Annotated in this window: 50 protein-coding genes (1 of these 50 running past the window's edge); 16 read left to right on the top strand and 34 right to left on the bottom strand. The window is 38.4% G+C overall.

Going from position 1 to position 57,671, the window contains the following annotated elements:
- From ABIL69_06900 to ABIL69_06750, 31 genes are all read right to left on the bottom strand, one after another.
- A protein-coding gene (locus ABIL69_06900) for an isochorismatase family protein (GenBank protein MEO0123715.1) crosses the window boundary here: on the bottom strand, positions 1-301 show its 5' portion. The gene continues 95 nt to the left of window position 1, outside the view; 301 of the gene's 396 nt are visible here — the first part of the coding sequence; the start codon lies at positions 299-301; the stop codon falls past the left edge of the window.
- A 240-nt stretch (positions 302-541) separates the two neighbouring features.
- Entirely contained in the window at positions 542-850 is a 309-nt protein-coding gene (locus tag ABIL69_06895; GenBank protein ID MEO0123714.1) for a hypothetical protein, read from the bottom strand.
- Positions 851-913: 63 nt separating this feature from the next.
- Positions 914-1,855, bottom strand: a complete 942-nt coding sequence (locus tag ABIL69_06890) for a sensor domain-containing diguanylate cyclase (protein MEO0123713.1) — start codon at positions 1,853-1,855, stop codon at positions 914-916.
- Positions 1,834-2,391, bottom strand: a complete 558-nt coding sequence (locus ABIL69_06885; protein MEO0123712.1) for a nitroreductase family protein — start codon at positions 2,389-2,391, stop codon at positions 1,834-1,836. Before ABIL69_06885 ends, ABIL69_06890 begins: the two co-directional genes overlap by 22 nt.
- Positions 2,392-2,403: 12 nt before the next feature.
- The gene (locus ABIL69_06880) at positions 2,404-3,222 is read right to left on the bottom strand and encodes a ZIP family metal transporter (protein ID MEO0123711.1); all 819 of its coding nucleotides are present in this window, start codon (positions 3,220-3,222) and stop codon (positions 2,404-2,406) included.
- Positions 3,223-3,255: 33 nt separating this feature from the next.
- Positions 3,256-3,927, bottom strand: a complete 672-nt coding sequence (locus ABIL69_06875) for a peroxiredoxin (protein MEO0123710.1) — start codon at positions 3,925-3,927, stop codon at positions 3,256-3,258.
- Positions 3,928-3,939: 12 nt separating this feature from the next.
- A complete protein-coding gene (locus tag ABIL69_06870; protein MEO0123709.1) occupies positions 3,940-4,305 on the bottom strand; it encodes a hypothetical protein in 366 nt (121 codons plus the stop codon).
- 10 nt (positions 4,306-4,315) lie between these two features.
- Entirely contained in the window at positions 4,316-4,495 is a 180-nt protein-coding gene (locus ABIL69_06865; protein MEO0123708.1) for a hypothetical protein, read from the bottom strand.
- A 48-nt stretch (positions 4,496-4,543) separates the two neighbouring features.
- Positions 4,544-5,059: a ferritin family protein gene (locus ABIL69_06860; protein ID MEO0123707.1), complete on the bottom strand. Its 516-nt coding sequence runs from the start codon at positions 5,057-5,059 to the stop codon at positions 4,544-4,546.
- 1 nt (position 5,060) lies between these two features.
- Positions 5,061-5,516 carry a peroxiredoxin gene (locus ABIL69_06855; GenBank protein MEO0123706.1) on the bottom strand — a complete coding sequence of 152 codons (456 nt, stop codon included), beginning with the start codon at positions 5,514-5,516 and terminating at the stop codon, positions 5,061-5,063.
- A complete protein-coding gene (locus ABIL69_06850) occupies positions 5,516-6,382 on the bottom strand; it encodes a thiamine pyrophosphate-dependent enzyme (GenBank protein MEO0123705.1) in 867 nt (288 codons plus the stop codon). The genes ABIL69_06855 and ABIL69_06850 overlap by 1 nt, the downstream gene beginning before the upstream one ends.
- Before the next feature lie 410 nt (positions 6,383-6,792).
- Entirely contained in the window at positions 6,793-8,478 is a 1,686-nt protein-coding gene (locus ABIL69_06845; protein MEO0123704.1) for a 2-oxoacid:acceptor oxidoreductase subunit alpha, read from the bottom strand.
- Positions 8,479-8,484: 6 nt separating this feature from the next.
- Complete coding sequence (locus tag ABIL69_06840) at positions 8,485-8,988, bottom strand: rubrerythrin family protein (protein ID MEO0123703.1); 504 nt, start codon at positions 8,986-8,988, stop codon at positions 8,485-8,487.
- Between the two features lie 69 nt (positions 8,989-9,057).
- The gene (locus tag ABIL69_06835; GenBank protein ID MEO0123702.1) at positions 9,058-9,453 is read right to left on the bottom strand and encodes a class II SORL domain-containing protein; all 396 of its coding nucleotides are present in this window, start codon (positions 9,451-9,453) and stop codon (positions 9,058-9,060) included.
- Positions 9,450-9,881, bottom strand: a complete 432-nt coding sequence (locus ABIL69_06830; protein ID MEO0123701.1) for an arsenate reductase ArsC — start codon at positions 9,879-9,881, stop codon at positions 9,450-9,452. The genes ABIL69_06835 and ABIL69_06830 overlap by 4 nt, the downstream gene beginning before the upstream one ends.
- A 122-nt stretch (positions 9,882-10,003) precedes the next feature.
- Positions 10,004-10,129, bottom strand: a complete 126-nt coding sequence (locus ABIL69_06825; GenBank protein ID MEO0123700.1) for a desulfoferrodoxin FeS4 iron-binding domain-containing protein — start codon at positions 10,127-10,129, stop codon at positions 10,004-10,006.
- A gap of 22 nt (positions 10,130-10,151) precedes the next feature.
- Positions 10,152-10,622 (bottom strand): Fur family transcriptional regulator, encoded by a 471-nt coding sequence (locus ABIL69_06820; protein MEO0123699.1) that lies wholly within the window; start codon positions 10,620-10,622, stop codon positions 10,152-10,154.
- A gap of 163 nt (positions 10,623-10,785) precedes the next feature.
- Positions 10,786-11,298, bottom strand: coding sequence for a ferredoxin-thioredoxin reductase catalytic domain-containing protein (locus ABIL69_06815; GenBank protein ID MEO0123698.1), 513 nt, complete (start codon positions 11,296-11,298; stop codon positions 10,786-10,788).
- An 18-nt stretch (positions 11,299-11,316) separates the two neighbouring features.
- Positions 11,317-11,682, bottom strand: coding sequence for a type II toxin-antitoxin system VapC family toxin (locus ABIL69_06810; protein ID MEO0123697.1), 366 nt, complete (start codon positions 11,680-11,682; stop codon positions 11,317-11,319).
- Complete coding sequence (locus ABIL69_06805) at positions 11,679-11,885, bottom strand: AbrB/MazE/SpoVT family DNA-binding domain-containing protein (protein ID MEO0123696.1); 207 nt, start codon at positions 11,883-11,885, stop codon at positions 11,679-11,681. Before ABIL69_06805 ends, ABIL69_06810 begins: the two co-directional genes overlap by 4 nt.
- Before the next feature lie 315 nt (positions 11,886-12,200).
- A complete protein-coding gene (locus ABIL69_06800) occupies positions 12,201-12,485 on the bottom strand; it encodes a glutaredoxin family protein (protein MEO0123695.1) in 285 nt (94 codons plus the stop codon).
- A 482-nt stretch (positions 12,486-12,967) separates the two neighbouring features.
- On the bottom strand, positions 12,968-13,129 hold the full coding sequence (locus tag ABIL69_06795) for a YHS domain-containing protein (GenBank protein MEO0123694.1): 162 nt from the start codon (positions 13,127-13,129) through the stop codon (positions 12,968-12,970).
- A gap of 207 nt (positions 13,130-13,336) precedes the next feature.
- On the bottom strand, positions 13,337-15,571 hold the full coding sequence (locus ABIL69_06790; GenBank protein MEO0123693.1) for a heavy metal translocating P-type ATPase: 2,235 nt from the start codon (positions 15,569-15,571) through the stop codon (positions 13,337-13,339).
- A gap of 136 nt (positions 15,572-15,707) precedes the next feature.
- On the bottom strand, positions 15,708-15,968 hold the full coding sequence (locus ABIL69_06785; GenBank protein MEO0123692.1) for a sulfurtransferase TusA family protein: 261 nt from the start codon (positions 15,966-15,968) through the stop codon (positions 15,708-15,710).
- A gap of 46 nt (positions 15,969-16,014) precedes the next feature.
- Positions 16,015-16,434, bottom strand: coding sequence for a ferritin-like domain-containing protein (locus ABIL69_06780; GenBank protein ID MEO0123691.1), 420 nt, complete (start codon positions 16,432-16,434; stop codon positions 16,015-16,017).
- Between the two features lie 12 nt (positions 16,435-16,446).
- Positions 16,447-16,614, bottom strand: coding sequence for a hypothetical protein (locus ABIL69_06775; protein ID MEO0123690.1), 168 nt, complete (start codon positions 16,612-16,614; stop codon positions 16,447-16,449).
- Between the two features lie 123 nt (positions 16,615-16,737).
- On the bottom strand, positions 16,738-17,397 hold the full coding sequence (locus tag ABIL69_06770) for a thioredoxin family protein (protein ID MEO0123689.1): 660 nt from the start codon (positions 17,395-17,397) through the stop codon (positions 16,738-16,740).
- On the bottom strand, positions 17,394-17,576 hold the full coding sequence (locus ABIL69_06765; GenBank protein MEO0123688.1) for an RNA-binding protein: 183 nt from the start codon (positions 17,574-17,576) through the stop codon (positions 17,394-17,396). Before ABIL69_06765 ends, ABIL69_06770 begins: the two co-directional genes overlap by 4 nt.
- Positions 17,560-17,955, bottom strand: a complete 396-nt coding sequence (nifU, locus tag ABIL69_06760) for a Fe-S cluster assembly scaffold protein NifU (GenBank protein ID MEO0123687.1) — start codon at positions 17,953-17,955, stop codon at positions 17,560-17,562. The genes ABIL69_06765 and nifU overlap by 17 nt, the downstream gene beginning before the upstream one ends.
- Before the next feature lie 136 nt (positions 17,956-18,091).
- Positions 18,092-18,601, bottom strand: a complete 510-nt coding sequence (locus tag ABIL69_06755; protein MEO0123686.1) for a ferritin family protein — start codon at positions 18,599-18,601, stop codon at positions 18,092-18,094.
- An 8-nt stretch (positions 18,602-18,609) separates the two neighbouring features.
- Positions 18,610-19,122: a ferritin family protein gene (locus ABIL69_06750; GenBank protein ID MEO0123685.1), complete on the bottom strand. Its 513-nt coding sequence runs from the start codon at positions 19,120-19,122 to the stop codon at positions 18,610-18,612.
- A 591-nt stretch (positions 19,123-19,713) separates the two neighbouring features.
- Here ABIL69_06750 and ABIL69_06745 point away from each other — a divergent pair.
- The 16 genes from ABIL69_06745 to ABIL69_06670 all read left to right on the top strand — a co-directional run bounded on the left by ABIL69_06745 (position 19,714) and on the right by ABIL69_06670 (position 51,685).
- On the top strand, positions 19,714-23,208 hold the full coding sequence (locus ABIL69_06745; GenBank protein ID MEO0123684.1) for a hypothetical protein: 3,495 nt from the start codon (positions 19,714-19,716) through the stop codon (positions 23,206-23,208).
- A gap of 237 nt (positions 23,209-23,445) precedes the next feature.
- The gene (locus ABIL69_06740; protein ID MEO0123683.1) at positions 23,446-24,060 is read left to right on the top strand and encodes a hypothetical protein; all 615 of its coding nucleotides are present in this window, start codon (positions 23,446-23,448) and stop codon (positions 24,058-24,060) included.
- Entirely contained in the window at positions 24,057-24,884 is an 828-nt protein-coding gene (locus ABIL69_06735) for a hypothetical protein (protein ID MEO0123682.1), read from the top strand. The genes ABIL69_06740 and ABIL69_06735 overlap by 4 nt, the downstream gene beginning before the upstream one ends.
- Positions 24,881-25,900, top strand: coding sequence for a hypothetical protein (locus tag ABIL69_06730; GenBank protein ID MEO0123681.1), 1,020 nt, complete (start codon positions 24,881-24,883; stop codon positions 25,898-25,900). The genes ABIL69_06735 and ABIL69_06730 overlap by 4 nt, the downstream gene beginning before the upstream one ends.
- Positions 25,901-25,916: 16 nt before the next feature.
- The gene (locus ABIL69_06725; GenBank protein MEO0123680.1) at positions 25,917-37,115 is read left to right on the top strand and encodes a right-handed parallel beta-helix repeat-containing protein; all 11,199 of its coding nucleotides are present in this window, start codon (positions 25,917-25,919) and stop codon (positions 37,113-37,115) included.
- A 120-nt stretch (positions 37,116-37,235) separates the two neighbouring features.
- Entirely contained in the window at positions 37,236-38,426 is a 1,191-nt protein-coding gene (locus ABIL69_06720; GenBank protein MEO0123679.1) for an ATP-grasp domain-containing protein, read from the top strand.
- 184 nt (positions 38,427-38,610) lie between these two features.
- Entirely contained in the window at positions 38,611-39,486 is an 876-nt protein-coding gene (gene sucD / locus ABIL69_06715; GenBank protein ID MEO0123678.1) for a succinate--CoA ligase subunit alpha, read from the top strand.
- A gap of 205 nt (positions 39,487-39,691) precedes the next feature.
- Positions 39,692-42,652, top strand: a complete 2,961-nt coding sequence (secA, locus tag ABIL69_06710; GenBank protein MEO0123677.1) for a preprotein translocase subunit SecA — start codon at positions 39,692-39,694, stop codon at positions 42,650-42,652.
- Positions 42,649-43,749, top strand: coding sequence for a hypothetical protein (locus tag ABIL69_06705; protein MEO0123676.1), 1,101 nt, complete (start codon positions 42,649-42,651; stop codon positions 43,747-43,749). The genes secA and ABIL69_06705 overlap by 4 nt, the downstream gene beginning before the upstream one ends.
- 58 nt (positions 43,750-43,807) lie before the next feature.
- Positions 43,808-45,829, top strand: a complete 2,022-nt coding sequence (locus tag ABIL69_06700; protein ID MEO0123675.1) for a peptidyl-prolyl cis-trans isomerase — start codon at positions 43,808-43,810, stop codon at positions 45,827-45,829.
- Positions 45,829-46,830, top strand: a complete 1,002-nt coding sequence (galT, locus tag ABIL69_06695) for a galactose-1-phosphate uridylyltransferase (protein MEO0123674.1) — start codon at positions 45,829-45,831, stop codon at positions 46,828-46,830. The genes ABIL69_06700 and galT overlap by 1 nt, the downstream gene beginning before the upstream one ends.
- Before the next feature lie 79 nt (positions 46,831-46,909).
- Positions 46,910-48,286: a glycogen synthase GlgA gene (glgA, locus tag ABIL69_06690; protein ID MEO0123673.1), complete on the top strand. Its 1,377-nt coding sequence runs from the start codon at positions 46,910-46,912 to the stop codon at positions 48,284-48,286.
- A 68-nt stretch (positions 48,287-48,354) separates the two neighbouring features.
- Complete coding sequence (locus ABIL69_06685; GenBank protein ID MEO0123672.1) at positions 48,355-49,278, top strand: branched-chain amino acid transaminase; 924 nt, start codon at positions 48,355-48,357, stop codon at positions 49,276-49,278.
- Between the two features lie 30 nt (positions 49,279-49,308).
- Entirely contained in the window at positions 49,309-49,767 is a 459-nt protein-coding gene (gene rpiB, locus ABIL69_06680) for a ribose 5-phosphate isomerase B (GenBank protein ID MEO0123671.1), read from the top strand.
- Between the two features lie 47 nt (positions 49,768-49,814).
- Positions 49,815-50,690, top strand: a complete 876-nt coding sequence (locus ABIL69_06675; protein MEO0123670.1) for a hypothetical protein — start codon at positions 49,815-49,817, stop codon at positions 50,688-50,690.
- A 5-nt stretch (positions 50,691-50,695) separates the two neighbouring features.
- Entirely contained in the window at positions 50,696-51,685 is a 990-nt protein-coding gene (locus ABIL69_06670) for a MoxR family ATPase (protein MEO0123669.1), read from the top strand.
- Between the two features lie 317 nt (positions 51,686-52,002).
- On the opposite strand, the gene ABIL69_06665 is transcribed toward ABIL69_06670, so the two are convergent.
- The 3 genes from ABIL69_06665 to ABIL69_06655 all read right to left on the bottom strand — a co-directional run bounded on the left by ABIL69_06665 (position 52,003) and on the right by ABIL69_06655 (position 57,397).
- On the bottom strand, positions 52,003-53,763 hold the full coding sequence (locus tag ABIL69_06665; protein ID MEO0123668.1) for a T9SS type A sorting domain-containing protein: 1,761 nt from the start codon (positions 53,761-53,763) through the stop codon (positions 52,003-52,005).
- 122 nt (positions 53,764-53,885) lie between these two features.
- Positions 53,886-54,074 (bottom strand): zinc ribbon domain-containing protein, encoded by a 189-nt coding sequence (locus tag ABIL69_06660; GenBank protein ID MEO0123667.1) that lies wholly within the window; start codon positions 54,072-54,074, stop codon positions 53,886-53,888.
- Between the two features lie 38 nt (positions 54,075-54,112).
- Positions 54,113-57,397 carry a BTAD domain-containing putative transcriptional regulator gene (locus tag ABIL69_06655; GenBank protein MEO0123666.1) on the bottom strand — a complete coding sequence of 1,095 codons (3,285 nt, stop codon included), beginning with the start codon at positions 57,395-57,397 and terminating at the stop codon, positions 54,113-54,115.
- Positions 57,398-57,671: the final 274 nt, after the last annotated feature.

Below are 57,671 nucleotides of genomic sequence, written 5' to 3'. Positions count from 1 at the left end.
TTCCGTCAATGACAAAAAATACTTCAAAACCCTGAACAAATGCACTCCTCGCAGTTGTTTCACAACACAGATTGGTCATAACACCGGTAATAACAACCTGTTTTGTTTTATATTTTTTTAAGAGTTTTTTTAAATCAGTTTTGTAGAATGCGTCATATTGAGTCTTTATTATAACTGGGGCTCCGCTAAAGTAAATCTCATCGTTTAATTCGTAATATTGTCCTTTAGTTGTAATTATATCGTCCCACCATTTTTTTAGCATCCCTGCGTTTTTGGGGGTATTAATATGCTGGGTGAATATTACCGGTCTTTTTTTTTACGGAAAAATTCTATGAGTCTTTTGATATTTGGTATTATTGCTTGTGATGATGGTAAAAATGCATGAGAATTTTTATCTAAAAAATACCTCTGCATATCAATAACGAGCAGGGCAGAGGTCTGCGGGTTAAATTCTATTTTAGGGAAATGAAAAAGCAACTTTAGTTCTCGCATCAAATTTTTTGACTTTTTCAAAATATTGTTCCGGGTAAAATAATTCTCTTTACCCATTTACCGCAGACTTCTTTTGATTTATCGGGGGTAATCTATTGAATTTCTGTTGATATTCATCAATCAATTTCTTGTATTCAGATTCAGGTTCGTTTGTGGTCTGAAATCTGAAAAATGCCGCAATATTAAAATCCGGGTCTCGCTTCTCAAATATTATTTGCATTGTCTGGGCAAGGCTCTGTGTATATCCAATGTAAACAATGTCTTGAAGGATGTCAGATAATTCAAAAACTCCTGGATAATCAGGAGCATTTTTTAATTGTTCGGGAATTAACTTTCTCCAACCACTCTCAATGGGCATAGGAGATTATATATAAAAATTAAATTTTGTCAACATTGCCGGAAATAGCATAATAAAAGTTTCTTATGATATTTCAAAATCAGTTGTTACTTTGTTCCTTCCGTTCTGCTTACTTTGATACATCAATTTGTCTGCCCTTTTTATTATTGATTTCAATGTATCTTTTTCTTTGACCAGAGTTGCGCCAATGGATACCGTTACATTTATGGTATCCGAATTTATTTTGATATTAGAGAGTGAAATTAAATTCTTAAATTTATGGGCAATTGTATATAACTGGGTATCGTTGACATTCGGGACAATCACAATAAATTCCTCACCACCCCACCTTCCGGCGAGGTCAAAAGAACGAGAATTTTTGGCAAGCACATTTGCGATCATTTTCAAGACTTTGTCTCCTGCTTCGTGCCCATAATTATCATTAACCAACTTGAAATGGTCAATATCGATGAAAAGGATACCAAAGTGCCAGCCAAACCTCTTAAATTCATTCAATCTTGAGTGAAGTTGTATTTCTAAATATCTTCTGTTTGCAATCTTAGTCAAGCCGTCCAGAAGTGCAAGTTTTTCCAGTTCTTGAATCTTTTGATTCAAATCATCTATTTCAGAATCGTCACTAAATATTTCTGCCGCACCAATTATATTTTGATTGTCGTCAAAAACTGGAATTGTTTTCACTCTTACAAGCACGCGGTATCCATCCCTATGTTTAATATATAGAGTATCTTCATAAGGTTTCTTGGTGTTTGATGCTTTTACTACAGGACAATATTTGGGATCCCCACAGCAGATTTTGCCTTCTTCAGTAATGTGAATCAAAATATTGTCAGAACAACGCTTACCTAAAACTTGCTCTGCTTTGTATCCAGTGATCTTTTCTGCTGTATCATTCCAATAGATTATTTTATTAGAAGAATCAACAAAATAAACTCCCTGATTTATATTTGCTAACAGAACTTTGCAAAAATTATGGCAATCAAAATCTATTGGTATTGGTTGTGCCATATAAATTTCTCCAAGGGCAGTCTTTCAGGTCTAATTTTTTCTGCTCCAATTTGTTTTTCGGAAAGAACTGGATTTATTTTATCAGAATGTTTGCCAACAATTATAAGGGTTATAACTTCCATATCTTCCGGGATTTTCAAGATTTCTTTCACCTTTTGTTGATTGTAGCCTGCAATAGGATGGGCGACAAGCCCCAGTTCCGTCGCCCGCAATATCATTGCCGCAGTTGCCATTCCCGTATCAAATAGATAATATCTCCTGCTATCTTTCATTATGCAATCAAATTCAGGTTTACTGAAGACAGCAATAATCATACTTGCGGATTGTGCCCATTCATTACCTGGGGATAGTGCTGAATGTAATGCAGTCAGGATGGTTTTGTCATAAACAAAAACATAACGCCAGGGCTGGTTATTGAAGCAGGAACAGAATAATCGGGCACAGTTAGCAAGGTCTTCAATTAAATCATTTGTTATTTCTGTCGGCTCTAATGACCGGTAAGCACGTCTTCTTTCAATTGTTTGTTTAACATTCATTTTTTCTCCTTTTTAAGCAAAGGCAACATCGAGAATCATCATAAGCAAAAATCCAATGATTGTTCCACCTGTAGCATATTCTACATTCCTGTTTCTTTGTGATTCAGGTATCACTTCTTCTACAACTACAAAAATCATCGCACCAGCAGCAAAACTAAGCGCATAAGGCAATAAATAATGTGCCCATAGCACCGCAGAGCAACCGACAACAGCAGCAATTGGTTCTACCACACCCGATAGTTGGCCAAACCAGAAACTTTTGAATCTTGATATTTTCTCGCGGTAGAGCGATATGGAGACGGCAAAACCTTCGGGTATATTCTGAATACCTATGCCAAACATTATTGCCATTGCTCCGGCAAGTGTCGCATCAGAAAATCCGCTGGCGGCAGAGCCTATAGCCACTCCAACCGCTAACCCTTCTGGAACATTATGAAGTGTGATTGCCAGAACTAATAATACGCTTCGGTGCCACGAAGTTTTAATCCCTTCAGATTCAGTTGTTGGAAAACCAAGATGGAGATGGGGGAGAATCATATCTATGATTCGCAAAACAAGTGCGCCAAGAAGAAACCCTATGGATGGAGCAAACCAGGAGAGAAAAGAATTATATCTTCTGGCTATTTCAATTGCCGGTGCAAGCAGGGACCAGAAACTTGCGGCAATCATAATACCGCCGGCAAATCCCAACATTGCGTCAAATAACTTCTGATTGAATTCCTTTTTCAAAAAGACCAATGATGAACCAAGAGCCGTAAGAACCCAGGTAAAGAGGCCAGCAAGAAGGGCAAAAACAACCGGATGAAGTTTATTGGTTAAATATTCCATCATATTTTAGATGAGTTTAAGGTTCTCCTTTTTTGATTATCTACTCAATTTCTTGTGGCATAGCCACCAGTCAAAACATTCAAACTCACCAGCTTTGGCTTTTTCAATTCGTTCTTTAGCCGTCTTAACATCCTTTGCCGGTGGAACAATTACATGGTCTTTTACTATTTCATTATTGGGCCAGTTCGCCGGCATTGCTACACCGTATTTATCAGATATCTGCATTGCTTCTACAACCCTTAGGATTTCATCCATATTCCTGCCGAGTTCCTGGGGATAATAGAGAATAATTCTTATCTTACCTTTATCATCTACCACGAAGACTGCCCGAACCGTATTTGTTCCTTTGCCCGGATGGACAAGTCCAAGTGTTTCGGCTACTGAACCAGTATCGGCAATGATTGGGAATTGTATTTCAACCCCAAGTTTTTCTTTGATCCATTCTTCCCATTTAATGTGTGAAAAGACCTGGTCAACACTTAGACCGATAAGTTCGCAATTCAGTGCCTTGAATTTATCATATCTTTTCTGGAATGCGACAAATTCAGTTGTACAGACAGGTGTGAAGTCAGCAGGATGGCTGAATAAAACAAACCATTTACCCGCGAACGCCTTTGGCAGTTCCAGAACACCATGGGTGGTCTGGACTTTTATCTCTGGGAAATCATCCCCCAGAAGTGGCATTCTCTTTTCTGTTAATTTATCCATTTTTATTCCTATTTAATTTTCAACCTTTCTTATTATTTCGTTTATCTGTATCACCATTTTTTTCTTACCAGAAATATTGCAATATGCCTCAATAGAAATACTATCATCAAGTTTTGCTTCAGGTAATATGTATAGGTACTTTTGCATTGTATTATCAGTCTGCTGTTTACTTTTTTGTTCTATTATCTTGCTATTGTTAAGTTCAATTTCAATTTTGTTTATATAATGTTTTTGTGCATCGCGAACTGGATGTTGAACTGTAACCTGCAAAATCTTATTAGTTGTATCAAATTCAGCAACGATATCGCTCGGCGGATGGGCATAACTGATTCTTGCAATTGCGATAATTAGAATGGTAATCAAAATTAAATTTTTCATTGCGACCTCCTCAAAAATATGTAAGATAAATGACAAGCAAGGCGTGGATAGTGGCAAAAATGATAGCCACAAAAGCAAAAAGTCGATGTATCTTTAAGGAAACCTTTATCACTTTTAAACCAGTAAGGATTGCGAATAGTAAACACAGATATGTAATTATGCCAAGTGGCTTTATAAAATTACTTATCATCAAACACCTTCTTTGCCCATGTTGTCGTATAAAATAAATCGGAAATTATTATTCTCCCCACACAATCGTGCCTTTATTTGCGAGATTATAGACCTCAGCCTCAAGGATTGCCTGATGTCGTTTTTCATCTTCAGCAAGCTGTTCAAATAATTTTTTACCTTCGCTGTCCTTTATACTCTTTGCAATCTTGAGGTATCTTTCCATCGCCATCTTCTCAGCTTTTATGCCGATATTAAGAACATCAATTATCTCATCTTTGTTTGGTTCAAATTCACCTGAGACCTCGGGTTTGACTTCTTTTGATGCTTTTGTAAACTGCGTAATGTCTAAGCCAATCTTACCTTTGCGTGCCTCAATTATACTCTTTACATATTCGTAATGTCGTGCTTCAAATCCAGCAAGTTCCATGAATAATTTTTTCCCGGCCTCACTCTGTGCCTTTCCTGCCGCATCCGTATAGAAATCCTGCGCCTTTTTTTCGGCAACCAGTGCCTGTGCTAATAACCTGTTGATGCTTGTAACTTTTCTTTTTACAGTTTTTTTATTTGTTTTTCGCTTCTTCATTTTACCTCCTTTCACCTAAAAATTTTATTATTTCCTCAATATCAGGAAGCTGGGGGATATCGTAGACTTTCACCCAGATAACATTCTGATTGTTATCAATTATGATGTTCGCCCGTTCTGAGAATCCTTCTTTGTCTCTGAATATTCCGAGTTTCTTTGCATACTCACCATGGGGCCAAAAATCTGAAAGTAATCTTGTTTCTCTTACTCCCATATCTTTCGCCCAGGCATGCTTTGAAGGCACCGGGTCAACACTAATACCAAAGGCAGTTGTATTTAATTCATCAAATTTTGCTTTATATTTTTCCAATGCCTTCATCTGCTTAGTACAAACACCTGTCCAGGCAAGGGGGTGGAAAGACAAAAGAACCTTTTTACCTTTATAATCAGACAATTTTACATCCTGATTATGCTGGTCTTTCAAAACAAAATCAGGAATTGCGTCACCGATTTTAATCACACTTCCTCCTTAAAAAAATTGTTTATGTAGTTTAGCCTTTTCTTTGTATCACGCCATATTATTGGGATTTTATCCTCCCTGTAAACATTGAGATTATCTTCAAACGCCTTCCGATTGGGATTTTTATAAATTATGCCCAGGGGCATCGGGTCTTCTTCGCAGGCTTTTTTAAATGCCTCATAGCGGTCCAATGGATTGTAAGAATCATCAAGATAATAAGTATGTTCTTTGAACCAGGCATAGGTATTAATTTTGTTAAATGAGACACAGGGCTGGAGGATATCCACGAGTGCATATCCCTTGTGGATGATTGCCTGTTTTATAATTTCTTTTGTTTGATCTATATCGCCGATAAAAGTTCTTGCCACAAATGAGGCATCAAGGGCGACTGCAATGCTGATTGGATTAAATGGTGTTTCAAAAACACCATCCATTTGCACCGGCGTTTTGAAACCAGGTTGGCTTGTTGGCGAAGCCTGTCCTTTAGTTAAACCATAAACCATATTGTTATGCACGATATTAGTAATATTGGGATTTCTTCTTATTGTATGTATAAAATGATTACCACCTTCTGCATAAGTACAACCATCACCGCTCACAGCAATTACGGTCAACTCGGGATTAGCTGCTTTTATTGCTGTAGCTGCGGATAGGTATCTTCCGTGCAATCCATTGAAGAAATTTGCTTTTAAATAGTGGGGAAGTTTTGCTGCCTGACCGATGCCGGAAACAAGGACCAATCTTGTTGGCTCTATATTCAATTCGCTTAATGCATCCTTTAATGCCTGTAATATTCCAAAATTTCCACATCCTGGACACCATGCAATATCAATATTTTTTAGAGAAAATCTATCGTGCGTCATCTACCTTGCCTCCCGTATTTCTATAATATTTCCATCAGGGTCTTTAATAAAATAAATTTTTCGCTCATTTCGTTTGATAGTAATAATTTTAACTTTTTTACCACGAAGATGTTTAATGAAAAGTTCCCGGTTTTGCACCCTTAACCCAAAATGATGAATGCCATTACATTTATTAGAGTACAGTTTTTTGATTTTCTTATGGGGTTGAAAAATTTCCAATAGTAAGTCCTCAAATTTCAGTCGATAAAAACAACAAGTAGTATTGACTTTAAAAAGTTTCTTAACAATATTAGAGGAAAGATTCTCAGCCGAAATTAATCGGAAACCCAAATTTGTTTTATAAAATTTGATTAACCGTTCGGCATTATTGGACAAAATTCCAATATGGTCGCAGGAATAATTATTTGTGTTCACATCAAACCTCCTATGGCATTAGCAATTTCTTCTACGGTAAACGGTAATCCGTTGTATTTTAAGATTAGGTTCTTTATTTCAATTCCAAAGTCTTGTTTTAATAATTTTGCCATCTGCCCGGTTGCATTGTTTTCAACCATAATTAATTTATTAGCTTTTTTCAGATATTGCTGGGTAACAGGATGGATAGGGTGAACCTGACTGAAATGGAGCATCGCAACATCATCCGAGTTTATTACTTTAATTGCTTCTTTCACAATCTCATAGTTTGAGCCCCAGCATAATACGAGTATTTTATAATTTGGGGAGCCATAAAATTCAGGTTCAATTAGCTCCGCTTTTATAGACTTATATTTATTCATCAATTTATCCACCATCCGGGTGCGCAATTTCAGGTCTTCAGAGATATGTCCATCTTCATCATGGTGATGACAATCTGCATTGACAATGCCTTTACCATAGCCAGGTATTCCCCGCGGTGAGATCCCTGATTCCGTAATTTGGTAACGCTGATAATTTTCTATAGTTTCTATAATATAACTTTCAGTTTCACGACCTTCAAATGTGAATGGAACTACACTATAAAAGGAATCAATATAAAACTGGTCAGTTAGCACAAAAACCGGAACCTGGAATTTATCAGCAAGGTCAAATGCTTTTTTCGTTAGATAGAATCCCTGCTCGTAATTCCCTGGGGCAAAAATAATGCGTGGAAATTCTCCGTGTCCTGCATAAAGGGCAAGTTCAAGGTCTGCTTGTTCAGTGCGTGTGGGTAGTCCTGTTGCCGGACCGGGACGCTGGGCAAGGTGAATTACAATTGGGGTCTCCTGGATTCCTGCTAAACTTAACCCTTCGGTCATTAAATCAAATCCACCACCTGAAGTGGTAACCAGAGCACGGGCACCGGCATAAGAAGCACCGAGCCCCATATTCATAGCCGAAATTTCGTCTTCTGCCTGTTCGGTTATTATATCTAAATCTTTACCAACCCGTGCAAGGTAGGTCCAGACACCACTTGAAGGTGTCATCGGATATGCAGCAAGAAATTTTACTCCTCCAGCAATCGCACCGAGGGAAATGGCAGTGGAACCATCAATAATTTTTTCTTTGCGAACGCTTTCACTAAACTTGGTCGTAAAATTTGCTATTTTCAGTTTTTTAATCTCCTCAGCCTGTTCAAAACCGTATTTTGCCGCTTGAGTGTTTTTGGTTATTATTGTCTTGCCCTTGGCAAGAAAGTGTTTTTTAATAAGATTTGTTAGATTTTCAAATGGAATATTTATTAACCCAGCAAGCACACCAACTGCAATAATATTGGCAAAGACAGAATTTCCAAGTTCCTTTGCCACCTGCGAATAGGGAATGGTATATGACTTATAATTACTGATTGGAAATTCATTTAAGATGAATGTTTCGTTAGTGATGTGTTCCTTGTGGTGATGGAATGCCTTTTCTTTCAAAGGAATTAAAATATCAATTCTATCTATCGGTGCCCGTACCCGCTGGTTACTTATTCTTATTTGAGTTGAGTTTATTCCACCCCGGATTCGTGACATCAATTCACTCCAGGCGAAGGCATAAAGTCCTGATGATTGGGCAATTTTTACCAGGATTTCACTGACCGCATTTATCCCTTGTCCTGCCTCGCCCGAGATGACGATTGAGAGATTAGTTTTAGACATTATACCTTAGAATTTTTTAAATTTACTATTTGGTGCACCACAGACCGGGCAGTATTCAGGTGGTTTTCCAATATGGGTAAAACCACAGATAGGGCAGATGTATATTTCTTTAATATCTATATCTTTGCCTTTTTCCGCACTTGCTTTCGCATCTGTATACATCTTCATATGAATTTTCTCTGCTTCAAGGGCATAATGGGTTGATTGTTCAGCACCTTTTTCATTCTGAAATTTAGCAGTATTATTGAATACCGGATACATCTCTTCAACCTCGTATGTCTCGCCATCAATACCGGTCTGGAGATTATCCGGTGTCTTTTTTATTATTCCTAAGTTTCTTGCATGGTTTGTGGCATGTACCTGTTCGGCATAGGCAATTGCCTTGAAGAGCCTTGCAATATTGGGCATTCCTTCTTTTTCTGCAATTTCGCTGAAGATCAGATATTTCATATGTGCCATTGATTCTCCAGCGAACGCTTCCAATAATGCTTTCTCAGTCATTTTTTTCATTTTAACCTCCCTTATTTGCGTTGCAAATTCACGGATTCATACGGATAAAGACGCGGATTCAGACGGACGCTACTCAACTTTTATTTCCTGTGAATTCTGCCATAAGCCGTGGATATTGCAATAGGAGAACGCAATAATTGTGCCTGATTTTTCAGTCTTAAAAGTCAAGGTGGCTTCCGGATGGGTATATACCGTGCTTGTATTCGGACCATTTGTTGATGCGCCGTGCGCCATAAATTCAAATTTGCCAATCTGATATGGAAATTTTTCACCTTCTGGATGAAAATAGACATCAATCCAGGCAATATGATGTTCGGTTGTATTGGGATGAGCGATTTCTTTACCGACACTCACGGTAACCTTAAAATTTTCGCCTTTTTTTACTTTTTGTGGTGCCTCAATTACCGGCACATGCTTCTCTTTTTTCCAGTCAGCAGACTGGAATAAGGTGTTAAGGTCTGTCATAATTCCTCCTTTTTCAACTCATTTAACCAATTTATTATTTTTTCTCTTATCTGGTCTCTCACCTTGCGAAAGACCAATAATTTCTTTTCTTCACTACCCGAGGCCAATGCCGGGTCTTCAAATGGCCAGTGGAGACGCATCGCAATACCCGGGAATACCGGACATTTTTCTTTTGCATCATCACAAACCGTTATGATATACCCGAAATGCTCGCTCAAAAAATCAACTGCGGATTTTGATTTCTGATTTGAAATATCTATACCAATTTCTTGCATTACCTTTATTGCGAGTGGGTGGACCTTGGTCGGTTCAATCCCGGCACTATAAACATCAAATTTATCCCCTGCAAGGTTTTTCAAAAGACCCTCTGCCATCTGGCTTCGGGCAGAGTTATGATAGCATAAGAACAGGACTTTGGGTTTCCTCATTATCTAATCCCTTTTCGTAATTCCTGTAGCAATGTAGAGCAAATCTTTGAGTTTGTTTATTTTTATTGTAAGGCTAAAGCCTTGCCCTACAAGGCGTGGGTCTGCAAGACTGGAGCCCTGCTCTACTTGACGAGGGTCATCGGTTCGCCACAGCATACTAATTCACCGCCGCCAACTTCTTTCACCTCAACTACATTACCACATATTTCGCATTTAAAAACCTGACCTACTTTGGTGACATTAGGCATTTTTACCTCCTTTTTTAAAAATTTACCCATTTATTTTTATCTTTTTATCGCCTTTTTGAGCCTTTTTTAGACATTCTTTACATATTCCCTTAAAATACCCATGCACCTCCTCAATTTTGTGTCCACCAATGCTTTTCTTATTTTCATTCCCAAGGGGACAATTTATATCAATGTCGTAAATTTTGTGGCAACTGTTACAATAGAAATGGTGATGGGATGTCAGGTTAGGATCATAATGTATGTCCATTCCCGTAATTGTCAAAGCATTGAGCATTTTTTTGTTATGCATCGCATTCATTGTGTTGTAAACTGTAGTCATTGAAATTACTGGTAGTTCATCTTTTAGTTCGTTATATATCATTTCTACACTCGGATGTTTATACCTAAATTTATAAAGAGTTTCCAATATCCTGATTCGCTGGAAAGTAGGTCTTAAACCAACCTTCTTTAATGTTTCTTTAATTTGTTTTAAGTTTGAAATCATTTCAATCATATAATTATTATAATCAAACTTTAGACAATGTCAAGGGGGCAAAGGTTAAAGGTATCAGACTATCAGAAAATCAGGTTATCGGGAACACATCGTAATGTAATACATATTTCCATTTTACATATATTTTTGGAATTGCCAGGTCCGAAATAAAAAAACGACCAAATTACATAAATCTCTCAAACCTATCTCTCTTTGCCTTGCATATCGGGCAGACCTCGGGTGGTGATTCACGGGCGCATAAATAGCCACAGACCCTACAACGCCAGACTGGATAGGGGAGAGGCTCGGCGATTTTTTGCGGGAGTGGTTTAGCCTTTTTTCTCTTTTCTTCTGGTGGTCTCCTTTCCGGTATTGATTGTAACTGCATTTCACCCTTAAGAACCTTTTCTGAAACATATAATCCACAATAACAGGCACCATATTCAAGTATATCTGCATCCCGATAGTCACAGGGGCAGATAATATCTAAATCATCTTCTTTTCTGCCTGATGCCAATCTACAGGGACAGGCTTGATAGCCATAACGCCTTTGGTTGATGATTAATGATTTTACGAGTTGTTTTGTAAAATCTATATCAGGATTGAGGTGATAACCACCCTCCTCTGCCTCTTTGTTTAATCGTTTATATAATTGTTCAATCTCTACTTCTGCAATATTTTCTTTACTATCAGCCATAGAACCTCCTGAATATATTTAGATGAATGTCACCCCAGGTAAATTTTTAAAATGTGGATCAGAGGTAACTAATTTACAATTTTCGTTTTTCGCTGTGGCATAAATGACTGCATCAGCCATAGGAAGTGAATACTTTAAACTCAGTTCTGCAGCAGTACGGGCAATTTCAGCAGTTAAATCAACAATCTTTGTCTTTATCATCAGCGCATATATGATAAGTGCATCGCTTTCTTTTCTTTCCTGACGAACCTTTTTATAAACCTCGTACAGAATGATTGTTGGAGTAATAATCTTGCTCGGTTTTAGTAAATACTTTTCATAATCTTGTGCCTTTGGTCCATCAATGAGATATTCAATCCAGCCAAAGGAATCAACAATAATCATAGTCTTTCCCTATCCTCGCGCAACCCATCTTTTTTTACACCCTTTAGAAATCCACGCATCTCCTTGATATTTATCTCGGGAATGAGAATTATTAGTCCATCCTTAGTTATAATCTGTAATTTTTGTCCTTTTTTTAATCCCAACGGCTCCCGCAATTTCTTAGGTATCAAAATTTGATATTTAGGCGACAAAACTGTCTCCATGTAAACCTCCTTCTCATCGAACAATATATTGTATGCCAAATTTATAATTTGTCAACTGCTATCTTTACTGCGCCTCTCCGTCTTTCTCATTCTTGATGGATTTTGTCACGAAGTGTAACTGGAGGATTTATCGTGCAATAAAAGGTTTTAAATTTCAAGGGACCCTCACCTTTATCCTCTCCATTTTTAAGTGAGAGGGGAGGGGCGAGGATTAGGGCTTATTCAATTTTTAGTTTAATGTAGAATATTGAAAATCTGCTATTCTATCCAATATTGGGAATTTAAGCTTCAAAAGTGGAGAGGAGTCAGCTATCTTTACTGCAATAGCTCCTTTATTTCTTTCTCTTTAAACCCTATGATACATCTTTTATCATCTATTACAATTGTCGGAAAGGATAAGGCGGGATTCCATTTTTCAATCTCTTTTTTGACTTTCTCTTTCTCTTCACCTTCAAGCAAATCAACATCAATGTAAGAGTATTCCACACCCAGTTCATTCAACAAATTTTTTGTCTTTCTGCACCAGATACAGGTGCTTAAGGCATAGAGAAAAATCTTGCCTTTGTTTTTGCCTGCAACATATTTTATATGTTCGGTCAATCTAACCTCCTCTAAATTGGTTAAGTTACCCAAAGATTAAATGGCGGTAGCTGAAAAAGTCAATTAGAGCAACAACCTGTCATGCTGAATTTATTTCAGCATCTCTTGAGATTCCGAAACGAGTTCGGAATGACATTCTGAATTAATAAACCGGAAGCATAGATAAAGGACTTTTTCAGTAACCGCAAATATCCCACTAATCACGAGTTACTATATATCCGATAACCATACCACCATCTATGCCCATTAACCAAAAACCATTAGTTTAAATTCCAAATCCCAAGCACCAAATCCCAAGAAAATCCCATACTCAAAACAATTACCAATTACCTTTTGACGATACAGGCAGCAACAACGTACAACGCCTAACCATTGACTTCAAAAAATTTAGGGATTTAGGCATCCTGATTTTCATCAGGACAGGTTTTGGACTTTTAGGTATTTTAGAAATATCCAGCATCCCAGCCCAAGTCCATTTACTATTACTTATCCTCTTCTATTTCTTTCAAATATTTCTCTGGATTTTCCTCAAATGCCTTTTTGCATCCCGGGGCACAGAAGTAATACTTCTTGCCCTTATATTCAGTTGTCCATTTTGCGGTCTTCTCTGAGACCAGCATCTTGCAGACCGGATCTGTTGCCATAATTACCTCCTTTCGCTTTGCTTCGCAAAGCCCGTAAATTCACACGGATAAATTTTTCAAAACGTCCAACTCAAAACGAATCATAAATTCTAAGGACAACCAACAAATGCCCCTAAAATTTAGGTATTTAGGCATCCTGATTTCCATCAGGACAAGTTTTTGGACTTTTAGGTATTTTAAAATATCCAGCATCTTAACCCCAACCCACTACCCATCATAGTCCTTTATTTTTGGTGTGTATCTCTTCAAAATCAACGACAGACTCACCACCGTCACTGAACTCATTGCCATTGCTAAGCCGGCGAACTCGGGTTTGAAGGTAATCTTGAAAAATGGATATAGAATGCCGGCAGCAACAGGAATCAATATTATATTATAGAAAAATGCCCAGAATAGATTCTGTTTTATTCTTGCCATCACCTTTCTTGCAAGTTGAATGGTTGCTACAACATCGGTCATTTTATTTTTGACCAATACGACATCACCGCTTTCTATTGCTATGTCTGTGCCACTACCTACAGCAATTCCTAAATCTGCCTGGGCAAGTGCTGGTGCATCGTTTATTCCATCACCAACGAATGCCACTATTTCACCCTCATTTTGTAATTTTTTTATTTCATCTGATTTATTCTGGGGTAATATTTCGGCTATGAATCTCTCAATCCCGAGTTCATTTGCAACTGCTTCTGCGGTCTGTTTATTATCACCGGTGAGCATTACCGGTTTGAGGTGCATCTTCTTTAAATATGCTATTGCCTGTTTTGCCTCGGATTTAATTATATCAGAAATGGCAATTGCGCCGATGAGTTTTTTATTAAAACCAACAAAGACCAGGGTTTTGCCTTTATTTTCAAGTTTCTTTATCTCATTTTTTATATCTTCAGAAATTGTTATCCCATTCTCTTGTAGAAAATTTTTACTCCCAACAATTGCGGGTTTTCCTTCAATAAATCCTTTTATTCCTTTACCTTCTACTGTTTCTGTATTTTGCGGCTCAACCAATTCTATTTTCATCTCTTTTGCCTTATGCACAATCGCCTCAGCAAGGGGATGAAGAGAATTTTTTTCAAGTGACCCGGCAATTCTTAACGCTTTTCTCTCTCTACTCTCTACTCGCTCCTCGCTACTTTCAATTATCTCTGTTACTTCCGGCTTTCCCATTGTCAGCGTTCCAGTTTTATCAAAAACCATGGTTGTAATTTTTTCCGCAATTTCAAGTGCTTCGCCATTTTTGATCAAAATCCCCAATTCTGCGCCCCTGCCAATTCCTACAGTCATTGCAGTCGGCGTAGCAAGACCTAACGCACAGGGGCAGGCAACGACCAGAATAGAAATTAAGATGCTCAGTGCAAAATGCAATGATGAACCGAAGCCAAAATACCAGAGGGTAAAAGAGACGATAGCAATACCCAAAACAACTGGAATAAAATAACTCACCACCTTATCCGCAATTTTCTGTACCGGCGGCTTTGAGCCCTGGGCTTCCTCAACGAGTTTGATAATCTGCGATAATAAAGTTTCTTTTCCAACTTTTGTAGCACGGAATTTTATCACGCCATTCTTGTTTATCGTTCCACCAATCAATGTATCACCTTTTCTCTTCAATACGGGTATCGGCTCGCCCGTGATCATAGATTCATCAACTAAACTCATTCCCTCAATAACTTCTCCATCCGTTGCTATCCGTTCTCCAGGTCTTGAGATTATTATATCACCGACCTGGACTTCATCAACTGGTATTTCAGTTTCAACATTATCTCTTACCACGATCGCTGACTTTGGCTTTAATCCAATCAACTTCTTAATCGCCTCAGAGGTTCTACCTTTTGCCTTTGCCTCAAGATACCGCCCAAGAGTTAAAAATGTTGCAAGCAGGACCGCGGTTTCATAAAACATAAAGTGTTTGTTTAAGATTATGTTAAAAGTTCCCATTACACTTGCAATATATGAAACACCAATACCCATTGAATACATCACATCCATATTTAGAGATTTATTTTTTAGTGCCTGGAATCCCGCTTTGAAGATGGGCGCGCTGATATAAATAAAGGTAGGGGTTGAGATTGCAAACAGCAAATAGTGTATGGGGAATTGGATATGATGCATTGGAATATACATCAAAACCATCAAAGGAATGCCGATGATAAAACCGATTATAAACTTACGCTTTTTCGCATTGAGGTCTTTCTGCCTTAATTCTTCTTCTTTCCTTAGGTCTATCTCTTCAGCAAGTCCCAGAAACTGATAACCAGATTCTTCTATCGCCTTTTTTATTTTATTTATGTCAACAATTGCCGGGTCGTAAGTAACTGCTGCCTTCTCAGTTGCCAGATTCACTACTACATCAATTGTGCCATCAAGATTCTTTAATGAATTTTCCACTGTGCTCACACACATTGCACAGTGCATTCCACCAACTTTTATGATTTTCTTTTCTGGCATTCTAATTCTTCTTTCCTTTATGCAAGTATGCAAGGCTAAAGCCTTGCCCTACGGGTAGCGGATTCTTTTGCAAGGTTAAAGCCTTGCCCTACGGGTAGCAGATTCTTTTGCAAGGCTAAAGCCTTGCCCTACGTTTTTATGTCTTGCGAATTAGAAATTTCAAAATACCACCGTTTTTCTCAACACTTAAGAGTTCATTGCCGGTTCGCTTGCAGAATGCCTTTATGTCTTCTTCTGCAGCAGGGTCATCAGCGAGAAGTTCAAGAATTTCGCCTGATTTTAGTTTATCAAGTGCCTGTCTGGTCTGAAAGATTGGCTGAGGACAGAATAGCCCCACACAATCAACAACTGCAGTCGGGTTGGGTGCCATTTTTTCTAAATGCAAATCCCCTTCCATCCCCCTTTACAAAAGGGGGATAAAGGGGATGGAAATATAATTGGACCTATATTTCTTCAAGCAGCGTGGAAAATGTATCGTGGTGTTCTTCTTCGTCGGTCAAGATACCCTCAAACAGTTTGCGTGTTACCTCATCACCTTCTTTTCGTGCTTTTTCAATTATCTCTTTATAGAGTTTAATTGCTCCTTCCTCGTCCTTTTTATCTTGTTCGATCATCTCTTTAAGAGTATTTCCAACATTTATCGGTTCTGGTTTTGTTGTGGGCTTGCCACCGAGATAATTCAATCTTTCCGCAATCGCTTCAGCATGTTTCATCTCGGTAATTGAAATTTTTTTCAATTCGTCTTTAACGGCAAATCCCTTGATACCTACCCATTGGACATGTTGCCACATATATTGAATGGCAACCTGAAGTTCACGGGCAATCGCCCGATTCATTAAATCAAGAAGTTCTTTTGAAGCCATATTTTCTCCTTTCTACTTTTTTGTAGTTTTTTTCTTTTTAGGGACCATTTCGGTTCCACAGCAGATAAGGGGATGCGCCTCGGTACAGCCACAGACATTGTCTACTGTGACTGACAGACCGCAAACCTTACATACATATTTCGCACCTTTCTTTATCGTTGCTTTTTTTATTTTTTTCATAATTTCCTCCTTGTAGATATATTACACAATACCTCTCCCCCTGTGGGAGAGGGTAGGGGTGAGGGGTAATTCATTATCCTATTAAAAATATTTTAGTCTCTTTAGCATGATAGTAAATATATCTTATTGTGAACTTAAGACCTTTTCGGCGAAAAGAGTCTCAGGCAACGCCCCTTCAAATTGGATATTTTCATTGACCACTGTTTTTGGCACGGCAAAGACATTATAACGCTGACTCAGATGTGGAAATTCCTGGGCATTTATCGTCTCCGCAGTAATGAGTTGATTTTCCATAGCAAATTTAAATGCAGTTACCGCAGCCTGGGGACAATATGGGCAAGTCAGGGTTACAAATACACGGATATGGATGGGCTTGGTCAAAGTTTTCAATTTCTCTTTTACCTCAGCATTCAACCCTGTATCTCGCGAAGAAACAAATTTGATTGTTTCGATCAATGTGGAAAATTCATAGCCGGCAGGCATCCCAAAGAATCTTATTCCATAATCAATATCACCTTCAATGACATTGGCAGGAATTTTATCAATTTTGTATTTTTCAACCTTATCTTTATCCTTCAAAAAGTCATACACCTCAATCTTGAGTTTATCACTCAAACCCGCGAGTTCCTCCATCAGAATTCTGTTGTCTTTGCAATTTTCGCACTCAATTGTGGGCATAACGATAGGCGATTCCTGGGTGAAGACAACAAGTTTAACCGGCTCTTTGAGTCCTTCAAAGACTTTTTTTATTTCATTCTTTACATTATCATCAAGCAAACTCATTCCTTCCTCCTTTCATTCTTTTTTCCGCAATGCGGGCATTTTTCAAATTTAATATTGAAAAGTTTTCTACACTCAGGACAGATTATCAATTCTACATTGCAGTTTGTACAGAAAATTGGTTCAAAGCATTTCATCAACAATTCACTATCACAGAATGGACATTTACACTTTTCCGGCATTTTTCTGCTCCTTCTTTTTTAAATAATCTTCAATTGCCTTATGGAGCGCATCAGCCCCAAGATTAGAACAGTGCATTTTATTGGGTGGCAGACCACCAAGTTCCTGGGCAACGAGTTCGTTGGTAATCTTTAGCGCCTCTTCTATCGTCTTTCCTTTTGCCATTTCACTTACCATTGAAGATACTGCAATTGCTGCACCGCAGCCAAAGGTTTTAAACTTAATGTCAACAAGTCGGTTATCCTTTACCTTTATGTAAAATGTCATCATATCACCACAGACCGGATTGCCTACTTCACCAATTCCATCCGCATCCGGAATTTCGCCAACATTCCTTGGATGCTGGAAATGGTCCATTACTTTTTCAGAATAGAATGGCATTTTCACCTCACTTTCGTTCGGTCAAATCCGAAATGCGAATATCTAAATTCTAAACTAATAAGAAAAGTTTGAAATATTGAATAATTGTAGTTTGGAATTTGCTTCGGATTTCGTATTTCGAATTTAGAATTTACCATTAGTATAATGGCGTGAACTGGGCGTCTGCCCAGAATTCTTCTTTTAATATATTCATCTGTTTTGTAATTGCCTCAAGATGTTTCTCTTCCCATTTTTGGAGTTGACCAAAAAGTTCTTTTGCAGTTGGGTCATCAGATTCTTCTTTCATTTTTCGGTAGAACTCTATTGAATTTGATTCTAAGAGTGCCCCGATGCTCAATGCAGACATCTCAAAATGTCTTTCTTTTATGCGTGTTTTAATCTCCTCGGTGAATATTGGACTTTCACCTATAAAACTTGATGGTGTTCCGAGTTCGATCTTGGATAACCAATCATTATCTTTCAAAATATGTTCGTATTGACGTTTTAATTCGTTAAAATGCTTAATTTCATCTTGAGCGAGTGTTTTAAAAACTTCTTTGCCCTTGGGGTCTTCGGTCTTTTCCGCCGCAACTTTATAAAATTCAATACCATTCAACTCTGTTTGCATTGCAATCTTTAATCCTTCAAGCGCCTTTTTTACTTCCATATAACCTCCTAATTTCTCTCTCCTTCCATTGTGAATTCTCTTATACCAAACCAGAAACCGGTTTGTTCAATATGGTCAATCTCAGCCTGGATTAAATCATAGTGGGATTCTTCCATTTCAATTATTCGGTCAAAAATTTTAACCGCTTCCGGGTCATTGAGATGTTTTTTATTTTCATTATAAAATTCTATAGACCTTTTTTCTAAATCCAGTGCTGTCTTCAATGCGGAAAGCTCATCCATACCCTCTTCGCCCTTGGTTCTATCAATATTTCTTATCATCGGCGCAATCTTTTCAATTGTTGATTCCGGGATATTTTCGCATACCCAGGTTCGGTTGCACATAATACTATCAAGTTCTTTCTCAAGGACATCCATATGTAGATATTCATCCTTTGCAAGCCTGATAAACATATTTTTGCCGGTCGGGTCTTTTGTCTTGAACGCAAAATCAAGATAACTTACAATACCATTTTTTTCTATTTTAATACCAGTTTTAAGGATTTCCACTGCCTTTTCCATTTTCACTCCTTTATCTTATAATACATACTTTTGACACAAAGTCAAGCGAAAGGTTAAGCCTAATTAGTAATGACTTCAATATTGTAATAATTTCAAACTATTTTAAGGACAATCTCCGGTGTTCAAGCATCAACTCATTGACTTGTGCCTGGAGAAATTTTTTTAGGTTTACGCCCGCGAAATCCCTTAGCTTTTGGGGATTTCCAGGAACTTCCGCCACTTTCTCATTGATGGTCTCTTTTACCATCGCTTCCATTGGACTGGCGCTTTCTTATTGTTTTTCATTCATATTCTTTTTTTATATCAATTTTTTAATTTTTTTCAAGCACTTTATACACTACTTTTATCTTACCTCCCGCTTTTATAAAGAGGTTACACCTATACCCTTGAATTCATCAAGAATTGGATTATTGATGATGATGTGAGTCATAATGGGGCGTGAAAAAATAGACAAGGAGATACGGAGAAAGGGAGAAATGGAGACAAGAAACTGGATGATATCAGTATTACGGCGATGGCGAAACCAAGACGATTCAATTTGCAATGCCACAGGTGAACTCGCCCTATTGCCGGTTCTTTGTGCGGGCATGGTTGGATAACTTTATAAAAGTTGACGACATCAGTGATTACTTCACCATCCAGCTCAATGCCCCTTATGACCTTTATGCCTTTGCAGTTGATGAATCAAAAGTCGGGTTAGACTGGCGGTGTGGAACACTTTTAAATTTTGAGGTATGGAGAATGAAATCCGGTGAAAGTTGGCAGATGATTGCTCAAGGTTATTGGGGACCAGGGTCAAAGAGTTTTTATGATGAGACTGTTGAGCGAAATACGACCTATTATTACAAAGTCCGAAGTTATGGTATATTTCAGGGACAAAAGTATTATTCTGACTTTTGTGCCCCAATTTCAGTTACTACACCCTTGCTCAATGCACCTTATCACGAACTCCGTGTCCATTCACCGGCCTCGGATAGGATTGTTGTGCAATTTCAGGATAAGTCAAATTATGAGACAAATTTTGAGGTCTGGCGCAGGTGTCCACCAACTGGCGAGCCCTGGCATATTGAAACAACATTACCTGCTCAACCGAGTTCCGGCAACTGGGTAACCTGGATTGATTACAATGTCAAACCTGAGAGTACCTATCTCTATCGGTGCAGGGCATATACGAGCACACCACCAGCCGGCTATTCAGCCTATACTGGAGTTTATGGGGCAACGGTTGCGCCTCACTTAAAGACATCCCGCGATTCTGCAACTGCATATCAGCCAAAGGTCTTGTATGACCCAGATAATCATCGCTATCACATGGCTTATGGATTAGAGAGCCTATTAGTCGCCTCAAGGTCAACCGATGGGTTAAACTGGGAAGGGCCTATTACTGCCTGTTATTGGGGACAGGAGATGTATGAAACGGATGCGGGATTTTGTCAATTAGATATTCGTGAAAATGGTTTACCTGTGATGGTTTTTTCATATAGAAATCGGAAGCGATATCCACCTAATCCACTGTGGTATAGCACAATCCACTTTGCCTATTTTAACCCGGATAGTAGCGATTGGCTTGATTCAGTATGTATTTTTAGAGGAGAGTTTTATCAAAATGAAGCACCGCCTTTTCATCCATTTACGGCGCAGATAGTGATGGATACAGTGCATGTAATATTTATTTTGGGTAGCCACATTTATTACACACAGTTGCGTTGTAATTTTGAGACTGGAAAATATGACGCCACTACCCCAATACTCTTCGACACTTCCTTTGCATACGGTTATCCGGCGATGGATAAGGATGAATCTGGGAATTTGTATGTTGCGTGGCGTTCGGATTATACTAAAATCCATTATCGTGAGCGTATCAATGGAAATTGGTCAGATGTTGAAGAAGCACCTGGGTTGGAGATAGGAAATTGGATTTCCCATTTATCATTAAAGCGAATAAATAATAAAACCTACCTTCTTGTTACTGAGGCAATGTTTGATGATGCACCAGATTATTGCCTTACCCTCCGGGTAAAAGATAGTGGGGGTTGGCAACCCGAGCCCGAGCATATAATTGGTGATGAGAGTATGCCCTGTGGTGCCGGGCAGATCATAAGTGAGGGGGTCATTCTTTATCACCGATGTGTAAATAATAACTGGGATATTTACTATTCAGAAAGATTGGCGAGTGGTTGGTCAGACCCAATCTGTGTGAAAAATACCCCGGCAAAGTCAAAGTTTCCACAGGGTTGTTTTGATGGCGAGAATATTTGCTTAATCTGGACCGAGGGTGATGCGGCGCCTTATACGATTGATACTGCAAAGATAAGGGTCATACCCCAATTAGAGATTGTCTATCCCACTACTGAAGAAATTTTGGGTCAGCGTCTGCGTGTAGGTCTGCCGCTTTTAATAAAATGGGTATCTTCGGATAATGTTGGTGTAGTAAAACACAGGGTTTATTATAGCCTTGATAATGGGACAACCTATAACCAGATTGGTGGGGATTTATCAGGTACTACTTATGAATTAAACTGGACTGTGCCAGATACACTCGTTTCGGGATTGAAGATAAAGATAGAGGCTTATGATGGTGCAGGGATGTCCTGTGCAAAAGAGGTTGGACCATTTACGACCACGAAAGAATTGGTATTCAATCCCAATTTTGAGGAGGTTTCGGAGGATAAACCTTATTTGTGGACGCCTTATGGCACAGGTGATTTATTTGAGGCGGACTGGCAAGAGGTTCAGAATGGGCAGTTTTCGGCGCATATTAAAAGAAGTGCTTCAGCAAGTTATTTTGGTTTTTATCAACAAAAGATTCCGGTTGAGCCGAATAAATTATACTGGCTTCAGGGTTATATAAAAACAGAAGCAAGTGCCGGTTATGCGAATTTAGCATTTGGTGTCTGGCATCAGCATCCAGATACAAACCACCATCGGGACTTTGGGAATGTCTCAGGAAACACTGATTGGACCTATGTCTGTGATAGTCTTACCACTCGTCCCTATGAGGATACAATTCGGGTGATGATGTTTGGCAATCCTGCATTTGTGGGTGAAGCCTGGTTTGATAATCTGAATCTTTTGATTGATACAATTCCGCCGCAGGTGATTGTCTCTTATCCTAATGGTGGTGAGAGTTTGCTTGTGGAACAGAAGATAAATATTTGCTGGTATGCAGCGGATAATGTAAAGATAGGAAGGATTGATAGTGTTTTATATTCAACGAATGCTGGACAGACTTGGAATGTGATTGCGGTGAATTTGCCCGCAACCACAGTTTCTTACGAGTGGACTGTGCCTGAATGGTGCGAGCAATATAAAATCAAAGTTGTTGCATCAGATGCCAGTGGCAATCGGTCAAGGGATGAATCGGATGGGGTCTTTGGGACAAGGTATTTTACCTATTCAGGGTTTGAATATACCGACCCTGGGTGTCTTGAGAATGTGATTGTGGGTAGTCAGGGTGTAATTAATACCGGGGCGATAAGGGTAAGTGGTGGCATGAATGGTTGCCTGCCTCATACGGGTAATTTTATGTATAAAATTTATGGGACAGACACCGCATCAGCTCAAAATAGTTATGTGATCTTCAAGGTCTTTCCGTATGATTTTGTCGTGCACGATTCTACCTATTTCTCATTCTGGCTTTATATTGAAGATGCACCAACCGATTCTGGTCATATCTGCTTAGATGCCTATACAAAGGACGGCGAGATTTTGCGAAATTGGAATAGATTTGGTTATGTGTTAGACCAAACCGGACAGAAGATTCATCCGGCAGTGCATAAAGCACCAAAAGGCGAGTGGTATCAGTATGTCTTTTCTTTTAATCCGGCAGTAAAAGAAACAATTGACTATCTGGTTTTGATTTATGATGACCATCAGAATACAGAGACTGGTTATTTTGAAGGGTATATTGATGATATAGAAGTTCTTGATAGTTTTCCAATTCCCAATACCTGGCATTGTGAAAAGTTTCCAACTGACCCAACTTATGGTGACCCGAACTTCAATATGAACTTTGTTGCCCAGGGCGATTCGGTAAGGCTAATCATTGACCCACAGGGTGATGGGGGTGAAAAATTCGGGGCTTGACAATTGGCAAATCTGATGTATAATACAGTTAGATTTGGTTATTGGAATTTGAGAAACCGATACTTGAGTCTTAAGTGTTAGAAATGCGGTTTTTAAAAAAGAGAAGCGGGAAATTCGGTTTTTCTAAAAGAGCAAATACCAGATTGAAAAGTAAAACCTGTTAGAGACACCTTCCTGAAGTGGCGGGTATTCTCTAATGAAGTAAAGATTGGACAATGAATTAAAGGGAGGTAGGAAATGCAGAAATTTTTGATTGTTTTGATGGTCAATAGTTTAAGACTACTAATGGCGGATGATTTTTATTTTCCATTAGCCGTGGGTAATCGTTGGGAGTATGACAATGGATTTTCAATAACGATTGTTAAAGAATTTCAAAAGGGCGATACAACTTTTTATGGTTTCACAAGTTATCCCTGGCCTGATTCTTTGCCCCAGGATATTTGGGATTCGGCATATACCTGGCAGGATTTTACGAATAACTTTATGGCACAGGTGCCCAGTGGTTTTATTATGAAAGATACCCTCGGTGGCTTAGCAACGACGATGTTGAGAGCTCCGATTGCCGTAGGCCAATCCTGGCAAACACCGATTGAAACAATAACCCATTCTGAGCCGATTGAAGTAGAATTTAAATGTATAGGTAAAGAAAATGTAACTGTGCCCGCAGGCACATTTGCAAATTGCTGGAAGGTGAAAACCCAATTTGAGAAAGAAGATACATTGCTGGGCAATTACACGATAATTCAATATATCTGGTTTGCCGATGGCGTAGGGATGGTTAAGGACTCTTTAGCAATACCTGAACGTATTGAGATTAGAACGACAAGATTAGTCAGTTATCAGTTGCAATGAATATAATAATCTTTAATTTTATTTTTTTAACTTTTACCCCTAATAATCAAGTTTGGCGGAGTGAACCGATTTTTGTTGTGCCGAGTGCTTATGTGCTTGAGCAAAAGGCGTTGACTTGGAATTTCCCTTTTCATCTGCGCTACGGACTTAATAAAAATGTTGAACTTTTATCCGGGGCGTTATGGTATACTGCAAAAGGCGATTATTGGAATTATTATGGTGCTTTTGGTTTCAAGTTTGGCTTATGGGATGATTATCACGGCAATCCTATTGGTGTTGGTACTGAAATTGAAGCGAAAGGCTGGGGCTCTATCTCGGGTCGTTATCTTGCTGGTCTGCGGGGGTGTTTAGTTTTGAGTAAACATTTAGGGCAGATAATTACCTTGCACGCCTTTGCCAATTATGGCTGGAATAATTTTGGTAAGAGTTTGGGGCCTTTAGATTTCTATCTTGATAAAATGAAATTAAAGATTGTGCCAATGTTGGGATTTGGATTACAAATACGATTGAGTGGGGATTTATGCCTGATGGGTGAGGGGATTTATTCACAAGGGGAATTTTATCAATTGGGGGAGAAAATATGGAAAAAAGAGAACCTTTTTGCATATGGAATTGGTATGGGTCTTAGAGTAAATATTGTAAAACAGAAACCCGGTTATTTTAGAGGGGGTATCTGTTTTGCACCAAGACAAGCGTTCACTGAGTATAAGATGCAGACTGAAATGGTTGAACACGGTAAGGTGAGGAGTTTTCGTAATTTACCATGGGGGTGGCATAAGATTTATTTGGGCTTCAGTTTGATGATAAAAGGGGGTAGAGAATGAAGTGGTTCTTTTATATATGGACATTATTTTTTATAAGTTGTTGGGGCTTGCCGGATATGCTTCAGGAGGTTATTCAACCTCCTTCTCCCGAGGAGATGATTGGCTGGGTGAATTATCCTGATGTTTTCCCAAACTGTATGACTGATGATTTGCAGGGGAATATCTGGATGGGTGGTGAAGTCAACGGAACCGAAGGGTTATTTCGCTTTGATGGGAAAAACTGGCAAAGAATACCGGCGAGCGTAATTGGTATAAGTGAACCGGTTATTGTAAGTGATGTCTATGGCGCAGACAATGGCAAAGTTTATGTTGGCTTCAAAGACAAAGGATTTGCAATTTATGATGGAACTGTGTGGAAAGTTTATAACAAACAATCTGGATTAGTTAGTGATTCGGTAACGGTAATTAGAATTGATAAAAGTAGTAAAATCTGGATTGGAACTATAAGGGGTATAATGCAATACGACGGTGTAAAGTGGGATACATTCACCGTAAATAATGGTTTGCCCGATAATTACATGATTACAGTGGAAATAGATGGAGATAACAATGTTATATGTCTCACACCAAAAGGTTTCGCTCAATTCGATAGGACGGTGAAATTTTGGATACCCAATTCACCTTCGACCGGTGATTCAGTTACCTATTTTTCGGGTGTGATTTGTGATAGAACTGGCGTAATATGGACTGGTCTATCTAAACCAGAACCTTATTACTTAATTTTTTATAAGTTTATTAACGGAATTTGGAAAAAAGAGCAAATTGACTACTTAGCTTGTAGTCCAGGTAAGTTCGCTTTTGATACAAATAATGATCTTTGGCTTGATCCAAATTTAGGCATTGTAAAATATTCACAAGGGAATATTACAGAATATCATAGTTATAATCAAGGAGGATATAGTAATGCGGGAAATTCAGGGTTATTAGATGAATATGTAAAAGGAATTTTCATTGACCGGCACAATAACAAATGGTTTCTTACACTTTCAGGACTTAGTAAATTTGAGTTGGATTAAATTGAAAAGGGGAATTATGAAAAAATTATTGATTGTATTCATTATGTTATTGCCTTGGTGTTGTGTAAATGGGTATTGGGGCAATACTCATGGCCGAATTACAATAAAAACAACATACCTCTTAAATAATGCAAATTATTCTGGCTATGCTAAATATGTTCACTATAACATTTTCAACGAACGCGTTAATTTCCCTTATTCCACTACTTTTCAGTATCCAGACAGTGCTCCATCCAATATGTGTCTCTGGGGCACAGAGGTCCATCCGACAATGAAAGTGCAGCAGACTACGGTTGGATATTTGATAGACCGGTTGCCAGGTAGTTTTGTTCTTGGTGATACAATTAGATGTTGGGCAAATGAAAATGGACTTAAGGATATCACAGGCACACTCTTTACAATCGGCGCAATTATTTGGTTTTGGGGTGGCGGAATAACTTCTGGCGAAGCACTGAGTTCTGGGGTATGGGGATTGATTGGTTCATCGGTTTTCACTGTAACTGATAAGACAAATTATCCAGACCACAAATATGCCCAGAATCTTGCAGTTAGTGCGATGTGGCCAGATAATTTTGCAACTTTTGGTAACAAAAATACCATTTACCTCGGATTCTGCCCATTAGCCCACGGGCGTAGCACATCGCCGCAGACTTTTTGGACAATTGGTCATGCGCATAATATATGCGAAGAGTATTACAATTGGGCAAAACAAGAATGGAATTCTGGTAATAGAACACAGGCTTTGCGCTGGTTAGGACGAGCATGTCATTTTATTCAGGATGGTGTTCAACCCAATCATCGCGCGCCTGCCGGGCTTTATGGATTAATGGCGCAAATTGGTCATGGCTGGTATGAGGATACGTGCGATGTTGTAGCGCTTTCGGAAACTCAATTTTATCCCAATTCAGCTGCATTAAATCCCAATTTTGATGTGAGTGATAAAGTTGTTGATCTTGGGAATACTGCCAGGGGTTATCTTTATTTCTGCGATGGCTTGCCCACCTGGGCATCCTGGATGTGGGGTGGCCATAATGACCAAAAAACAATGGTCGCAAAAGCAATGATGCCCCTTGCTTGTAAATCTACGGCTGAGCTCATTGCCAAATTCTTCAACGAAGTTGGTTATACCCCTGACCCGGTTACCAATCTCCGCTGTGATTATGCCAAAGAAGACGAAGTAAAAATCCGCTGGGATTATTCGGTGCCCAAGGTGATTGATTGTTATGTAATTAGAAGAAGGATTGCAGGAGGTTCCTGGTCCCAAATTGGCACTTCCTCACCAGAGCAAACCTACTGGGTGGATAATACAGTCAATAGAGGCACAATCTATGAATATGAGGTGTGCGCAAAACAAGGGAATTTATTGTCTCCTTCTGCCACTATATCAGTCTCTATCCCCTGGCTTAATGCACCAAGTTTACTCTCCGTAGCGGATAGATTTGAAACTCCACATCGGTTGGTTATTAAATGGCAAGATAAATCGGCCCATTCTAATCAATTTAGAATTGATAGAAAAGTAAACAATGGGGGCTGGCAAGAGGGCTATGGTTGGGTAAATGCGCCTACTGATACTTTCTCTGATAATATTGTAGCACTTTACACTCTATATACCTATCGCGTTGTTGCTGTTGACGACCAAAACCACATCTCATCTTTTTCAAATGAAAAAGGGAAGGTTGCTGGTGCCTTAGCAACCGATGATTCATTGATGACTGCATATAATACAGGCAATAAGATTGCAGTTGACCCTCAAAATCCACAGAATATCCATATTGTTTACTACGATAATTATCAGCACGATGTAAAGGATGCATTATCTACCGATGAGGGCAATACATTTTCGGTTATCCAGAGTGTTGCTGGTTGCGATAAAAATTATCCAGCGATTGCTTTAGACCAACAGGGCAAATCACACATTGTCTGGGGTAAATGGTATAATACCTGGTATTATGGTATGCCCAAACCGTGGTATTGGGTCTTGGAGTTTTATCATTCCTATTATACAACCTCATGGCAACACAAGAAAATCTTTTTAGTAGAATATGGTCCTTATCCTAAAGATGAAGGTCCTGACCAACATCTCCAACCAGCACCGATGCGGCCAATTTCATTTATTATTGCCCAGGATAGTGGGTTTGTTGCGATTGAGGAAGGGCCGAATCACAATATCTGGGTTTCAAGTTTCTCGCTTCAAACCAGTGCTTATAGCCAACGTCCCATCGCAAACTGGCGCTACAATCCTTGTGTTGCCTATGATTTATCAGGTAGACTTGCCCTCGTTTACAGCACATATGAAGATTATGCGGACATTTACTTTAGATATAGAAATTTTTCAGGGGGTTCGTGGTCAGATGAGCAATGGCTTGCGTATGGTCTTCACCCATATCTTTCTGGTAGCACTGATACTCTTAGTTTAGTTTTGACAAATTCATCAGGTGGGTATAAAATTGATTATCATAATCTCGTGTGGGATGGTGCAAACTACATTTTATCGGCCCCTGTGATTATAGATAATGGTGACTGGGGGATTGTTGCTAATAATAATTATGTCGTCTGGGAGAAAAACAAAAACATTTATTACGCCGAGGTGTATGATGGACAGGCATCGCCACCAGTAAATTTATCTCAAACTGCCGGCCGCTGGTCAATTTACCCTCATGCTGATATTTCTCCACAAAAAGATGCTCTTTATGTTATCTGGACTGAAGGCAATTCAACCAATACCCAATTTTATCTTACATTCAGGAAAGTAGAAATACTACCAAAGACTACTATGGTCTTTCCAAACGGAGGCGAGAGTTTCTATGCTGGTGAAGTTCATACTATTACCTGGACTGCTGAGGACAATGTTGTGATTGCAAAAATTGATTCTATTTTGCTTACAACGGACGGTGGTAATACTTGGGAGCCAATTGTGGTTAATCTTTCTGGTGATACAAGAAGTTATGACTGGCTTGTGCCTTATGTTAATTCAAGTGATTGTAAAATACTGGTCGTGGTTTCGGATTATGCGGGAAATAAAACAAGGGATGAGAGTGATTTTACTTTTTCAATTACTACTTTCAATTATTGCGGTTTTGAAGATGGCGATGCACCATGTCTGGAAAACACTCTTATTGGTGTTGATGGTGTAAATAATTATGGTGCTCTGCGGAGTGGTCCAGAGGGCGGTGTAAATCCACACTCTGGTGATAAGATGTATAAAATTTATGGCAATGACTATGGGACATCAGGCAATAATTATGTCATTTTTAAGATACTGGACTATGACTTTCCAATCACCAGTAATAACTATCTTTCCTTTTGGATATATGTAAAAGAAGCGCCTACGGACTCCGGTCATATCTGTGTTGATTGCCATACGAAATCAGGCAAGATTTTGAGGGCCTGGACAAAATACAATCGGATAATAGACCAGACCTCGCAGATTATCCATCCAGCCTGGCATAGCGCACCAAAAGGACAGTGGGTTCAATATATCTTTACCCTCAATCCTGCGGCGGGTGAGACAATTGACTATCTTGAACTCATTTATGATGACCGGGACCCACAAGAGACCGGTAACTTCGTTGCTTATATTGATGACATACAGATATTCTCCCAATTCCCACTGGAAAATACTTGGTATTTTGAGGTTGCACCCAATGATACCAATGCCAGTGTTCGGTTTGAACCACAATCCGATGATGGTGTGAGATTAATGCTGGATAATCAGGGTGCATATCCTGATACATTTTGGAGCAGTGTGCCTTGGCTGCGAAAAGATATTCCTGATATCACGGTTGGAGAAAAATTGCTTATCTACTGGCAGCAATATGATTTAGCCCATGCATCTTTATATTCGCTATTGATTCAGGATGAGCAGGGGGATGACCGCTGGCTAACTTATGCGCCGAATGCCCCAAATCACTGGTCGGAAATTGGGGTTGTTGATATGGGTGACCCAACCCAGAGATACAATTATAACAAATGGGAAGGTTTTTCAAGAAATGTCTATAATGATTTTTATAATGAATATGGCACTTCGCCAAAGATTTTAAAGGCAGTGAGACTCGGCCATTATTCAAGAAAAGATTGGAGCGGCGACCATGGTTGCTCAATAAAGGATTTAAGATTTACTGAAGATAGAAGCGCTTTCTCATATTCAGGTTTTGAGCCTACCCATACGCAACCTTTAGAAAATTGCATTTTAGAAAAAAATAAGCAATGCATCACATCAGACTCGGCTGGACTTTATAAATTACCAGTTCCGCCCAATGGTAATGAATGGGCATATCTTATAAAAGGGGAGGACATAAGTACAGATGCTAACAGTTATGCGATCTTTAAGGTCTTTGATGAAAATCTATTGATTACTGATGATCCGACTTTTATCTCTTTTAAAATAAATGTTGCCAAATCACCTGGCAATTATGGTCATATTTCTCTGGATGGGATAACCTGGGGCGGTTTGAATCTTAAGAATTTCTGGCATAATCAATACGGCTGGATAATTGACCAGAACGGGACTTGGATTCACCCAGCAGTCCATACTGTTTCGGACCAGGACCAATGGGTGGAGTATATATTCAATCTTACACCTGCAGCGGGTGAGATTTTGGATAATATTTTAGTTGTCTACGATGATGGACAAAATGCAGAGACCGGTGAGTTTCGTGCCTATATTGACGATATTAAAGTTTGGCGCAAGTTTCCTTATAATAATCATTGGTATGCGGAAATTTTAGGCAATGACCCAAATGCCATTTTGAAGTGCATTGCTGATGGTGATTCGGTCAGGCTTTATATTGATAACAACGGAAATCAGGGCGAAGGTGCATTTTGGACAGATTATCACCCAACACTCCGAAATGATATCACAGATCTTCCAGTAGAAGAACACACGATAGTCTACTGGGAGCAGTATGATAAAGACCACAGTTTGATATTGGGCTTGTTGATTCATGATAATCAAGGGCAGGACAGGTGGTTGTATTATGCAAAGAATGCCTCAAACTGGTGGCAGAATACCGGCTGGGTAGATATGGGCGACCCGACCCCGCATTATAATACCTGGGAGTGGTGCTATAGAAACATACGCAGTGACTATATTGCTGAATACAATGCGATACCGGAGGTTATAAAGGAACTCCGTCTTGAGCATTTTGCCCGCTCAGAATGGGTTGGCGACCATGGCGGAACGATAAAGAGGCTATTCATTGGTGAGGATACCGAACCACCGATTGTTCAGGTCATTCAACCGAATGGTGGTGAGAAGTTAGAGATTGGCAGTGTCTATCCAATAATCTGGAATGCAATAGATACAACAAAGGTTGGACTACAGACCATCTACTATTCAACCAACAGTGGTGCGGAGTGGCATAATGTAACGGGAATAGATACAATCTTTGAGCCGATCGCTTCTTATCAGTATGACTGGACTGTGCCTGGGCATCCATCGGATAATTGCTTGATAAAAGTTGTCTCAAAAGACATTGCGAATAATACAGGTACGGATATGAGCAATAATCCATTTTCTATCTGCTATTTTACATCAAGTGATTCAACGGCGACGGCCGGGAATGGTGAAAAACTTGTTTATGATAATGGCGTTTTACATTTTGTATTTACTTCCGAGGATAGCATATTTTATTCGTACTCTGTTGACCAGGGCAATACCTGGCAAGCAAAACAAATGATTGATTTTGGTGAGTATCCGGCGATTGCGGTTGATGAATTGCACCGGGTGCATCTGGTCTACAAAAAGGGAAATGGTTATTGGTATAAAGAATTAACTGGCTGGGGAGTCCCGGTCTGTATTTATACCCAGACTACCCGGGCTCTGCAGTCTCCTTCTTTTGTAGTAAAAGGTGATTATGGTTATCTGGCATTTGAAGAAAGGGAATATGCGGGAATGGACCCGGTGAGTCATTTGATGTTCGGGGTTTATCATATTGGTGCGCCACCAAATGGGAATTTTGAAGTTGAAGAAATAATTTATGATGTTAGTGAGTTCTTGAAGAATCCCCATCTGGCGATGGTTTGGGATAGCATTCCGCAGATTGTTTATGAGAAAGGGAATAGTGTTTATTACATACAGGGGTTATCAGGGGGGATTAAGGGCTATAAAGGGAAATCAAGGGGAGGTAAATCCGAAATCCGAAATTCTAAATCCGAAACAAATTTCAATAGTCAAATTCCAAATTCACCCTCACCTTTATCCTCTCCCATTAAGGGCGAGGGGATTTTGGTGGATGAGATTCTGAAACAAGACGAGATGCTGAAACAAGTTCAGCATGACATTGTTCAGAATGACACCCTAACCTTCTCCCATCAAGGACGAAGGGATTGGAAGGATGGCCCCTCCTTCAAAGAACGAAAGGGGTTTGGGATGCTGAATTGGACAGAACCGATAGTTCTCGGAAACGGCAATAGTCCAAAAATTTCGGTTGATGGAGAGATAATTGATGTGGTCTGGGAGAATTCTGGCGAGATTTATCATAGAAAGAAATGGTTCTACTCAGAGTTCGGCGCAATAGAAAATATTTCTAATTCACCAAATCGTATATCAAAAAATCCGATTGTATTTTCGCCTTATTTAATAGTCTGGATTGAAGAGCCCGCAATTCAGCCCGATTCAAAGTTTGATTTAGTTTATGGCCTATGGCAATACAATAAGTGGTATAAGACCACAATTACTTCCACTTTAGAGAATTGTTTTGCACCCAAGGCATTCTTTGACGGCGTAAGACTACACACTGTCTGTGTCTATGGAAACCAACCGAGGTATGGGATAAAATATGCCAAGGCTGAGATTGGACTGCCATATAGGACTTCAGATACCAGATTGGCGACGGCGAGTAATAATGCCAAAAGATTGGTGCTTGATGATGCGGGTCGCCTTCATACCTTTTATCGGTGCGGGGATTATATCGTTTATGCAATGGATGAGGCAATTGAAGGCAATTTGGGGCAATTTAAGGCGATAGAAGGTTCAAGAGGACTAAAGAGGAGAGGAAGGGCAGATGAGATTCTGAAACAAGTTCAGAATGACAGAGGCAGAGGTAACAGAGAAAGAATTATTGGGGAGGGGGCTTATCCAGCAGTATCTTATCAACGAAATACAATCCACGAAGTCTGGATTTCGGGCTCAGTGCCTGTCTATGCCCGTCATAAATTGTGGTATCGCAAAGGGATTGGTGAAATCTGGGAGGAACCTTTGATAATCTGGGAGAGACCATATAGCCCCAATTCCCGTATTCTCGCCCCTTCATTTGTTTGTTCAGAGGATACTGGTTTTGTGGTGATTGAAGAAGAAAAGACGGTTGGACAGATATTGTACTGGAAGTTATATCTCTTAAAATTCCTGCTTATTGACCCATTGAGTATTACAGAGATGGTAATTGACTCTGCGGTGCTCGTCTCACCGCCGCCCTGGCCGCCAGAAGAGGAGATGGCATCGCCATCGATTGTTTTGGATGATAATAATTATCCTCATATCGTCTGGTCGGATAAATATGGCCATATTCAGTATACATATTGGGATGGAACTGAATTTGCACCAAAAGAGGATTTGACTGCGGGGTTTGTTGGTGAGATAGATGCAAAACGGCCGTGCATTGAGAAATATAAGAATCGGTTGAGTGTGGTATTTGAACTTTTCAACGACATTTATTTTACATACAAGCCAATTAAAGGCAATTCAGGGCAAAATGAAGATGCAGGAGATGCAGTATCGTCCCTTGCGGGACTTGCAGGATCGCTTCGCTTGCAGGAGATGCCGGATCGCTACGCTCGTATAGGAAATGAAACCAGGAAGGGTGAAATCCAGAAAAATCCCACTGTTTTATCCTTTGGCAAAGGGAAAATTGAAGGGCAATTTGGTTGGTCGGAATTGAAAAATCTTTCCAATTCGCCGGATAGTTCAATGGCGCCGATTATTCTATGTGGCTCACAGGTTTTCTATAGTGAAAAAGTAAGCAATGACTATAGAATTTACTGGACATTTTTTGATGGATTTAATTGGTCAGCGCCTCACCCAGTAATACCGACACCGGCAAGTAGTGAATATTATGTGCAGGGTGCAATGAAGGATGAACAAGGGAGAAAATGGGTGAATAAGGGTGAAAAAGGGGAACAACAGAGGAGTGCGGTGCCGATTTATCTGGTATGGACATCGGGGCAAGGTGACACATACAATATCGTTCATACGGATATCACTGCCCATATCCCCAACTGGCAGAGTGGGGAGATTACTGAAAATACTATTTGGTCCGGAAATGTCTTTATCACCGGTGATGTGACGGTAAGAGAGAAAGTTACGCTCACATTACTACCGGGGACGGATGTCTATCTCCAGTATCCTGATGACCGGGGATCAGGAAATGACCCGGATATGTGCGAGTTGATAATAAAGGGTAGCCTGAATGCCCGCGGTGATATTATTGGAGATTCGATAAGGTTCACATCTTATACCGATTCTCTGCCCTGGTATGGAATCAGATTTACTCGAAATAGTATCGGTGATTTGGGTCTCTGCCACATAGCCCGAAGCAATTATGGGATTAGTTTTGACCGTGCCTCGGGTGAAATTATAAGGTCCTTGATTGACAGCAACGGTATTGGCGTGGTGATTGAAAATAATAGCGATGTAACAATCAGGCATTCATCAGTTAAAGAAAATTTCTACACGGGAATTCACTGTCAAAACTCTAAAGTCGTGATTGATAGTAATTATATCCACAGGAATAAGATATTTGAAGATAAATTGGAGGAATTTAGATGCCGAAATCCAAAATCCAAACTCCAAACAAATTCACACACTCCAAGGCGTGCTAAAGGCGGAGAGGATTCACTCCTTTTCACTTGCACTGGAATAATTCTCTCCAATTCACATATTCATATCAATGGCAATCAGATTATTGATAACTTCCGGGGGATTTATACCTCAGGGTGGATAACCGGTGAGGTTACGGATAATCTCTTTGATTCAAATGAATTCCATGGCTTTGATTTCTTTGGCGATTCATTTGATATTCTGATTGATAGGAATAATTTCACTAATAATGGCTGGTATCCCTGGCCAGTGATTGAACTTGCTGGAATCTATCAGGGCTGGTATGCATATAAACCGGGGACGAAGATAACCATAATCAATAATCAGTTTTCAAACAATAAAGTGGGATTGACTTTTGCAAAATACTATGAAGAGGTATCATCGCCCACTGTAACAATCGTTGCTAATAACTCGTTCAATCACAATGTCGTTGGTCTCTATGCTTGTGGTGATATTTCTGCAAACTTTGAAGCAATCATCACCGGAAACAATATCACCAACAATCAACGCTATCAGGTCTGGCATAATGTATCAAAAAGCCAATTGTTGAATCTTGGCAATCTTGAGAATCAAACAACAATTGATGATGGCAAAAACAGGATTTATGATGGTGAACTTATTGGTCCTTACTTTTTATGTAATCATTCACCATTTATGATAATGGCACAGGGAAATTACTGGAACTATACCAATGCGGATTCAATCGATGCCCATATCTATGATGATGATGAAAATCCCAATTGTGGAATGGTTGACTTCAAATACTTTTCAACCTGGGGTGAGATTGAACCGGGCACGGTCTGGAGCGGGATTGTCAATGTTGGCGGCGATGTGATTGTGCCCGAGGGTGTGACCTTAACGATTGAGCCCGGGACTGAGGTCTATTTTACTGCTGGTATGGATGGGGCGCAGGGTGGCGTGGATACAACAAAGGCTGAATTGATAGTATATGGAAAGATAGAGATGGGGAGATTGGGAGACAAGGAGACAGGGAGAAAAGGGAAGAATCGCGAAACGTTTACCGTGAACCGTGGAACGGAAAGTTGTAGCGGTTTGATTTACCAAGCAGATAACATCTTATATCACGGGATTGAAGTCCCTACTCCGAAAAATAAGACTGAAAGCCTCAATCCAGATGGTCGTCAGGATGATACACGAATTTTGTTTACTTCCGATGCCTATGAGCCGAAGCCCGGGGATTGGTATGGAATTCGTTTCGCAAAGGTGCGGATGGGCGCTGAATATGACGCAGATGGGCGGAGAGAAAGGATATCAGAAAATCAGGGTATCAGTGGAAAGGGTATCAGGAAACCGGGGTATCAGGATAAAAATGACAGGGGTAAGATCACTTGTGATGTCAATAAGGGTGGAGAGATGCGGAATCCGATTCAGCATGACAAAAAGGCAAAAGGCATAAAGTTGGAGATAAAGGATTGGGTGGTTGAGTATGCAACGAATGGGATTGAGATTTCTGATTGCAATAATTTTGAGATAAAGGATTCAAGGATAGACTTCTGCTCAGATTGTGGTATAGAATTTCTCGGAAATAAATTTGAGGCGAAGGATTGTAGTTTGAGCAATAATAAGACAGGAATCAAGATTTCTGCCCAGAACTTCACGCTAAAGAATTTTGTAGTCACCAAAAATAAAACAGGCATCATGGTAATTGGTGGTGGAGGAACAATAAAGGACAACAAAATTACCAGTAATGACACTGGTCTGGTGATCGTTGATATGAGTGGTAATGTGAAGGAGAATTTAATAAAAGAGAACGGAATTGGGATATACTTAAAGGGTGAAGAAGGGAAGAATTATGGAACGTGTGCCGTGAACCGTGAAACGTTTAATAAAGATGAGATGCTGAAACAACCCGTGAATCAAGTTCAGGGCATGGTTCAGAATGACAAAGAGAATAGGGATGGTTCACTGTATATTGGGAAAGAGAATGTCTTTGAGCACAGTTTCTTATATCACATCTATAACAATACACCGGATTCAATTGATGCCCGGCATAATTATTGGTATCCCCCAGAGCCTGAATCTATTGAATATTACATCTATGACTACTACGATGACCCGAACTTGGGTGTAGTAATCTATGAACCAACAGATAGGGGAATTACAGGTGGACCTCAGGGAGATGAGATGCTAAAACATATTATTGTCAATTTCGGTTCAAGCCCAACGAACTGCCTTTCAATTACCTATAACCTTTTAATTTCACAGAAAATAGAAATCTCTGTTTATGATGCCTGTGGCAGATTGGTCTCAAAAGAACGGGGAATGAAGGAAAAGGGCAGGCATAATTTTATAGTTAGTAATATTGCAAGTGGTGTCTATTTTGTGAAATTTGATTGCCCCGGAATTGAATTAAAGAAGAAGTTCATACTGGTGCGATAAAATTTAGGCTCATCGATTCAATGTGGAACATACATCAAAGGGATTCTATCCCTTTAAAAATACCTTCGGCTATTCACACTTTTCACTTGAAATTTTTTTCAGTGTGCATATAATACCCATATGCGACTATATGAGTATGAAGGTAAGATGCTATTTAAGAGGAAAAAGATCCCTGTCCCTGATGGTATAGTCGTTGATAAGAATTCATTCTTTGAACTTGATAAGGTTGTCTATCCGGTTGTGATTAAGGCACAGGTTTTTTTGGGTGGCAGGGGAAAGGCAGGTGTAATCCAGTTTGCTCAAAACAGGGCAGAGGCGGAAGAAAAGATCAATGGAATGTTGGGTAAAAAACACGGACCCTTTGTCATAGAAAAGGTTCTTGTTGAAAGAAAACTTGACATTGAACAGGAATTATATATTTCGGCTTTGATTGACCGCATTGCCCATAAACCACTTTTGATGTTATGTCTGCAAGGAGGAATGGAGATAGAAGAAATTGCAAAAACAGAACCACAGGCGATAAAAAAATATTATTTTAATCCCGGAGAGAAGATATTTGATTATCAGGCAAAGAAAATTGCTGGAGAATTGGGATTCAGTGGCGATTTGTTAACTGGTATGGCAAATGTAATTTTTAATGTGTATAATCTCTTTATTGATTATGATTGTAAACTTGTTGAGATTAATCCCCTTGTTATCACGAAAGATAAAAAGGTTATTGCCCTTGATTCTAAGGTAGATTTAGATGAAGATGCAATGTTCAGACATCCGGAATTAAAAGAGATGGGAATTGTTGCAAGAAATGAGATAGGCGAATTGACCGAAAGGGAAAAACTCGCAAAGGCGGCAGGAATTCCTTATGCCGATGTTGACCCGGATGGTGATATTGGTGTATTTCCGGGTGGTGCAGGATTTGGTATTGCTGCACTTGATTTGATCACCCATTATGGAGGTAGACCAGCAAATTTTATGGACTCGGGCGGTGCACCTACTCAAGAGAAATTAAAGGCAATGCTTGGATTGTTAATCAACAATCCGAAGGTCAAAGTTATCTTTGGAGCTCGATTTGGCGGAATTTCCCGTTGCGATGACTGGGCAAAGGCAGTTGTGCAATATGTTATTGAAAATAAACCGCAAAAGCCAATGGTAATGAGAATGGCAGGTAATATGGAGGAAGAAGGAAGAAGGATATTTGAAGAAGCAAAAAAGGAATATCCAGACCTGTTTAAAAACATAAAGGTCTATGCGTATGATACACCGATTGAACAGGTTATACAGGAAGCAATAAAGGCGGCAAAGGAAATAGAATGAAAGCAGAAAATAAATTATACACAGTAAGTTCGCAAAATTCGAAATTCGAAATCCGAAATCCGAAACAAATTCCAGTATTCAAATTCCAGATTTTCAAACAATTAATTAGTTTGAATAATTGGAATTTAGGATTTAAAGATTGTTTAGTATTTAGAATTTCGGTATTAGAATTTCAATAGACATTATGGCTATCTTAATTGACAGTAATACCAAAACCATCGTCCAGGGCATCACTGGTGCCAATGCAGCACTCCATACCAAATTAATGCTTGAATATGGAACAAAGATTGTGGGCGGAGTAACGCCGGGTAAAGGGGGACAAAAAGTTGAATGTGTCCCGGTATATGATACTGTTGCACAATGTTTAAAAGAACATCCTGATGCAACGGTTTCAAGTATCTGGGTCCCGGCAAGGTTTGCTAAAGAGGCAATCCTTGAGGCGATTGATGCGGGCATAAAGACCGTGATTGTAATTACCGAAAGAATACCAATTCATGATATGCTCTATGTCCGGGAAAAGGCAAAGGAAAAAGGGGTTGTGGTAATAGGGGGAAATACACCGGGAGTAATCTCACCAGGAAAATGTCTGGTTGGTATGCTTCCAAAGATTGCATTCCAGCCCGGCAGGATTGGCACGGTTGCCCGTAGTGGTGCAGTGACATATTATATTGCGAATTCTTTGAATCTGGCCGGACTTGGTGAGTCAACCTCGGTGGGACTCGGTGGAGACCCGATTTTGGGTTCTAATTTTGAAGATATTTTAAGGCTCTTTGAACAGGACCCAGATACTGATGCAGTGGTTATGGCAGGTGAGATCGGCGGGGTATATGAAGAGCTTGCCGCACCATATATCAAACAGATGAAGAAGCCCGTCATTGCCTATATCACCGGGAAATCTGCGCCTCAGGGCAAGAGATTAGGTCATGCTGGTGCAATAATTGAAGGTAATATGGGAACCGCCCAGAGTAAGATTGAGGCATTGAAAAATAATGGGGCTTTGATTGCAGAAACCCTGAGTGAAATTCCGTTTCTTGTTAAACAAGCGCTCAATATTAAATAATTTCTTTAATTAATCTGATTTGCAAAAAATGTAGTGGCTGAGTTTATTTGCGTTTTAGATATCTGCAGACCAAGGTCTGCCACTACGATACTTTCTGCAGACCAAGGTCTGCCACTACAATTTTACAAAATTCCCATGGACTTTACGAAACTATATGTATCCTGTTGACACGAGGGATTTAATCAATATAATTAGATAAGTTTATATGCTTACAAAACTATTAAGCAAGGTTTTTGGCACAAAAACAGAACGGGAGTTAAAAAGGCTCTGGCCTATTGTTGAGGAAATTAATACAATTTACCCTAAACTCCAGGGTGTTGATTTAATAAAAACAACCGAGGATTTCAAAAAACGGATTGCGGATGGCGAATCCCTTGATGACATCCTTCCTGAAGCATTCGCCCTTGTGAAAGAAGCCTGCAGAAGGCTTGTAGGCAAAAAATGGCCCGTCGTTGAGATTGAAACCGAATGGAATATGATTCCCTTTGATGTTCAGCTGATAGGTGGTATAGTTCTTCACGAAGGCAAGATTGCCGAAATGAAGACTGGAGAAGGTAAAACCCTTGTCGCCACGCTACCATTATACCTTAATGCATTGGTTGGAAAAGGTGCCCATCTCGTGACAGTCAATGATTACCTTGCCCGAAGAGACAGAGAATGGATGGGACCTGTTTATGAGTCTCTGGGTCTAACGGTTGGTGTCCTCCAGCAAGGTATGGAGAATGAACCAAGAAAACAGGCATATAATTGTGATATTACCTATGGAACTAATAACGAATTCGGTTTTGATTATCTCCGCGATAATATGGTATGGAGATGGGAAGATAAGGTCCAGAGGGGACATTATTATGCAATAGTAGATGAGGTTGATAGCATTTTGATAGATGAGGCAAGGACACCCCTGATTATTTCCGGACCGGTGGAACGAGAGACAAAGAGTTTTGATGAACTGAATCCCATTGTTAGAAGACTGCATTCTGCCCAGACTGTCCTTGTGAACAGAATAGTAGAAGAGGCAAAAAAACTTCTTGATGAAGGGAAGGAGAAAGAGGCGGGGATAAAACTACTTCAGGCAAGGAGGGGTGCTCCAAAGAATAAACAATTATTGAAATTAGAACAGGAGACCGGCATAAAGAGATTGATTGAGGATACCGAGCTCAATTTTCTTAGAGAAAAAAGTTTTGGTAAGATTGATGAAGAATTGTATTTTGTGATAGATGAGAAAGCGCATATAGTTGATTTAACAGAAAAAGGAAGAATATACATATCGCCCAATAATCCTGAAATGTTTGTTTTGCCGGACCTTAGTGAAAAGATTGGCAAAATAGACAAGGATGAAAAACTTTCTCCAAAAGAAAAACTCGTTGCCAAAGAAAAGGCGTTTGAAGAATACGCAAAAAAGAGTGAGATTTTGGCAAATTTGAGGGCATTATTAAAGGCTTATTCACTTTTTGAGAAGGATGTTGAATATGTGGTCCAGGATGGGAAAGTGATAATCGTTGATGAGTTTACGGGTAGATTGATGCCGGGAAGGAGATTTTCTGATGGACTGCATCAGGCACTTGAGGCAAAAGAGGGGGTGAGGGTTCAGGAAGAGACTCAAACCTTTGCTACAATTACAATCCAGAACTACTTTAGAATGTATGAAAAGCTCGCTGGGATGACCGGGACCGCAGCGACCGAGGCGAATGAATTCTGGACGATCTATAAACTTGATGTCGTAGAGATTCCTACCAAAGAGCCGGTGCGCAGGGTTGATTATGAAGATATTGTCTATCGTTCAAAACGAGAAAAATATAATGCAATAATAGAAGAAATCGTAAAATGGCACAAAGAGAAAAGACCTATCCTTGTTGGAACAACATCGGTTGAAGTATCAGAGATTCTTTCTCGTCTGTTACAGAGAAAAGGTATTCCTCATAATGTTCTCAATGCAAAACACCACCAGCGCGAGGCAGTAATAGTTTCCCAGGCTGGACAGCCCGGTGCAGTAACGATTGCTACCAATATGGCAGGTAGGGGAACTGATATAAAACTCGGGCCCGGGGTAGTTAAATGTGCTAAATGCTGTATAAAGTGTCCGGACCAGAATTGTGCTGAATGTTCCCATGAAATAAAAAAAGAGTGTTTTAAAGAACTACCCTGTGGACTATATATCATAGGAACGGAAAGACATGAATCACGGAGAATTGATAATCAGTTAAGGGGTAGAAGCGGTCGTCAGGGAGACCCAGGCTCTTCAAGATTCTTTTTATCTCTGGAAGATGACTTAATGCGGATATTCGGTTCTGACCGTGTTGCCGATATTATGGACCGTTTTGGTGGCGAAGAACAAAAACCATTAACCCATCCCCTTGTTACCCGGGCAATCGCAAATGCACAGAAGAGGGTTGAAGAAAATAATTTTGAGATAAGAAAACATTTGCTTGAATATGACGATGTTATGAACCGTCAAAGGGAAGTTATTTATAAAATGCGGGATGAAATATTAAAAGGTGAAAATTATGAAGAACTTATATTTAAAAACTTTGAAGATACGATTGAAGGCATTGTTGTTAAATATACGGATGAGAAGAAACCCGCAGAAGAATGGGATTGGGATGGTCTAATCGGTGAATTCAACAATTTATTTGCCACAAATTTTTATATAAATAAAGAAGAACAGTCTCACATAAAACAGGCTGAATTATTTGATAAATTACTTGAAAAGGCAAAAGAAGCCTATAATCTTCGCAAACAGAATTATGATCCTGAAACCTATAATGAGATGCTAAAATCAATTTTGCTTTTGACGATTGATAATAGGTGGCGTGAACATTTATACGCACTTGATGCACTACGCGAAGGTATTAGTTTACGCAGTTATGCACAGAAGGATCCACTTGTTGAATATAAACATGAATCCTTTAAAATGTTTGATGAATTATTGTCAGAAATTGCAAGGGATGTATCAGGAATTGTCTTCAGGGCAAGTCCAAGACCAATACAGAGAAAACCGGTAGTAACTCAGGAATATAAACCTTCGGCTGATGGTAAAGTCAATGCACAGACACCGGGGGCAAAAAGTGCTCCGGTTTTGAAGACGGCGAAAGTGGGCAGGAACGACCCGTGTCCATGTGGTAGTGGAAAAAAATATAAGAAATGTTGTGGTAGGAATGCTGTATGAAGCCATATCAGGTAAATCTTTTCATTGAACAGGAAAAAGATTCAGTATTTTTACCATCTGAGCCAGTATTTATCCATAATAATAAAAAATATTTAAATTTTACTCTTATTGATTGTTTCAATCGACGAAATAATGAATACTTAAAGGAAGCGGCAAGATTGAATATTGATAATCATAATGTTGTTGACCTTAGAAATCCTGATGATTATATGAATGAATTGAAAAATTCAATCGCTGAATTTAAAAAACTGGATTCAGTAATTATATTTTCCGACGAAATTTCAGCGATATATGCCTTATTTTCAATTTTTAATTCAAAAACAACATTTTTTATTGATTATGAAACATCACCCGCTATATTTATGGTATTACAGCACAGAAACATTGAATTCTATAATCACCGAGATATTGAACAACTTTCAAAACTTATAGCAACTCATTCAGAAAAAGTTATTGTAATTGATGGACTTTATGAATGGTTAGGATGTTCAGGGAATATCAATGAAATAATTAAGATTGCTAAAGAAAATCAGGCTGTGGTTATCGCCAATGAACTGAATTCTTTTGGTTTACTTGGTAGAGATGGCAGAGGATTTGTAGATTTGTTCAACCTTTATGAAGATATAAACATAGAAATCGGTAGTTTCAATCGTTATATCGGCGGATACGGCGCTTACATTGGAGCAAAGAAATATTTAATCAATAAAATAATTGAAAACATAAATGGTATCTATATGCCAGTTCCCAGATTTATGCTTGCGGTCAATCTTGCGGGTATTGGATTATTAATGGACGAAACCAAAAATAGACAGACATTCTCAAAGTTGTGGACACACAGCAGATTCTTTATAAATCGTTTAAAACAGATCGGTCTTAAGACAATGAGTGAGACCCCTGTGGTTGTTTTGATTTTTAATAACAATCAGGAGGCAGAGTCATTTTCAAAAAGATTATTTACCGATGGAATAATTACAAATACGAATAAAGAAAGGGTTAAGATGGTACTTTCAATTGAACATTCCCGGGCTGACCTTGACTATACCCTTGACCGGATTGAAGCCCATTTTAAGGATATGGGTATTGTTTATCCTGCATAATTTCAATCTTGACTTATCATTAAAATTTGAATATACTCTTTTCTTGAAAGGAGGTTAAATGACAGCATTAATTGCAATTCTATTGGCTATTATGCCGCAGGAATATATCAATATGGTCATGAAGGAAGATTATGAATCTGCGGTGGAATATTGTAAGCAAATGATAAATAAAACCCCTGGGTTTAAATGGTATTTAGAGCTTGGGGATATATATTTTGATAAACTTGATGAGCCAGTAAAGGCAAAACAATTATATCAAGAAATTATTGATAAATATCCCCAGAAGGATGGATGGGTCTATTATCGTCTGGGGCTGGTGCTTGAGGCACTGGAGGATTATCTAAATGCTGCAAAGATTTATGAAATAGTTGCAACAAAATATCGTAAACCACCGCTTGATTCGTTTGCTCTGTCCGGTGTTGAACGATGTTTTAAAAAGAATTATCAGGATACAGTTGCCCTTGTTGATGGTTACAGGATTACTCGATTAGAATTGGATGAAATGATGGCAAAACAATCTCCTTTTGCAAGGAAGGATGAAAGGGGATTACTTGATCAAATGATCCTTGAACGACTCTTGTATGTCCAGGCATTGAAGCATAATGTAAAGGCGATGCAGGAATATAAGGATTTAATAAAACAAACACGGACGACACTTTTATTAGACGAAGTAAGGGCCGTAAATGTTCTTGATAAAGCAATCCCAACTGAGAAAGAAATGCGGGAATACTATAAAAAGAATAAACATTTCTACAAATTATCAAGGGAGGTAAGGGGTAAAGAGATAGTTGTAGAATCTGAAAGTCTTGCTGTTTTCATCCGTGATTCTTTATTAAAAGATCAGGCAAGTTTTGATACCCTGGCGAAGATTTATTCAACTGCACCTACAAAAGGCGGTGGTGGTGAAATGGGGATTGTCATTCCCGGAACAAAACCAAAAGAAGTAGAAGATATTTTATTCAGTGTTAAGTTAAATACCATTTCAGATATAGTAAAATTTGAAAATAAGTATGGGATATATCTTGTCTACGAAAGAAAACCAGAACGTTGGCGTAGTTATGACGAAGTGAAATCACAGGTTGAAGCCGCAGTGCGTGCGGAAAAAATACAGAAGATAGAAGAAAAATTCCTTAAGGATTTGAAGGCAAAGGCAAAGATTGAGATTTTTAAAGACAGTATTATTACTGACAGTGCTTTGAAATCGGATACGAGGATTGTTGCACTAATCAATGGAAGGCCTGTCAAATTCCGGGATGTAGAAATTAAAAACGCCTCTCAACCAATGTTTGCAAGGCTTGATGTGTCAAAACCAGAAGAATTTGAAAAAGTTCTTGAAAGTTTAATAGAAGAAGATTTAAAATTGGAACTTGCGGAACGGAATAAATATTATTTCAACGATGGTTTTGTTACAAAGTTAAATGAAGGGATCAAAAGGGCACTTGAACAGGCACTTTACACCAAAATTGTTATTCAAACTGCAAAGGTTGATTCTAACGAAGTTCAGGAATATTATAACGCACATAAAGAGGATATGAAAATACTTGAAACAATTAGATGCAAAGAAATTGTGGTCAATAACAAACAGGAAGCAGAAAAAATAAGGGCAGAACTGGCTGAACATTATGGAGAGAAAAAATCCATTATTCCTTTTTTAAACAAAAAGGCAAAAATAACAGATTTTACAATGTTTGATTCCCTTGCCAAGACTTATTCTACTGCCTATAACAAAACACGCGGCGGCGACACCGGTCCATTAAAAAGAGGAACGAGGCCCAAGGAATTTGAAGATGTCGCTTGGAAATTAAAGATTGGTGAATTAAGCAAAGTGTTTCTTGTGGGTGATTCAAGCTGGACGATATTAACAAAAACAGAATATACACCCACAAAATACAGAACTATTGATGAGGTTCGTGCTTCTTTAGAAATGAATTTGTTGCGAGAAAAACAGCGTAAGATTGCTGATGACTTTCTTGCTAACATAAAGAATGAAGCAGATATAAAAATAATGCTTCCTGAACCAGCAAAAACCGAAGAGGAAATGAACCCGCCTGAAAATCCCGATACCGAACCTAAAAAATAATGCCTGAATTAAGAAAAGACCCGGTATTGGGCCGCTGGGTCATCATTTCTACTGAAAGGGCAAAAAGACCGAAGGATTTCAAATTTGAGCCAGAACAGAAAAAAATCACTCCAAGTGAGTGTCCATTTTGTCCGGGAAATGAAAGTGCAACACCGCCTGAAATATTCGCGATAAGAAATAATGGAACCCAACCTAATTCTCCGGGCTGGAGTTTGAGGGTTATACCAAACAAATTTCCCGCCTTAAGAATTGAAGGTGAACTTAATCGCAGGGGAGAGGGAATATATGATAAGATGAACGGCATTGGCGCACATGAGGTTATCATTGAAACAAACGAACATCAATACGACCTTGCTGATCTCAGCAATGATGCAGTCTATAATCTTGTTGATACATATCGAAAGAGAATACTTGACCTTAAGAAAGATCCCCGTTTGCGATATGTAATGATATTTAAGAACTTTGGGGCTATTGCTGGAGCATCACTTGAACATAGTCATTCACAATTAATAGCCACTCCAATCATTCCCAAAAGAGTGATTGAGGAAATGGATGGTGCCAAGCGCTATTTTGAATATCGTGACCGTTGTATATTTTGCGATATAATTGCCCAGGAAACAAAGGTGAGCAAGAGGATGGTTTCTGAGAATAATAATTTTATTGCGATTTGTCCCTTTGCTCCACGTTTCCCATTTGAGATCTGGATAATACCCCGACACCATATTTCTAACTTTGAGGATACCGACGATGCATCTTTGCACGATTTTGCGTTGATACTGAAAGATTGTCTTGTTAGATTAAAAAAGGCATTGAATACGCCACCCTATAATTTTATTATCCATACTACCCCAATAACGCTAAAAGGCATTGAATTTTATCATTACCATATTGAGATAATACCTGTACTTACACGGATTGCTGGCTTTGAATGGGGGACAGGATTTTATATCAATCCTACTGCACCTGAAGAATCAGCCACGTACTTAAAAAATATTGTGTGATATGTGTAGTTGGCTGACTGGTTAAAATGCAAAATCTATCACTATTTAAACAATTATTATTTAACCATTTAACCAATTTATGAAGATTGCCTTCGTTACTCCTGAGGCAGTTCCTTATGCCAAGACTGGCGGACTTGCTGATGTTTGCGGAACTCTCCCCCTTTATTTGAGAGATTTAGGAATTCAGACCAATATTATTCTGCCAAAGTACAAAGGGATTGGAGGTGAAAAATTTATTGATCTTGAGGTGGAATTTGAGGGAAATAAAAAAACTATTCCAGTTTTTACAGACGGGATTGCCTATTTCATAGATTATCCTGAATATTTTAATCGCGATGGCCTCTATGGAACACCATCAGGGGATTATCCTGACAATTGCGAGCGTTTTACACTCTTTGCTCGTGCGGTAATTGCTCTGATCAAGAAAGTTAAATTTGATATTGTCCATTGCCATGATTGGCAAACGGGCTTGGTGCCCTTGTATATCAAAAAATATGGTATTGATTCCAAAAGTGTCTTTACAATCCATAATCTTGGTTATCAGGGAAGATTTTCAAGAGAAAAATTTCCAGTTTTAGGGATTGAATGGGATTACTTCACATTGGAAGGGATAGAGTTTTATGGTGGATTGAATTTCCTTAAGGCAGGGCTTATTTATTCAGATATTATAACAACAGTTTCACCAACTTACGCAAAAGAAATTCAAACACCTGAGTTTGGTTTTGGACTTGAAGGGGTTTTACAAAAATACAATCAGAAGTTATTTGGAATTTTGAATGGCATTGATTATAAAATATGGGATCCCCAAAATGATAAATATATTTATGAAAAGTTCAGTGATTATATTGGCAAGAAGAAAAATAAATTAGGGCTCACATGTGAATTATGCTTTGATTCAAAAAAACCATTGATTGGAATGGTTTCAAGAATTGCCGGACAGAAGGGCTTTGATATCTTGATAAAAATACTTGATGATATAATTACGATGAATTACAATTTTGTTCTGTTGGGTTTTGGTGAAGAATACTACTGTGAAAAATTAAAAAAGTTTGGTGATGCCTATCCGGGTCAGGTCTCAATAAATATCAAATTTGATGAACACCTTGCCCATCGTATTTATGCTGGTAGCGATTTCTTTTTAATGCCTTCTAAATATGAACCCTGTGGTCTTGGACAAATGATAAGTTTAAGATATGGAACCGTTCCAATAGTCTATAAAACAGGTGGACTTGCTGATACTGTAATTCAGTTCAATCCTGAATCTCTAACTGGAAATGGATTCATTTTTGAAACATATTCCGCGCAAAGTTTAATAGAAACATTAAAGTTTGCTTATTATGTTTATATCCGTGAAGAAATTTTTTCAAAACTTTCGGAAAACTGTATGAAGTACGATTTTTCCTGGAATAATTCGGCGCTGGCATATAAAAATTTATACCAAAAAATTTTGGCATAAATCTTGACTTTTGATTTAAATTGATTATAGTTAAAAATAAATAATAATCTAAAATAGGAGGTAATTCTATGGCAATGCCAAAATCAGAATATATTTGGATGGATGGAAATTTTGTTAAATGGGATGATGCAAAAATTCATATTTTATCGCATGTCATACATTATGGGACTGGTGTATTTGAAGGTTTGAGATGTTATGACACACCCAAAGGTTCGGTTATATTCCGTTTGAAAGAACATACAGAGCGGCTTTTTAATTCGGCGAAGATATATCGTATGGAAATACCATACTCTAAGGAACAGATAAACAATGCGATTGTTGAATTAATAAAAAAGAATGGCTTAAAGTCAGCTTATGTTAGACCAATCGCTTACCGCGGCTATAATGAACTTGGTGTTAATCCATTTCCCTGTCCGGTTTGCGTAGCGATTGCAACACTTCAGTGGGGAAAGTATCTTGGTGCAGATGCCCTTGAACAAGGAATTGATGTAATGGTTTCCTCCTGGAATCGGATGGCACCCAATACTTTTCCAGCAATGGCAAAGTGCAGTGCTAATTATATGAATTCCCAACTTATAAAAATGGAAGCAATAGTCTATGGCTTCGTTGAAGGGATTGCTCTGGATAATACCGGATATGTTAGTGAGGGTTCTGGTGAGAACATATTCGCAGTAAAAAATGGGGTTGTTTACACACCACCGCTTCATGCCTGCATATTACCTGGAATAACCCGGGACACAGTAATTCAGTTATGCAAAGATTTAGGCATACCACTCATTCAGGAAATGTTGAATAGAGAATTTTTGTATCTCGCAGACGAAGTGTTCTTCACCGGTTCAGCAGCCGAAGTCACTCCTATTCGTAGTATTGACAAAATAACAATTGGTGAAGGAAAGGCAGGTCCGATCACAAAAAAGATTCAGAAGTATTTCTTTGATATCATTGAAGGCAGAATAGAAGATAAACACAACTGGCTTACTAAGGTGTATTAATAGAGTGGTTGATATTAACTCGTTAGCAAAATGAAAATAGGGATCGGTGCAGACCATAGAGGATACAAGTTAAAATCTATGATAAAAAAATATCTCCTGGAAAATAAATATCAGGTATTTGATTATGGTACGGATTCTGAAATGCCGGCTGATTATCCTAAAATTGCCTTGAGAGTTGCTCAGGATGTAGCGAGAAAAAAGATAAAATATGGAATTATTATCTGTTTTAGTGGTCAGGGAATGGCGATAACCGCCAACAAGGTTTCTGGTATTAGGGCTGCTATATGCACAGATAAAGAGCTTGCTTATTATGCACGTGCACATAATGATGCCAATGTTCTTGTGTTACCAGCACGCACAATAAAATTAAAAAGACAGTGGAGACCTATTATTGAAACTTTTTTCACTACATCATTTGAAGGTGGAAGGCACAAACGAAGATTAGATATAATAAAAAGATTTGAGAAAAACAAAGCACAAACAGATTAAATGCCTTTTAATAATTTTATTATAAATAATGCATCCTTTTTTGTATTATGAAAGTTCTTCCTGTTGCCTTTGATTCACTTGGTGCAAGAAGTATGGCTACATATGTAGAAACAAAGGACATAAAAATATTTATTGATCCTGCCGTTTCATTATCTCCAGACCGTTATTCATTGCCGCCCCATAAAGTTGAAATTGATCGACACAAAAAGCTCTGGGAAGATATTAAAAAATGGACAGCGCTATCTGATTTAGTCATAATAACACATTATCATTATGACCACCATAATCCCAATGCACCAGAAATATTTTTAAATAAAGAAGTTTTTATAAAAGATCCGAGGCAGTTTATAAATGAAAGTCAGAAAAATCGCGCCGCTTTCTTTTTAACTCAAATCGAAGGAAAACCACGTTCGGTAGTCATTGCGGATGGAATGTCCTTCAATTTCGGTGGTACGAAAATTACATTTTCTAAACCAGTCTTTCACGGACAGAATAATCGCCTGGGTTATGTTCTTATGGTATTAATTGAGGAAGATTCAAAATTTATCTTCAGTTCTGATATTCAAGGTCCATTAGTTGAAGAACCAGTGGACTTTATTTTAAGCCATGAACCAGAAACATTAATTCTTGATGGTCCATCAACATATCTTGTTGGTTCACATTATAAAAAGACGGATATGGATTGTGCGGTAAATTATGTTAAGAAAATAATCAACAATGGGAAGATAAAAAACCTTATTATTGATCATCACCTTCTGCGGGATATTCATTGGGACAATTTTGTAGATAACTTTAAAAATTTAAATAATAGCACTGTTATACAATCGGCTGCGAAATTTCGTGGGTATAAAGAAGATTTGCTTGAGGCAAAGAGAAAAGATTTTTATGAAGGGAAATGTCAATTTGTAGATAATTATGAGTGATTAAAATGACACAGCATAGAGAAGTTGAATCTATCAGAGAAATTAATAAATATGTTGAGAAAATACATAATGAAATAGGCAAAGTAATTATTGGGCAGAAATCAGTTATAGAACAGGTGCTTATTTCATTATTTTGCAATGGCCATTCTCTGATTATTGGCGTTCCCGGTCTTGCCAAAACGATGCTCGTAAATACAATAGCACAGATTGTAGACTTATCATTTAATAGAATACAATTCACACCGGATTTAATGCCATCAGATATAACCGGCACAGAAGTGATAGAGGAAGATAAAACTACGGGAAAAAGAAATTTTAGATTTATAAAAGGGCCCATTTTTGCCAATGTAGTTCTTGCTGATGAAATCAATCGTGCACCGCCCAAGACTCAATCAGCATTATTGCAGGCAATGCAGGAATATAAGGTAACTTATGCAGGGGAGACCTATCCTCTGCCAGTCCCATTTTTCGTTCTTGCTACTCAAAACCCTATTGAACAGGAAGGAACATATCCATTGCCCGAGGCACAACTTGATAGGTTTATGTTTACGATAAATATTGGATATCCTGAAAAAAATGAAGAGATTGAGATTGTTAAAACAACCACATCAGCATATACCGCAGACCTCAAAAAAGTTATTGGTGCTGAAGAATTTACTAATCTTCAAAAAATCATTCGCAGAATGCCGGTCAGTGATGAGATTATAGAGAAGACAGTTGCATTTGTTGAAAGGACACGACCTGAAAATAAAGAAACGCCTGAAATTATAAAAAAATTTGTTGCCTGGGGGGCGGGACCAAGGGCATCACAATACTTAATACTTGGGGCAAAGGCAAAGGCAGCAATGAATGGCAGGTTTTCACCCAACCTTGAAGATGTGCGTTATGTATGCCATCCAGTCTTAAGACACCGGATAATTACAAACTTTGCTGCTGAAGCAGAAGGAATAAAATCCGATTGGATTATTGATGAACTACTTAAAAGCTTTCTGTAGTTAATATTAAATGTAGGGCAAACCCGTTGTCTCTGTATAACAAACAATTGGTAATTGGTTAAATAGTTAAATCTTTGTTTAATTTTTAACCATTCACCATTCAACAATTTAACCAATTCAAATGCTGCAAGGCTAACCTCTGGTTCTGAAAGAACCATCGGTTCTTGAAGAAAGCCTTGCCCTTCGGGGACATTTTTGCAGAGTAAACTCTGCCACTACAATTTTTTATTTACTTATGGATGTTGATAAAAAAGGGATGGCTTTAGCCATCCCTTTCTATTGTCGCGGCTTTAAGCCGCTCCTACCATTTGCTGGATTTACCGAACTATTGTCATCGTCTTGGTCGCAGTTCCTTCAGGTGTTTCAACCCGCACAAAGTAGATACCATTGGGAAGCTCCTGATTGTTTAAATTTAGCGTATATGTACCTGCTGATTTAGAATCATTCGTAATAATGTCAACTAATCTGCCACTTGCATCATAAAGAGATATTTTCACAATACCCGGATTCTTTGTGGTATATGAAAGTTTTGCAGGCCCATTTGAGGGATTGGGAGAGAGGCTGAGTAATAATGATTTCACCTGCTTATTCTCTTCGGCTATGCCGGTATTACCGAACCAGTCAAAATATGGTCTATAACCTGCGGACATAGCACTATATATTATTGCAGAATATATTCCACCACGAGTAACCCAACCCGCGGTTGGTGGCCAAAGTCCGGTGGCTCCATAATCATTTATCTTAACCCCATTATCAAAATTTGTTGGGGTTGTTGACATTGCCCAGGTAAACATCGTTGAATCTCCGGGGTCACAATTATAGGCAACAGTGATTGCACCTGTGCCGGTTGATTTATAACAGCGCAAAGTGCTCATATTTTCATTTGCTGTCGCTGGTGTAATTACCGTTCCATATGTCCAGTTAACACCGCTGTTGGTGCTATAATAGTAAGCAATATTGTCCTCAGTTGGCCATTTAAATGTTACAAATATCCAACCGGTCTGTGTGGAACCATGGGTGTATCCAATATCGGGATAGCGCAGGATGGCTGCACCCGCATTATTGCTAACCGGTTCGGAGTTAAGCCAGGATTGCCCATAGTTTGTACTTCTTTTGATTCTTACTTCCTGAGTCGTTGTATAAAAACTATCAATAAATGCAATACCTACATTACCGCCCGCACCCGCAGCGATTGCTGGATAGGGATTAATCGGCATATTAACAAATTGAGCGCTATTATTTTGCCATCCTGTTCCATCAAGAGCATTCCTTGCTGTCCATATTTGATATTGGCCATCGGGTTCAATTTTACTGTAGGTGCAATAGCACCACGCACCGGTACCAATATCACCATCAATGTCTGCAAACAAAACACTATCCGCAGCAATCTGCTCAAAAGTTGCTCCTGTACCATCGGTTCTTACCCTTCTTGACCAAAGTTGGCGCGCACCAGTTGGCTCATACCATATTCCCAGAAACACCACCCAGGATTGACCACCAGCATCCCGTACAACCCGAACCTTTGGATTGCCAATATATCCATCAGTGTTTAATCCAATGATAAATAAATTCCATGTATCTCCACCATTCGTCGATTTATATACCACTAAACTGTCGTTAGTAGAATGGTATGTATCAAATGCGACATAAATTGCATGATCGACTTCATCTTCATCAAAATCCTGTCCCTCACCAACTTCTTTATCGTCTATGAGAATATCATTTCCCCATCTTGGACCATCAAATATTTGTGAATGTTCATTTCTTGGTTTATTAATGACAGGGGTATATCCTGGATAGGTATTATTTGATGTAGGATCATCAGGATTGGGAAGGATTGAATTATCCAATGGTGGGTTCGGCGGTAGATATTTAACTCCCATAGGAAGTTCGTATTCTAAACTGCCTTGGACTTTTTCGTGGGGGATAATCGGTATGTTTTCGTCTATAGTACCCTCAATTTTTGTTGATGGTGTTGGAGTAGATTTTATGGCATTACCATTTATATTGTTCTCAGCATAGAGGGATACAAATGAGAACAATATTGCTAAACCAGTTATAAGTATTAATTTCTTCATTTTTTCTCCTTTCTTTTTTACTTATTCACTTTTCAGCCTTTGGCTGAAAGACAATATCAACAAATGGAGATATATTATTTTATTCCTCCTTATAATCTCACCTCCTTTCTTAAAAACTTTGTTCATTTTTTCTTTGCAATATATTTTTTTCCACATACCGGACAGAACTGCGCCATCGGATGTCGGATAGAAGAACCACAATGGGGACAGGAATCTATCAACCTGGTTTTGCAACTCGGACAGAACCGTTCATTCTTATCAACCGTTGAAAACCCACACTTCGGACAGATACAAATACCATTTTTCTTCACACTATATTATATCCATAACCTATTAGGAAATCTATTAGTTATTTCCCTTTTATCGCTTCATATAGTTTTATCGTTTCTTCTGATGGCTGGCAGTTGTACTCTTTTTTAAATAATTCTACGCATTTCCTGTATTGCAATATTGCCTTTGATTTTTCATTACTGAGCAGATATGCCTTCATTAAAAACCTATGAGCCTCCTCATCAAGAGGGTCTAAAATTAAAACTTTTTGTAGATTTTCGATTAACTCTTCAAATTTCAGTTTTTTTAAACATATTTCAGATAATAAAAAGAGCGCCTGGCGATATTGTCGATTTATCTTTTCGCGCAGTTCTTCAACCCATTGTCCATAACAATCTTCAAGAAAAGTGCCTTTATAAAGTGTTAATGCATTCTTTAATTTTTCTTCGGCAATATGAATCTTGCCCTGTGAATATAAGACTTTAGCATCATTCAATAAATCAAAGAATTCAATTGCATCAATCCATACATTATCAAGGGTGTAGACGCCATTTTCATAGCAAAAGTAATCCTTTCCTATTATTTTCTTTAATTCAGAAAGGCAAACATGGAAGTTATTTGTAACCTGCTTCTTAGAAAGTTCGGGCCATAAAAGTATCCCAATTTCATCACGGGTCAATTTTTTATCTTCAATTTTTGATATTAATAAAATAGAAAAGAAATCTCTCAATTTCTGCCAGTTTAGAAGTTTTACAGTAAGATTTGCTGAGTCTAATTTTTGAATATCCATCCTGCAGAATGTAAAGATTTTTAGAACCGGTGGTTTTACTTTTTCAATATCGGGCTCCAATTTTTTTAGCCAACCTGCCATATTACATCTCCTGGCTATCAATTTTGCTTTTTGTAAATGTGTCATTCTATATGGATTATTTTTCAGCAATTTCGCGCAGAAGTAGAGCAAAAAAATTAATTCCGAATAGTCTTGGTGCGATTCAGCAATGTCTAATGATTTTTTTATTAATCCATATCCGATTTCTTGTTTGTTATTTAAGTAAGTGATACCTGCAATTAAATGATAGAGTGGATGTTCATTATATTTTTTACCGAATACCTTTTTAATATCTTCAAATAATGTTTTTATTTCATCTACCTTGTTAAGAACTGACAGAACTAAACTTTCGTATACCATCATTGTAAATTGGAGCCTATGATTATGCATTTTCTTAGCAAGTTCAATACCTTCCTTAAATAACTCTAATGCCTTTTCATAATTTCCTTTAAAGAACATTGCAATACCACAAAATTTTAATAACCAGATTAGGTCTGATTGATTATTTGTTTCTCTGCATAGTGCAATGCCATTTTGGAATTCTTCAGCCGCCTGGTTTAAATAACCCTGGAATAGCTGGCAGGCACCAAGGTTGAGACAAGCCATAATCTGTTCTCGCATCATACCGCTCTTAATGCTGAATTCACGATGTTGTAATAGAAATTCCTTGCCTTTTTCAAATTCACAATTATTTATATAAGAAATTCCAAGATTTCCCTGGGCTGATGCGATAAGCGAAGGGCTACCTATTTCTTTCGCAATTTGCAAAGTCTGTATCCGATATTCAATCGCCTTAGGATAATCACCAGTGGTGTTAAATATTGAACCCAGAAGATTATAGATGTAGTATTGAGCAATAAGAGGAGTTTTCTCGTTGATTTTATTTCTCAATGTCATGCCTATATCAATGGCTTTGTCTAATTCACCAAGATACTTTAACGCAAATGCCCTATTGGTCATAATGTCAAGAACAAAATCATTATAAGCCTCCAATTTTAACCTTTTTGATTGTGATAGTATTTCATCTGCTTTCCTAATTGCTTCGTTATATTTTCCTGCCCGTACCAGGGCATTAATTAAGGTTGAATGGAGGTCTAAAAACTGGCTATTTGCAGTTAATTTTGTATTCTTATAGATCTTTAAATATCGGTCTGCTAATCCTACCGCATCATCGTACAGACCGATTTTAAGCTTAATCCGGGCGTACCGAGCAAGAATTTCCAGGGATTTTTTATTAGAAAAATTTTTTATCTTTTCTGCAATATTTAAACTTTGCTCCAAGAATTTTCCCGCACGAACGAAATCCCTTAAATCCTCAGCTTCTTTTGCGAGATGCAAAAGATAATCTACCATCCATTCTTTGTAAATGTTTGCCTTTTCAAATTGTAATAGTGCATTAAATTTATCATTTTTTTTCGCAAAGAATTCGCCCATTTTTTTATGTAAATTGAGTTTTCTATTTTCAGGAATATTGTCATAAATTACCTCTCTGATAATAGGATGGCTGAAAACATAATTTTTTTGCTCTTTTCTTATGAGACCCCTGCGGGTTAGGTCATTTAAAAGATTAATCTTCAATTTTAAAATGGGCGGATTAAATCGTTCGCCAACAGCCGAAGCAGTCTCAAGAAATTCAATCTGTTTTTTACTCAATCCTGCAAATCTTATTTTCAAAATGTCGGGTATCCCTTTAAAAACTGGTATTTTGTCGTAATTTGGCAGGGTGCACCATCTTTCTTCTAAATCATTATAATAAATAACACCCTTTTCTAAGAGGATCAATAAATATTCTTTAAGAAAGAGTGGATTCCCGTATGTTAAAGTAAACAACCAGTCAAAAAATTTATCGTCTAAATGATTGGCAAAAATGATTTCATTTAAATGTAATATCTCATCTTTACCAATATTTCCAAGCGTAATTTTTATTAGATTTTTTGATTGTAATTTATCTATAATTTTAGCATTGTCTGAAGTCAAGATCATTAAAATTGGCAACCCATCCAAACGGTTTATGAGTTGATTCAATAAAATAAATACATCGTTCTCTGCATTTTGAATTTCTTCTAAAATAAAAATAATGAAAGAGAATCGGGAAAGTTTCTCTATGAATTCAATGAAATGGTGAGAAATTTCTAAGAATTCAGTTTTTTTAGGCACAGGTTCATACGGAAAATAAACTTTTAATGAAGGTATCGCCTCCGAATAATTATTATAAATTTCACGACCAATAACCTGGACGATTTCCCTTATTTGCCGTCCTGCTCTATTTAGGTAATTATTTATAATTTCCGTGAATAATAAATTTGCCGAAGTCCGGGGTTGTAATACGATATTGAAAGTAATCGGGTTATACTGAATGTTTTTTAAAAATTCCACCACCAATCTGGTTTTGCCAATACCAGGCTCACCACTAATAACAACACATTTTCCCTGGTAATTAAAAGCCGATTGCAGATTTTCCTGTAAAATTTTTAACTCGTTGTTTCTGCCAATAAAAGGAAGTTCTGAAAAATTTTTACTTTTATTTGACAACATCATTTTTTCCTGTATTATTATACAAATTTATATTAATTTGTCAAGAAAAATAAAAACTATTCCGCCTCCACTTTTATTGAGTGCTTTCTTTAGGTTAAATAGATTCGTAGTGGCATAACTTGATCTGCAGCGGATTCTGTAGTGGCAGAGTTTACTCTGCAATAATTTACATCAGTTCCTGTAGTGGCAGAGTTTACTCTGCTAAAGGCGAGCAAGCTCGCCCACTACATAATTGGATGGTTTATTGTAATGGCAGACCTTGGTCTGCAGATAT

The organism is candidate division WOR-3 bacterium, from assembly GCA_039802005.1.
Classification (GTDB): domain Bacteria; phylum Hydrothermota; class Tepidihabitantia; order SM23-42; family JAOAFX01; genus JAOAFX01.
The sequence above is the reverse complement of the archived record's forward strand: the minus strand, read 5'-3'. Positions and strand labels throughout refer to the sequence as shown.

What these genes read in the sequence shown, in the direction of transcription:
- ABIL69_06895 (MEO0123714.1), bottom strand. Translation starts at nt 850, where the DNA reads ATGCCCATTGAGAGTGGTTGGAGAAAGTTAATTCCCGAACAATTAAAA.
- ABIL69_06890 (MEO0123713.1), bottom strand. Translation starts at nt 1,855, where the DNA reads ATGGCACAACCAATACCAATAGATTTTGATTGCCATAATTTTTGCAAA.
- ABIL69_06885 (MEO0123712.1), bottom strand. Translation starts at nt 2,391, where the DNA reads ATGAATGTTAAACAAACAATTGAAAGAAGACGTGCTTACCGGTCATTA.
- ABIL69_06880 (MEO0123711.1), bottom strand. Translation starts at nt 3,222, where the DNA reads ATGATGGAATATTTAACCAATAAACTTCATCCGGTTGTTTTTGCCCTT.
- ABIL69_06875 (MEO0123710.1), bottom strand. Translation starts at nt 3,927, where the DNA reads ATGGATAAATTAACAGAAAAGAGAATGCCACTTCTGGGGGATGATTTC.
- ABIL69_06870 (MEO0123709.1), bottom strand. Translation starts at nt 4,305, where the DNA reads ATGAAAAATTTAATTTTGATTACCATTCTAATTATCGCAATTGCAAGA.
- ABIL69_06865 (MEO0123708.1), bottom strand. Translation starts at nt 4,495, where the DNA reads ATGATAAGTAATTTTATAAAGCCACTTGGCATAATTACATATCTGTGT.
- ABIL69_06860 (MEO0123707.1), bottom strand. Translation starts at nt 5,059, where the DNA reads ATGAAGAAGCGAAAAACAAATAAAAAAACTGTAAAAAGAAAAGTTACA.
- ABIL69_06850 (MEO0123705.1), bottom strand. Translation starts at nt 6,382, where the DNA reads ATGACGCACGATAGATTTTCTCTAAAAAATATTGATATTGCATGGTGT.
- ABIL69_06845 (MEO0123704.1), bottom strand. Translation starts at nt 8,478, where the DNA reads ATGTCTAAAACTAATCTCTCAATCGTCATCTCGGGCGAGGCAGGACAA.
- ABIL69_06840 (MEO0123703.1), bottom strand. Translation starts at nt 8,988, where the DNA reads ATGAAAAAAATGACTGAGAAAGCATTATTGGAAGCGTTCGCTGGAGAA.
- ABIL69_06835 (MEO0123702.1), bottom strand. Translation starts at nt 9,453, where the DNA reads ATGACAGACCTTAACACCTTATTCCAGTCTGCTGACTGGAAAAAAGAG.
- ABIL69_06830 (MEO0123701.1), bottom strand. Translation starts at nt 9,881, where the DNA reads ATGAGGAAACCCAAAGTCCTGTTCTTATGCTATCATAACTCTGCCCGA.
- ABIL69_06825 (MEO0123700.1), bottom strand. Translation starts at nt 10,129, where the DNA reads ATGCCTAATGTCACCAAAGTAGGTCAGGTTTTTAAATGCGAAATATGT.
- ABIL69_06820 (MEO0123699.1), bottom strand. Translation starts at nt 10,622, where the DNA reads ATGATTGAAATGATTTCAAACTTAAAACAAATTAAAGAAACATTAAAG.
- ABIL69_06815 (MEO0123698.1), bottom strand. Translation starts at nt 11,298, where the DNA reads ATGGCTGATAGTAAAGAAAATATTGCAGAAGTAGAGATTGAACAATTA.
- ABIL69_06810 (MEO0123697.1), bottom strand. Translation starts at nt 11,682, where the DNA reads ATGATTATTGTTGATTCCTTTGGCTGGATTGAATATCTCATTGATGGA.
- ABIL69_06805 (MEO0123696.1), bottom strand. Translation starts at nt 11,885, where the DNA reads ATGGAGACAGTTTTGTCGCCTAAATATCAAATTTTGATACCTAAGAAA.
- ABIL69_06795 (MEO0123694.1), bottom strand. Translation starts at nt 13,129, where the DNA reads ATGGCAACAGATCCGGTCTGCAAGATGCTGGTCTCAGAGAAGACCGCA.
- ABIL69_06790 (MEO0123693.1), bottom strand. Translation starts at nt 15,571, where the DNA reads ATGCCAGAAAAGAAAATCATAAAAGTTGGTGGAATGCACTGTGCAATG.
- ABIL69_06785 (MEO0123692.1), bottom strand. Translation starts at nt 15,968, where the DNA reads ATGGAAGGGGATTTGCATTTAGAAAAAATGGCACCCAACCCGACTGCA.
- ABIL69_06780 (MEO0123691.1), bottom strand. Translation starts at nt 16,434, where the DNA reads ATGGCTTCAAAAGAACTTCTTGATTTAATGAATCGGGCGATTGCCCGT.
- ABIL69_06775 (MEO0123690.1), bottom strand. Translation starts at nt 16,614, where the DNA reads ATGAAAAAAATAAAAAAAGCAACGATAAAGAAAGGTGCGAAATATGTA.
- ABIL69_06770 (MEO0123689.1), bottom strand. Translation starts at nt 17,397, where the DNA reads ATGAGTTTGCTTGATGATAATGTAAAGAATGAAATAAAAAAAGTCTTT.
- ABIL69_06765 (MEO0123688.1), bottom strand. Translation starts at nt 17,576, where the DNA reads ATGCCGGAAAAGTGTAAATGTCCATTCTGTGATAGTGAATTGTTGATG.
- nifU (MEO0123687.1), bottom strand. Translation starts at nt 17,955, where the DNA reads ATGCCATTCTATTCTGAAAAAGTAATGGACCATTTCCAGCATCCAAGG.
- ABIL69_06755 (MEO0123686.1), bottom strand. Translation starts at nt 18,601, where the DNA reads ATGGAAGTAAAAAAGGCGCTTGAAGGATTAAAGATTGCAATGCAAACA.
- ABIL69_06750 (MEO0123685.1), bottom strand. Translation starts at nt 19,122, where the DNA reads ATGGAAAAGGCAGTGGAAATCCTTAAAACTGGTATTAAAATAGAAAAA.
- ABIL69_06740 (MEO0123683.1), top strand. Translation starts at nt 23,446, where the DNA reads ATGCAGAAATTTTTGATTGTTTTGATGGTCAATAGTTTAAGACTACTA.
- ABIL69_06735 (MEO0123682.1), top strand. Translation starts at nt 24,057, where the DNA reads ATGAATATAATAATCTTTAATTTTATTTTTTTAACTTTTACCCCTAAT.
- ABIL69_06730 (MEO0123681.1), top strand. Translation starts at nt 24,881, where the DNA reads ATGAAGTGGTTCTTTTATATATGGACATTATTTTTTATAAGTTGTTGG.
- ABIL69_06725 (MEO0123680.1), top strand. Translation starts at nt 25,917, where the DNA reads ATGAAAAAATTATTGATTGTATTCATTATGTTATTGCCTTGGTGTTGT.
- ABIL69_06720 (MEO0123679.1), top strand. Translation starts at nt 37,236, where the DNA reads ATGCGACTATATGAGTATGAAGGTAAGATGCTATTTAAGAGGAAAAAG.
- sucD (MEO0123678.1), top strand. Translation starts at nt 38,611, where the DNA reads ATGGCTATCTTAATTGACAGTAATACCAAAACCATCGTCCAGGGCATC.
- secA (MEO0123677.1), top strand. Translation starts at nt 39,692, where the DNA reads ATGCTTACAAAACTATTAAGCAAGGTTTTTGGCACAAAAACAGAACGG.
- ABIL69_06705 (MEO0123676.1), top strand. Translation starts at nt 42,649, where the DNA reads ATGAAGCCATATCAGGTAAATCTTTTCATTGAACAGGAAAAAGATTCA.
- ABIL69_06700 (MEO0123675.1), top strand. Translation starts at nt 43,808, where the DNA reads ATGACAGCATTAATTGCAATTCTATTGGCTATTATGCCGCAGGAATAT.
- galT (MEO0123674.1), top strand. Translation starts at nt 45,829, where the DNA reads ATGCCTGAATTAAGAAAAGACCCGGTATTGGGCCGCTGGGTCATCATT.
- glgA (MEO0123673.1), top strand. Translation starts at nt 46,910, where the DNA reads ATGAAGATTGCCTTCGTTACTCCTGAGGCAGTTCCTTATGCCAAGACT.
- ABIL69_06685 (MEO0123672.1), top strand. Translation starts at nt 48,355, where the DNA reads ATGGCAATGCCAAAATCAGAATATATTTGGATGGATGGAAATTTTGTT.
- rpiB (MEO0123671.1), top strand. Translation starts at nt 49,309, where the DNA reads ATGAAAATAGGGATCGGTGCAGACCATAGAGGATACAAGTTAAAATCT.
- ABIL69_06675 (MEO0123670.1), top strand. Translation starts at nt 49,815, where the DNA reads ATGAAAGTTCTTCCTGTTGCCTTTGATTCACTTGGTGCAAGAAGTATG.
- ABIL69_06670 (MEO0123669.1), top strand. Translation starts at nt 50,696, where the DNA reads ATGACACAGCATAGAGAAGTTGAATCTATCAGAGAAATTAATAAATAT.
- ABIL69_06665 (MEO0123668.1), bottom strand. Translation starts at nt 53,763, where the DNA reads ATGAAGAAATTAATACTTATAACTGGTTTAGCAATATTGTTCTCATTT.
- ABIL69_06655 (MEO0123666.1), bottom strand. Translation starts at nt 57,397, where the DNA reads ATGTTGTCAAATAAAAGTAAAAATTTTTCAGAACTTCCTTTTATTGGC.